Source organism: Vibrio sp. AIC-3, assembly GCF_013114515.1.
GTDB lineage: Bacteria > Pseudomonadota > Gammaproteobacteria > Enterobacterales > Vibrionaceae > Vibrio > Vibrio crassostreae_C.
This window is the reverse complement of record NZ_VTXG01000013.1, coordinates 57251-114123: the sequence shown is the minus strand read 5'-3', so window position 1 is coordinate 114123 and position 56873 is coordinate 57251. Positions and strand designations below refer to the sequence as shown.

Genomic DNA, 56873 nt, shown 5'->3' with positions numbered 1-56873 from the left:
GCTAGAAAGGAATTATGCCAGCATGTTATCGCTGGCATTCATGTTAATGTGGCTACCGATGTATTGTTGAACACGAAATGTACAGCAAAGATCAACACGCCCTAATGATATGGGGTTGAATCTAGCAATTAAAACCAGTTTGTTGATCAAAACAAACTAGCAGAGCTTTAATTCCATCTGATACAAGGGCCACGTTTTGCCATTGAACTCTTTGACGCTCGGCTCTTTGTCGACCACCTGAAAGCCGGCTTTGTCGTAGCAACGTTTTGCTCCGATATTCTGTTGAAAGACCGCCAAGCTGATGGTGGTGACATCAGGGATTTGTTTCGCAGCGTCTAATGCACTTTCTATCATGGATTGCCCAAACCCTTTGCCTCGTTGGTTTGGGTGAATGGCCACTCGGCAGAATCGAAGTTCACTGTCTGACATACGTTGAAACTCCATAAACCCGATCAGTTCTGAGTTATTGCCGTTCGAATTCAGTTCAGAGAGAGCACTAGATTCAGAGAAGGTATAGAGCTCGACATGGGGCTCTTGAGAACGTTCGATGATGGAAGAGGCCTCTAACGGCCAACCAAAGGTTCGCCCTCCCCACAGTACGTAGTCTTCGAGGGATGTAAACCAAGTGACGATCTCGTCGGCGTCGGAGGCTTTAAAGCGGTTTATTTCCATATCCTTTTTCTCCTTGTCGTGTGTCCTTTTTCTAAACCATTAAACTTCCGTACTCAACTGCTCAAGAAAGCCACGCATGTAGTCGGTGCGCTTGTTGGCTTCTAACTTGGCGGACTCTGTATTCATGGTTTCAGCGAGCTTAAACAGCTTCACGTAGAAGTGGTCGACGCTGTAATGCTTGTCATCCAAGTCACGATGTTCAACGAACGGGTCTTCGTGGTTATACAGCTCGGCGTTAAAGCTCTGACCCACATACAAGCAGCGAGCGATGCCAATTGCACCGAGAGAATCAAGGCGATCCGCATCTTGGACGATCTGAGCTTCTAAGGTTTCAGGTGTGATGTTGGCGCTGTAGCTGTGCGTGACAATGGCATGATGGATCTCATCAAGATAGGACGCGGGATAGTCGATAGATTTGAGGAAAGAGATCGCCTTATCTGCTGCCATTGTTGAGCTTTGGGCCCTGTCTGGGTGGTTCTTAGGAAAGGTGAAGCAATCATGAAGATAAGCAGCAGGTAACACGACTTCAAGCTTAGCTTGTTCTTGAGCACACAAAGCCTTGGCGGTTTTGACTACGCGTTTGATGTGGCTGCTGTTGTGCGCTGCATCTTGTGTCATTTCTTGCTGTGCAAACTCAAGCAGTTGGTCTTCAAACTTTTCCTTCACGCGTCTCTGTCTCCATATTTAGACGTTAGCAATCTTGCTGATTACTTAGCATTTATCCCAAATCGACTTTAACAGTTTCAAGCGCGAGTTTTTATCTTTTATAAAAAGTATATCAACAAAAAAACCGACTCTGTGAGTCGGCTTAATAGAGGGGCTTGTCTACGTTGATAAAAGCATTATCAACGGCAGTCAGAGCTTAAGCTGCAGCTTGTTGAAGCTGTGCTAGCACATCATGCAGAGAAGGGCTGATGGTGTGTCCAAGCGCTTTCACTTCGTCACATGGCTCTACTAAATCAGGGATCTGGAAGCTGATCATGTTGGCTGCCATAGAAGCGCGAATTCCGTTGTTCGAATCTTCGAACGCTAGGCAGGTTTCAGGCGCAACACCTAGGCGTTCAGCCGCCAGCAAGTAAATCTCTGGGTGAGGCTTGCCGTGAGTCACTTCGCAGCCTGTGCTTAATGAAGTGAAGTACGAATCTAGGCCAGCCAGCTCAAGCTTCTTCTTTGCGATATCAAGCTGAGTGGAGGTCGCCACCGCGATTGGAATGTCATTCGATTTTAGCCATTCAAGCAGCTCAATCACGCCATCTTTTACTGGGATTGCTTGGTTTTTAACAATTGCACTGTAGCGCGTGCGCCATTCATTATTCAGCGCTGGGTAATCTAACCCTTCACCGTAACCATTTCGAAAAATCTGTTCGATGGTTTTTGCGTTACAACCAATGATGCCTAGGTAGACATCTTGCAAAAACGGAACACCTTGCGCGTGACATGCTTCTTCAAAAACCTGCATACAAAGTCGCTCGGTGTCGAGCAGCAGCCCATCCATATCAAAAATAGCAGCTTGAAAATTCATATCCGTGGTTCTTAATGTGTTGTCATCGTGAGGGCGGGTATTTTGACATAGTGTCTAGTGATAGGCGAGTCAACGTTCAGTAAGAATATATCCAATCGGCTCGGCAATATGCTTCTGCATGACTTTAAATGTGATTGGTTGTGGTTGAAATAATATCGTTCAGTTATGAGCCTTGTGTTTTATAGGCCATCCAGATCTAACAGAAACAATTATGATTATTCCACATAACAAATCTAGCTTGTGCGTCTGGCTTCTTATTACATTTCATAAACTTACAGGTCTGTTTACGTGACCATAATCTTATAAAAAACAATTACCGGGAGCCTGCAATCATAGTGTGACCAAGCAATAAGTAAATGGCTGAGCTTAGGGAGAAAATAACATTAGTCCACATTTTTAGCAGGGTTGCTTATGTTGTATTTTGAGTTTCTATTTTTATTAGTCGTCCTTTATATCGGATCTCGGTATGGCGGTATTGGCTTAGGTGTTGTTTCTGGTATTGGTTTGGTTATCGAGGTGTTTGTCTTCAAGATGCCACCAACGTCTCCACCTGTCACCGTGATGCTGATCATCCTCGCCGTTGTTACTTGTGCTTCGATTCTCGAAGCGGCAGGTGGTTTGAAATACATGCTGCAAGTGGCGGAAAGGGTGCTTAGAAAGAACCCGAAACGCGTTACCCTGATAGCTCCGTTCGTGACTTACTCGATGACTTTCTTATTGGGTACTGGCCACGCGGTTTACTCCATCATGCCGATCATTGGCGATGTTGCACTGAAGAACGGTATTCGTCCTGAGCGTCCAATGGCAGCTGCGTCTGTCGCGTCTCAACTAGCTATTACCGCATCTCCAATTTCAGCCGCTGTGGTGTACTACCTCGCGCAGCTTTCTGATATTCAACACTCTATTACACTGCTTTCCATTTTGATGGTGACGGTGCCTGCAACGCTGTTTGGTACGTTTTTGCTTTCTTTGTACAGCCTGAAACGCGGCAAAGAACTGAACGACGATCCTGAATACCAAGCTCGTCTAAAAGATCCTGAGTGGAAAAAGCGTATCGAAAGCACTACTGCGACGTCTTTGGATGAAGTGCTGCCAACCTCGGCTCGTAATGCGGTTTTGATTTTCCTATTGTCGATTGTGGTGATTGTTATCGTGGCGATGGTGCCTGAAATCAGAACCATCGTTGACGGCGACAAGCCAATCAAGATGTCGGTGATCATCCAAATGATGATGCTCTGCTTCGGCGGTATCATTTTGCTGGCGACCAAAACTGACCCGCGAGATGTGCCAAACGGTGTGGTATTCAAATCGGGAATGGTGGCGGCGATTGCGATCTTCGGTATCGCTTGGATGTCGGATACCTACTTCCAATACGCAATGCCTCAGTTCAAGTCTGGCATCGTGGAAATGGTGACCAACTACCCATGGACGTTCGCACTAGCGCTATTCATCGTATCGGTTGTGGTGAACTCTCAAGCCGCTACTGCGCGTATGATGCTACCTGTTGGCCTTGGCTTAGGACTAGACCCAGCCTTGTTGATCGGCTTAATGCCAGCAGTTTACGGCTACTTCTTCATCCCGAACTACCCATCAGATATCGCAACGGTTAACTTCGATGTGTCTGGCACTACCAAGATTGGTAAGTGGTACTTCAACCACTCATTCATGTCGGTTGGTTTGATCGGTGTAGTCGGCGCATGTTGCTTAGGCTACGCACTGGCACAGATTTTTATCGCTTAATTGTCGCTTAATCGACTAGCGAGATAAGAAACGAGAAACAGCGCCTATTGAGGCGCTGTTTTTGTTTCTGACGCTTGAAAAGGTATGTGAATTAAGTAAAAGGCAATTTAGATCAAAATATTAGCTAATATTATTAGTTGTAAGTGGGGTTGTGGTGATATAACGCTATTTTTGTGAGACGAAGAGGCACTAATGATTACTAACTTTGAGCAATTAGAGCAAGATATGGCATCCACTCCATCGTTTGATGGTCAGTTAGCTAAACTGGTCCACCTCAAGAACAGCAATGGAATGAGTGTATCCTTCATGGATATTGGAGCTACTTGGCTGAGTTGTTCTATGCCAGTGAATGAAGTAGCTCGAGAGGTGTTACTTCGCTCACCCAATATGGCTGAACATATGGAGCAGAGCTCTTATTTTGGTGCGATTGTTGGACGTTTTGCAAACCGTATCGCTAAAGGCCAATTCGAACTTGAAGGGAAGCGCTACCAACTCGGGGTTAATAATGGTGAAAACTCATTACATGGTGGAGTAGAGGGCTTTGATAAAAAGCGTTGGAGCATTGTTGAACAAAGTGCACAAAAGGTAGTGTTTACTCTTCATATCAAAGATGGTGATCAAGGGTATCCGGGTAATCTTGGTGTCAAAGTTACCTATTCTCTAACGGATGACAACCAAGTATCTATTTCTTATGAAGCCAATACTGATAAGACTTGCCCCGTTAACTTAACCAATCATGCTTACTTTAATTTGGCTGGTGAGGCTTCTGGTTCGAAAAGCTTGGATCATGTATTGCAGTTGAGTTCAGGCCATTATTTACCAACAGATCAAGGCTTAATACCAACGGGAGAAATAAAGGCGGTAGAGGATACGAGTTTTGATTTTTCAAACGCAAAGCTCATTGGGCGGGATTTTCTGACTGAGTCGGACCAGAAAATGGCTGGTGGTTATGATCATGCTTTTGTGCTTCAGCCTGAAGTGACCGATGGAGAGTCGGTTGCAGCGGTTCTGGTTGCACCTGCAAAAGAAGTCGTGATGAAGGTAAAAACGACGAAGCCTGCTATTCAGTTTTATTCGGGTAACTTTCTAGCAGGGACGCCTGGTAAGAGTAAAAATTATGAGTTGTACGATGGTCTTTGCTTAGAAACCCAATATTTTCCAGATGGTCCTAATAAGCCAGAATGGGGACCTAACCGCGGGCTCCTGAAATCTGGAGAGCTTTATCAACATCAGACGGTTTATCAGTTTAAGTTTTAGGCCCTAACTATTGGTGGGCTATGTGCCCACCTTATCCGATGGTGTTGAGGATGTACGAATAATCAATTCTCCTTCCACTTTTCGTCTACTGGATAACAAAGGCTGAGCCTCAATTTGCGCCATTAAGGACTCAATCGCTAGCTTGCCCATATCTGAGTAAGGTAATTCAACGGATGTTAACGCAGGAAAACTTTCCGATGCGATTTGTTGGTTATCGTAGCCAACGATCGCGACATCTTGAGGGATCTTAAGCCCTAGTTCAGCCAGTGCTTGATAGCACCCCATCGCCATGTAATCACTGCCACAAAAGATAGCTTCTGGTGGTTGAGCTAACTTAAACAAAGCTAATGTCTGCTGATGTGCTTCTTTTAATGACCAGTTGGCCTCTGCTAAGTAATTGCTGTTCGGGACAATATCGGCATCAATTAGTGCCTGACGGTAGCCTTCACTGCGTTGTTGGCTCGCAAGCATCCAGTTTTCGCCTGTGAGCATAGCAATACGACAATAGCCTTGTTGGATAAGGTGAGAGACCGCTTTGTAAGCACCGATCATATCGGCAGGTAAAATGCTTGGTGCATCGCTATTGCTTTCGTTTGTGCAGTTTAGGAGCACGGTTGGCAGAGGCGTATTGACCCGTTGTTGTTCAAGTTCACGAGTCATGCTCGATGCGTACACCAAGCCTGCATAATCTCCGCTGTTGATTTCCACTTCAATTTTGCTCGCTAGCACTTCATCGTGGCTGTAATTGAAGATCACTAAAATAAAGTCGTTCGCCCAAGCCTCTTCACGCGCTGAGTTTATAGCATCAATAAAAGGGTCATAACTCGATAACCCGTTGACAACCAGTGCTATTTTATTAGGTCGACCCAGCGCATGAGCGACTTTCTTATTTTTGTAGCCAAGTGATTCGGCGGTATCGAGCACTTTACTTTTTGTGGTGTCTGCAATTTTTACAGACGTTGAACCATTAAGTACCAGTGATACCGTTGATTGAGACACACCTGCCGCTGCAGCAATGTCACTCATAGTGATTTTTTTAGCCATCGTAAATTTCAACTCAACTTAGTTAGCTAAAGATATTAGCTAATTATCAGCTTTCGATCACCTGTTAAAGATGGGGATCACAAAAAGTTGTCCGAGCAGTCTGATAGTTGTGATTGCTCACTCGTTTTTAATCTTAGATAGTAGCGATAAAAATGCAGCTCATTATATTAGCTAATATTATTAGTTAATAATTTAGTTTCAAGGTGAGTAAGATGAAAAGATGGTCTGAAGACAAAGCGTGGCAATGGCAACAACAACATGGATGGTTACGTGGATTTAATTACTTACCAAGGACGGCTGTAAACTGGAACGAAATGTGGCAAGCAGACTCATTTTCACCAGAAATAATGGAACAAGAGTTGGCTTGGGCGAGAGAGGTTGGCTACAACACGCTGCGTACCAATTTGCCTTTCATTGTGTGGCAAGTCGACCGCCAAGGACTGCATGAGCGCATTGATCATTTCTTAGATATTTGTGAACGAAACCAGATTAAGGTAATGATGACCCCAATGGATGATTGTGGATTCTCCGGTGACCATCCGTATCTAGGTCAACAAAAAGCCCCCGTCCCTGACCTGCATAATAGCCAAGCTGCGGCCAGCCCAGGTCGTAATGTTGTTATGGATAAGTCACAGTGGGGTGACGTTGAAACTTACATCCGTGACATTATCTCGACTTATAAAAACGACCCGCGTATTGCGATTTGGGATCTGTACAACGAGCCTACCAACCGTATGATTTTTACCACCAATGGTGAGCTAGCTTACGATGAAGAAATGGAGACGTTTAGCCACGAGTTGATGGAAAAAGCGTTTGAGTGGGCGCGCGATGTGAACCCGACTCAGCCCCTAACGGTGGGTGCATGGCATTGCCCTAGTATTCTCGACCGTAGTTTGCCTATTTTTGAGCATCCAACCGATCGCCGAGCGATGGAGCTATCGGACATTATCACTTTCCATGCTTATCTTCCGTTGGATTTGTTCCATGAAGCGCTGAAAGTTGTGCAAGCGCACAATCGCCCGATGATGTGTACCGAGTGGTTAGCACGTCATGCACAATCTTCCTTACATGAACAGCTGCCAATTTTTAAAGATAAGAATATTGGCTGCTATCAATGGGGATTAGTGAAAGGTAAAACACAAACGCACCTTCCTTGGCCTGAAATTAAACGCAATGACGTTAACTATGCCAGTCAGTGGTTCCACGATCTGCTTGATGAGCAAGGACAGCCATATGATTCAAGCGAAGTACAGTTGATTCAAACACTCGCAGAGGTGGAATAACTGTCATTTAGCCGGCCTAGAGAAAAAGGTCGGCTTCTAAACTAGAATTAAATCAATCGAGACGTGAACAATGACTACTATAAAAAATAGATTGAACAATAGAGAGCTGATTTCTTATTTCGGTTATGGCGTGGGCCAATGCTTTAGTTTTGGCTTGGTTGGCTCGTTCATCTTGTACTTCTACACCGATATTCTCGGTATTTCGCCGATTGCTGCGAGTACCATATTTCTTATTGCACGAGTGTGGGATGCTGTTAATGATCCGTTGATTGCTGGCTATATGGATACGTTAGAATCTCGCTTCGGTAAGTTCCGTCCCTACATGTTGTTTACTCCGTTTTTGATTGTATTGGTGACCATCGCTGCCTTCTATAATATCGATGCGGACATGTCGACTAAAGTGATGTATGCGGGTATCACTTATATTCTGTGGGGTACCCTTTACACCATCTCTGACGTGCCATTTTGGTCAATGTCGTCGGTGATGACTGATGAGCCTCAAGAGCGTGCCAAAGCAGCAACGTGTGCCATGTTAGGTGTTAATGCTGGTATTGGCGCAACGCTAGTTATTTTTCCTAAATTAAGCGCATTTTTTGCTGATGGTCGTGCTGATCAAGGTTACTTACCTGCTGTTATCGTATTGATGGTGGCAGGTCTGCTGTTTATGCTGAACGGTTTCTACAATACCAAAGAGCGTATTTCGACGGCGAGCTGTGAAAAAGTAACACTGAAAGATACTTTTCAAGCGGTACGTAAAAACAAGCCATTATTCTTCATCTTGGCTGCATTCTTTATGAATGTGTTCTTCAATCTAGTTAATGGTTTATACATTTTCTTTTTCACCTACAACATGGGCGATGCAGGTTTAGTTTCATTGATTGGTACTATCACTTTAGTCAGTGCTATCGCGTGTTTAGCGACGCCAATCCTAACTAAACGTTTCAAGAAGAGAGATATCTTTATTGCGCTATGTGTGTTGGAAATTATCGCACGTGTTGGTTTTTATCTAACAGGTTATGACAACACAACGGTGGTGATGATGTGGCTGGCAGTAGTAACGGGGCTCTTTATGATGACTAACCCGCTTATTTCAGCGATGATTGCAGATACCGTTGAATACTCTTACTACCATAGTGGTAAGCGTACAGCAGCGATAACTTTCTCTGGCCAAACATTTACAGGTAAATTATCCGTTGCGGTAGCAGGTGGTTTAACAGGTCTGATCCTGACAACTATTGGTTATGTTCCAAATGCGGACCAAACAGAAACAGCATTGAATGGCATGTTCTTTTGTATTGCTTTACTGCCGGCTTTAGGGGCTTTGGTACGTATATTTATTATGTCTCGTTATACCTTTACTGAAGACCAGCATGCAATTTTACGCGAAAAACTTGAGCGTGGTGAGTTTGCTGAAGGGGTTGTTGATAAGTCAGTAATTACGCACAAAGCGACGTCTTAGTTGTTGAGGTTATTACCACTCATTGCATCCTAGAAAACAGCGCCTAAATTGGCGCTGTTTTGTTTTAACAGGTTTCGTTTATTAGCTTTCAGGAGAGCTATTAACGTGGCTCAAAAGCCAGCGACTGAATTGCTTCTTCAATCGTTAGGAAGTGGATCTTCATCAGGCACACTTCAGCTTTTTGAAACTCGTGGTTTCGAATCAGCTTGGTCACGCTTTCTACTGAATATTGCTCAGGCCGTTTCGCTAGAGACAGTTGATTTGATATCGATTGAAGTGCGTAGCTGTTACCCTCTGAATCAATGAGGTAATCATCTTCACCCAGGATCATGTCTGAGCATTCTGCCTGAAAATCGTTCTCGGATGCGACGTAAATAAGCTCATCATCACCGTCGAGTTTTACCAAAGATGGCCAACTGATCATTACTGCCCTTTCTATGTGCTGCTTACTGCTTTTAATAGTGGTGACGACAAGCAATTATATAAAAGTTATCGTCATCTGCTTTATACACTAATCGATTCTTGTCATCGATTCGTCTTGACCAAAAGCTAGACAGGTTGCCGACTAGTGGCTCCGGCTTTCCAATCCCTTCAAAGGGCGTTCTTTTGGCGGCTTCAATCAACTTATTTAGTTTCTTGAGCGTTTTCTTGTCTTGGGTTTGCCAGTATAGGTAATCTTCCCAAGCATTATCTGTAAATACAATCTTTCGATCATTCGTCATTATTCAATTCTCGAACGGTTGTATTTCCGGCTTCGAGTTGAGCAATAGATTCAGCCAATCTTTCAGCGTTTTTAGGCGAGCTCATTAGGTACAAGGTTTCTTGCATTGAATTAAAATGATCAAGAGACATGACCACTGCATCTTCTGAATCTCGTCTGGTTATTACCGTAACATCAGAATCGTCTACCACTCTATCGAGCACAGACTTAAGGCTATTTCTGGCCTCAGTAAAAGAAACAATATTCATCACTTATTTACCCTGTTGTTTTTGGATATGTTTAATCTTTCTATATACACAGAATAGTTAATCATTCATGAATTAACTATTCTACATGTTCCGCTTGTTGTACATGTTATATCAGAGCTTACACATGATCAACTTATGGTACATGTCATTCATTGTAAATATGCAGAGAGTTACTGACTCAAAATGCTATTTACTCAAAGATCGGCCTAATGGTGCGAAGTAACCTTGCAGGGCTTGGTATATCTGTTCTCGGTGCGCCATATCAGGATACACGGGGTACATATCAGGCTTGGTTGTGCCATCCACTAGATAAGCGTTCTTGATATCGGAACACGATTCAATCACGGATTCAAAAGCGCGCGCCATCATCTCTGTGGGTAGTGAGAAGTAACGGGCAGACATCGCTTTGTCGGCAATCACACTGCGAGCCACATAATCGTGTTTGTCCAAGTTATTGTCGCTAAGCAGTGTGGCATCAAACAGAGACATCAAACTTTCGTTTAATGGATGAGGTCGCACCGTTCTATCGTGCAACCAACAGTCGCTGGCGAACAGGATCTGCTTGCGAGGGCCAGAGGTATCGCCGATTTCAAACGCTTTCTCAGCGATATAGTGGTCAAATGCATGCCAAAACTCGTGAGCGAGCGCGCCAGCTCCGGCATTCTTCGCGAGGGCTAATTCTCGTTGGTTCGGGGCATAGTGTGCTTGTACGCCTTTTCTGCCGCCACTGCCGAACGCTAAGCCTAATGTGCCGCGAAGGCCAATCGCTTCTGGTGGCAAAGCCAAGATGTAAGCCAAGTCGGCTAGCGAATCGAATATCAGATTTGCGGCCAACTCTTTTTCTTCTTTCGTCACCCAAGCACCCACACGAATGCTGCCCATACCGAAGGTCTGTTTGATGTCCATAAAAGACACCTGGTCGCCGTGCCGGTAGTCTGGGCCTTCGCGCGTTTTGTATTTAAAGTGAGTTAACTTCAAAAGGGTCCTTGGAAACAGACGTAAGAATGAATGGGGTGCTCAGCGAGATGCACTTGTGTGAGATGCATCTCTTGGAATTAAAGGACGTTAGCACTTTTGATAGCAAATTGCCGAACAAAATTAGTTTAGATTGAGTTCGAAAGCTTCCCATGAAGTTGGGTTACCTTCACGAGTGAGTGGAAAGAGTGGCTGTTGTGGTTTTGCATAGCTTAATCGGTGCAGTCTTTGAGTTACGTGGTAGCTATCAAGCCCTGATACCGTGACCAAATCCAACGCTTCTAAATCAAGGTAGCCATCCGGCATCACGGCGCGTTTGGGTGCGTGAATCGTTATAACTTCACCGATCAACATTTGCGTTTGATTGCTTTCGATTGTTATCTGTTCTTTGAACGCTAACCCTATCTTTAAACTGCTCTCCAAGACGAAGGGAGCGGGGAATGTGTCGTCATAATAGGCCGTTAAGCCGACCGCGTTGAATTCTGAGACTGGTTTAGGGTAGCGAGCCGAGGTTTGATGGGCCTTTTTAACAAAGTCAGCACCAATGCTGTTAACGGTGAAGTACTTAGTTTCTAGGATGTTTTCTAGCGTATGACGTCGGCTTTTATCTGGGCGAACAATAAAACCAAGCAGCGCGGGATCAGACCCTAGGTGAATGACAGAGCTCACTATCGCAAGGTTTTCAAGCCCCTGTTTATCACAAGTACCAATTAGGTTGGCGCTTTTAAATCCAGATAGGGAGTTAACCAAACGAATGCGGTGGCGCGGGTCCATTGTTTGGATATCTTGTTTAGAAAGGGTCATGTCCTTCATATCTTCTCTTCTTCTCATTTATTGTTATCTTCGAGCATGCTCACTAACGGACTTATATGTACGAAGAATCCGCTTTTATCGATCAAAGAGCGCTTATTGGCCGTGGGCAGTTTGTCTCTTTTATCTCTGCTACAGCACAATGAACGAGATCCTTTGCATAGATTTACGTACGTTGACGTCCCTTTACATCACAGGAGCTAAAGTAATGATGTCGTCTTTATGAGTGTTAACAAATGAAAACAGTCCGCAATATCATTTGGGCAATGATTGCCACAATGTCAGCCTTTTGGTTTGCGATGGAACCGCAATTATTCGCTTCAAGCGATGTCTTTGAATGGCGCTCAGCCATGATTCAGTACTCAGGTATTTTGTCTCTGGTGTTAATGTCCATCACAATGATCTTGGCGATGCGTTTGCCTATGGTTGAGAATTGGCTGAAAGGTATGGATAAAGCATATCGAGTCCATAAATGGCTCGGTATCGGTGGTGTTGCACTGGGTGTGACACACTGGTTGTGGTACCAAATACCTAAGTCATTGGTGGTGTCTGGTGTGTTAGATAAGCCTGTTCGACACTATGGTTCAGGGCCGCAAGCTGTTTTGACTGGATGGGAGTTATGGGTCAATGAATTACGCGGTATTGCTCAGAGTATTGGCGAGTGGGGCTTCTACTTGTTGCTCATTTTACTGGTGGCGTCACTATGGGCGGCAGTGAAGTACAAACCGTTTAAATTGTCGCACCGTCTGATGTCGGTTGCGTACCTGTTTATCGCTTTCCACTCAGTAATCCTGCTTAAACGAGCGTATTGGGGAGAACCTATTTATTATCTAACTGTGGCATTTGCTTTGGCTGGGTCTATCGCAGCGATTTACAGTTTGTTGGGCTTGGTTGGGCGTCGTAATCGTCACTCAGCGACGATTATCTCGACTCGCTATTTTCCACAAGCTGAAGTGATGGAGCTGGTGTTAAAACCGGAGGCATCTTGGCAAGGTCACAAAGCTGGGCAGTTTGCGTACTTGCGTTTCGGTAATGAAGACCCGCATCCGTTTACCATTGTTTCTGGCAGTGATGATCCAGAGCTGCGCTTTTTGATCAAAGAGCTGGGTGATTTTACTAATGGCCTATATGAACGAGTGAAAGTGTGCGATGCGGTTACGGTTGAAGGACCCTATGGTCGACTTTATTTTGACCTAAGCAAGCCACAAATTTGGATTGCTGGTGGTGTCGGGATAGCGTCGTTTTTTGCAACACTTGAAGCGCTCAAAACAGAACGAGATCATCCTCGTATTCAACTGTTTTATTGTACTCGCGGTGTTGATAAGCAATTAATCGATGAGTTGTGGCACCTAGCACACGCGGTTGGTGTGAAGTTGACCGTGATAGATACCTTGCACTCACCGCGGCTAAACGCCGGAAGAATTGTCAATCAATGTGGCGACCTCAACGAGTACGAGATGTATTTCTGCGGGCCGGAGTTGTTCTCTACATCACTGAAAAAAGAATTAGACACCTATCAATTTGATATTGAAAAGCACTACCACGAAGAGCTGTTTGTGATGCGTTAAAGCCAACTATTGGAGCTGTGATTGTTAAATTAGTCAATCGGCACAGTGTAAAAAGGCGTAAAGTCACTCAATTTGTTATTGCAGCGGTTTGCTATTGAGCGATACCATATAGGGCTGTTTCTTTGGTAAAGATGTAATTATGTCAGATGAAAAACTCGCACTCGAATGGATGCGCCAACAAGCTCATAAAGTTGACCCATACGTTATCGATCCATCGTTTGATGAATGCGTTGAGTTGCTTGATCCTGCCTTCAAGAAAGGCAAGAGTGTTGCTCAACTCAAGTATCTGTTATCAGAAGCAGATCGCCGAGCGGGCGCGGCAGAACGTAAGCATGCGGCTTTAAAATACGCCAAAGAGAAAAGCCCAAATGCTGGTCAGATTCTGCGTCTACAAAGCAAACTTCAACAAGTCCAGTTGGCGTTGAAATTGGCGACTGGTGACAACAACATGACCATCTCTCAGTTCTGTTCAGAGTATGACGTGACTAAGCGTGACGGCAATACGGCATGGAATGAAAAGTTGGTGGAGCAGGGGAAGAGAAAGTAGTCTTTTAAACGCTTTATTCTTCTATAAACTGTCACGTTAGTTAATGTCATACACTTTTCAAAAAACGACCTATTGTTATCAATGAACGCCTTTCTAAAGCCTGAGAAATCGCTTCTCAGGCTTTAATTTTTATAGCCAACCTGTTGCATTTTTTAGCGCCTTTCCTAATTCTCGTACTGGATTTTCTCTCTATTTTTCTGAGATATCTAATGTGCGCGATACACTATTTTTCGCCCATTAATCAATTTCACTTGTGACAAAGTTATCAGAATTATGCATTTTCGGTAACGTTCCCGAAATTATCGATCTATCATCCACTCAGATACAAAAGTGAAGTAATCAACACGACTGATTTCTATTTCTTCTTCGATATAGAGCTTATACATCAAAAGTATAAGCCGAAATGTGCTTACGAATTGTTTTGGGAACGTTTGCAAATAATCCAAAGCAATTAACGTGAGAACATCAGAATGAAACGACACATTTTAGCGGTTGCTGTAACAATGGGGCTAATGACTACATCGGTATTAGCAAGTGAAGACGTTGCAGCATTAGAGCAACGTATTAATGAATTAGAACAAAGGGTTGCACAAACAGAGCAGGTCTCTACCGAGGCCAATGAAAAGGCTTCTTCGTTTGAGTTTCACGGCTATGCTCGCTCTGGGTTATTGATCAACGACGACCTAAACGGCGCGACAGGTACTGGTCCTTACATGACAGCGGCGGGTGCCATTGGAGCTCCAATTGGACGTCTTGGTGTTGAAGATGATCATTACGTTGAAGCGAACTTGATTCATAAGCGATTTGCAGACGATGGCTCTAGTGCTTTGTTTCGCATCATGTTGGCCGACAGTACTGAGACAAATAACGAGTGGACTGCCAGCGAAAGCCAGTTGAATGTGCGACAAGTGTATTCAGAACTGAACCGTCTGAGCATGTTCTCTGAATCTGAAGCGTTTTCTGAAGCAACGTTTTGGGCGGGTAAACGATTCGATCGCGACAACTTTGATATTCACTTTTTCGATTCGGATATTGTCTTCTTATCAGGTACTGGTGCGGGCGTTTATGACGTTCAGATGAGCGACAACTGGAAAGCGAATTTCTCTATTTATGGCCGAGATTTTGGTGAGATTGATAGCTCGTCAACAGATGTAGAAAACTACATTGCAACCATGAATAACCGTATTGGCCAATGGCAAGTGATGTTGAGCGGTATGACCTCAGCAGACAACGATAGCCGCCTAAATGGCGCAGCTGAAAGCGGTGTACACGCAATGTTTGCGTACCATGGAGACAACTTCTTTGGTCTGAGCGAAGGCTTCTCTAAAACGGGTATGTTAGTGGGTAGTGGCCTAGGTGCAGAGCTAAAAGGCATCGGTTCAAATGGTGATCTACTGGATGACGCGAAAGCCGTTCGCCTGTTTAGCTACGGTGTCACTCGCATTGGCGACAACTGGCGCTTAGCACCTGCATTAATGGCAGAGCATAGCCAAGACCGTTTGAAGAAGAATGACGAGTTCACATGGGCTTCTTTAAACGTTCGATTAGCTCAAGAGTTCACAGAGAACTTTGAGATGGTTTACGAAGGTTCATTGCAATACATGGATTTAGACAACTCGACAGAGCAAGCGAGCGGCGGTTTCTACAAAGCGACAGTTGCACCAACACTCAAGCTTTCAACTAGCACTGGTTTCTTTGACCGACCAGAACTGCGTTTCGCTGTGAGCTATGTGGATTGGAGTGAAGACCTAAATGGTTACTCGATCAGCACTGAAGCAGATGCTGCAACGATGGGAGAGGGCGGCGAGGTTCTGTTTGCACTGCAGATGGAAACTTGGTTCTAATTGCTTGATATATCGTTTAGATAGAGAGTGTTACTCATGATGTGATAGTCGCATCAGCAAATGCCAACCTTATCGTTTCAACTCGAAGGTTGGCATTTTTTATCTTGGGATAACCTGATCTCTGAAATAAATCGCTAGCAAGACTCTCGGTCAATAGTGGTGAAGGTCAACACCATCTTGCTCATTTCAAAGCCTTTTTTCTCAATACGGTCGAGTAGCAGCTTGGCTCCATTTTCTCCCGCTTTATCAAACGCATAGTTAAACGTAGACAGCGTTGGTGTGCATACTGAAGCGAGCTCATCGTCACCTACACCGAGCACCAATATATCCTTTCCTGGAACGAGCCCCGCTTCCTGAATGGCTCTGATCGCACCGATTGCGATACGGTCAGTGGCGCAGAATAGGCCGTCGAGCTTGGTGTGCTCCTTGAGATACTGCTTCGCCAGTTGGTAACCTGATTCTATGGTGAAGTCGCCACGGGCGTGAAATTGCAGTGTGAGGTCGTTAAATTGAAGCGATTGAGCGAAGCCTTCCGATCTCATCTTATCAACCGCAATATCATCACCTTGCACACCGATGAATCCCATATGCTTACAAGCTTTCGCTATGAGGCGATTACCCGCTTCAAACCCTACGCGAGTGTCGTCGTGCACAATGCTTGGGATGTTAAACATTGACCCGTCTTGACCAACCAATACCACGGGTACGGCAGAGCTTTGAATCGCTTTGACTAATTGGTTGTCGAGGTGGGTCGCGTACAGGATGATACCTTCAACACGCCTCTGGTTAAATATCTGAATATATTCAAGTTCTTTATGGTGTGTTTGGTGTGTGCTCGCTAATAATACATGCTTGCCCGCTTGCTCTAAGACGGCGGTTAAACCATCGACACCCTGAGAGGTGGCATGGGAAGAAACCCTAGGAACAATCACGCCAACCAGGTTGGTTTTTTGGGACTTTAAGTCTTTAGCGACTTGGTTTGGGAGATAGCCACACTCTTCAACTGCTTTACGCACCTTCACCTTGGTCGCGTCTTTTACGCCATACTCATCATTGATTACTCTTGAAACCGTCGACTTGGAAACTCCAGCGAGACGAGCGACATCATGAAGACTAGCCATTATTCATTATCCAATTGTAATTTTAGTTTTGGGATTGTTTGCAAACAGAGCATCAAATTTACCTGTTATTAGGGGATTTTAACCCTGTCTTCTTATCCTAGGGAGATAATTTGAAGATCATTCTCACACTATTGAGCAGTTATCTTTGATCATTTGTTATTTCTAGGCAAAAATTTGTTTTGCAAACGTTCCCGAAAATTCAAAAGCTCAAATGATAATCCAATGGGGTATGTAATGAATTATCCAAAAATAGCAAAAGAGCTGCTTTCTCTATTAGGTGGTAAAAGTAATATCACCGCACTCGCACACTGCGCGACTCGTCTGCGTCTTGCGGTTGCAGACCAAGATAAAATTGATGAACAGGCGATTGATAACCTAGAAGGGGTTAAGGGCCAGTTTAAAGTGGCAGGTCAATATCAGATCATCTTTGGCTCAGGCATCGTAAACCAAGTTTATGCTGAGTTGGCTAAGCTGACTGAAATGACGGAAATGTCGACCAACGATGTGGCGTCTGCAGGTGCTGACAACCAAAATATCCTGCAACGCGCGGTGAAAGGCCTGTCTGATATTTTTGTACCAATCATTCCGGCGATTGTTGCTGGTGGTTTGTTGATGGGTATCTACAACCTATTGACGGCTCAAGGCTTATTCATTGATGGCAAATCTTTAATCGACGCTAATCCGGGTTTGACCGACTTAGCAAACATGATCAATACATTTGCTAATGCTCCTTTTGTGTACTTACCTATTTTATTAGCATTTTCAGCGAGTAAGAAGTTTGGTGGTAACCCATACCTTGGCGCGGCTTTAGGTATGTTGATGGTTCACCCAGACTTGCTTAACGGCTGGGGCTTCGGTGGCGCATCAGTGTCGGGCAGCATTCCGGTTTGGAACATTTTAGGTTTCGAAATCGAGAAAGTAGGCTATCAAGGTTCAGTACTACCCGTTCTTGTTTCTGCGTTTATTCTAGCGAAAGTTGAGCTTGGGCTGCGTAAAGTTATTCCTTCGGTTCTGGATAACTTGCTAACGCCGCTATTGGCGATTTTCATAACTGGTTTGTTAACATTCACGATTGTTGGTCCATTTACTCGTGATATCGGCTTCCTGCTTGGTGACGGCCTAAATTGGTTATACAACAGTGCTGGCTTCATTGGCGGTGCGGTGTTTGGTTTGATTTATGCGCCGTTTGTTATTACTGGTATGCACCATAGCTTTATCGCGATTGAAACTCAGTTGCTTGCGGATATTGCAACAACTGGTGGTACGTTTATCTTCCCTATCGCGGCGATGTCTAACGTGTCACAAGGTGCAGCGGCACTGGCGGTTGGTTTCATGAGTAAAGATAAGAAAATGAAAGGTATCGCGATTCCTTCTGGTGTGACCGGTTTGCTTGGTATTACTGAGCCTGCAATGTTCGGTGTGAACTTGAAGCTTCGCTACCCATTCATTGCTGCGGTTTGTGCAGCTGCGGTTTCAAGCGCGTTTATCACTATGTTCAATGTGAAAGCACAAGCATTGGGGGCGGCGGGTATTCCTGGCATCATCTCAATATCACCAGAAAAGATTGGCTACTACGTGGTAGGTATGATTATCGCGTTCGTGACTGCCTTTGCTCTGACCGTTGTTTTAGGTCTGCGCGAGCGCAGCAAGCAAAACATTAAAGCAACAGCTTAACGTTTATCCCTAGAAGTGAAGCCCCCCTTTTCACTTCATTTCCTAAGCTTTGGGGTGCTAGCTAGGTGATTTGGCTTAGCTAGCCTTTTTATATTTTTACATGACAGCGTGAAGTGTCACCTTGCTTTTGGTTGCTACTGCTTTCGATTGCCATCGCTTTCAGTTGTCATGATTTTCAGTTTTAAGGTAAGAAAGATGAATCAAGTTTGGGTAACTGGAGACGCCGTCGTCGACCTCATTCCGGAGACTGACGCGACATTATTGAAATGTCCGGGCGGTGCGCCTGCTAATGTCGCGGTAGCGATTTCTCGCCTTTTAGGCAAAAGCGCATTTTTTGGCCGAGTGGGTAACGATCCGTTTGGCACTTTTATGGAAGTGACTCTGCAAAAGGAAGGTGTGAATACCGAGCGTTTGGTGAAGGACCCTGAACAACGCACGTCAACCGTGGTGGTCGATCTTGATGACCAAGGCGAGCGTAGCTTTACGTTTATGGTTAAGCCAAGTGCCGACCAGTTTATGTCTGTTGAAGACATTCCCGAATTTAAGAAAAACGAGTGGCTACACGTCTGCTCGATCTCTTTGGCTAATGAACCAAGCCGAAGCAGTACCTTCGAAGCGATCCGACGTATGAAAGCCGCGGGCGGTTACATTAGCTTCGATCCAAACCTTCGTGATGAAGTGTGGCAAAACCCATCTGAAATTAAGTCTGTAGTCATGAAAGCGGTTGAATTGGCTGATGTGGTTAAATTCTCAGAAGAAGAACTGGATTTCTTAACCGATTCAACTTCGATGGAACAAGGTTTGGCTAACATTGCAGATCTTAACAACACGCTTGTTCTGGTTACGCAGGGCGCGAAAGGCGTTTGGCGAGTATTTGAAAACCAAGGTGTGTTGATTTCAGGTCGCTCAGTGACGCCAGTGGATACCACGGGTGCAGGCGATGCTTTTGTTGGCGGTTTGCTTGCAAAGCTTTCTCAAGATGATGAGTGGAACAATCAACAAGTCGTCGATTCTGCAATTCAGTGGGCGAATGGGTGTGGTGCACTGGCGACCACGCAAAAAGGCGCAATGACCGCACTTCCAACGCAAGAAGCTCTTACTCAGTTTATTCAAAAAGACTCTTCAAATACGAATGCCGTAGAGGAGAGTGTATGAGTTTGAACTCGAACTGGACAGTAGAGCAAAGATATCGCCGTATAGAAGATATTTCTCTAGAGAGTATTGATGCGATGGTAGAGCTTCGCAAACAAGACTCTGGCTATCCAAGCTACCATATTGCGCCTAAGTTTGGTCTGCTTAATGATCCGAATGGTCTGTGTTTCTTTAATGGTGAACACCACCTATTTTACCAATGGACGCCAGTTGGCCCCGTCCATGGTATGAAGTACTGGTACCACCTTTCTACCAAAGACTTCGTTCATTTCGAAGACCACGGCATTGGCTTGCACCCAGACCAAGATTACGACTCTCACGGTGTTTACTCTGGTGGTGCATTGGTTGAAAACGACAATGCATTGTTGTTTTTTACAGGTAACAAGCGCGATGGAAATTGGTTGCGAGTGCCAACTCAATGTTTTGCCAAGATGTCTGCTGACGGCAAAATAGAAAAGCACGGCGTGGTTATCGAAAACGATCACTACACCGAACATTTCCGAGACCCAAAAGTGTGGAAACAGGGCGGCGATTATCTGATGGTTGTGGGTGCTCAAACGCCTCAAAATACTGGCTCTATGGCGCTATATTGCAGCCGAGACCTGATGAATTGGCAGCACAAAGGTCCAATTCAAACTCGTTACAACAACCTTGGCTATATGTGGGAATGCCCAGATTTCTTTGAAATAGAGAATCAGTCGGTGATGCTGTTTTCTCCACAAGGTGTGTCTAGCGAAAATCCATACGATTTCAAAAATATCTACTCGGTGGCTTATATCGTCGGTGACCGCCTAAATCTCGATTCGGTAGAACTGGAAAACCACCAAGATATTGCGCAGCCAGATTATGGCTTCGATTTCTATGCACCACAGACTTATTTAGATGATACAGGCCGCCGTATTCTGATTGCTTGGATTGGTCTACCTGAGATTAATACACCATCTAATGAGTATCAGTGGGCGGGCATGTTGTCGTTACCACGCGAACTTCAAATCCAAGATGGCTATCTTGTTCAGTCTGCTTTACCTGAATTGAAAGCGCTACAGGGTGAAGCTGTGGTGGTTGAAAATGCTCTTGAATTGGATACAACCAGCTTCATGGTTGAGCTCGAAACTGATACTGACGAGTTTGAGTTTACACTTGCTAACGTTGCGGGTGATAACATCGTGTTCAGTGCTACAGAAAAGGAGTTCATGCTTGATCGCAGTAAGATGTCTCAGCTCTACGCGGAAGAGTTTGGCTCAGTGAGAAAAGCACCGAGGTTGAGCACCAAGCAAACCATCGAGGTTTATGTTGATAAGTCAGTGATCGAAATCTTTATCAATGGCGGTAAGCACACAATGACCAGCCGTTTCTTCATTGATGACTTGAGTTCATTGTCGATGACTGGTGACGTGAACACCGTTTATCACTCGATGAACCCAATTAAAGGGTTGGACAACTAACCTCCGCTTATCTCCATCAAGAAAGCCGCTGATCAACAGCGGCTTTTGTTTGGTCTGCGACATCACTATTGTGCTAACTCTTTGATCTTGTCCATTCCCCGTAGCCCTGAATCTCAAGTCCATTTAGAACAAACAACCAACGCTAAGGTCGAATGTTATTGAAACTGACCTTCTGCGTTCCGTCATCTTTATTCAATAGCTCCACCACATCGCCTTGATAGTAATACGGTTCCATTGGCATCTCGCTGTTGGTCGGCCTTGCGTAATGCAATACTGCTGGCTTCGCGTCAACTTGCTGAGCGAACAAATAGCCAATCAGCGCATGTTCAAACTGGTGATAACCGTTGCCCCAATGGAAAGCTTTGGTGCGTTTTGGGTCAAGCCCCACACCGCCGTATTTGTGGTCGACCCATACATCATGAAAGGTCGGTAACGTGTATTGCAGGACGTCTTTCATCGAACCATCGACAAGTGAAACCGTCATTGCTGCTTGATCAAGTTCCGCCCACTCCCATGATGAAGCCCACTCACTGTGCGGTCTGCTTTGCCAGCCAGTTATCTCTTGTCCTTTCCACGCTTTCTGAAGTTCCTCGCCATAATATTGGGAGACACTCACGAACTCTTTCTGATATTGCGCCTGATCCAAAGTGTATTTCATACCGTCTAAACCAAACTCCGACCATTCAGAGTTATTCAATGTTTGGCCTGTAAGGTAAGTCATCCAATACGCTTTGATGGTGTGTCCAAAATCATTGTGATTAGCATTCGGCATCATCGCTGCTTTATCGTGAATTGCACCGTAGAAGCGTTGTTCATCTTCAGAATGGTATTGGTCAATCATGGCTTGCGTGAGCCAGTTTAAGTCATCAAGCCATTTTGATTTGATGGGCTCTTTGAGCAGAGGAGCGACTAACAACAGGTAGCCGTTTATTTGATCAAGTTGCGCAACCAGTTCACGTCGTTTTGCACTGCCATCTTCACCGTCGGCGAGTACCCAAGCAAGACCGCTGTTGTCGCTAAGTCGATATTTATCAAAGATAAAAGCTTGTTGGGCGATGAGTGCTTCTTCTACCTTTTTGTCTTGGGTCAGGTAGTAGTACATGGCAAGGCCAACTAATGCATACGCTTGATCTTGAGAAGTACGCTGCTGCCAATTCTGGCCTACTTTTCCCTCTTTTGTGTAGCCGATAAAGCCGCCGTTTTGCTTATCTTCTAGCTGATCAATGATGTAGTAGGCTCCTTGCTTGGCAAGCGCTAAAGCCTGCTTATCGCCACTAAGGTGGTAGAGCACGCCATAGGCATAAGTTTGACGTGACTTCATCCGCGTAAACTCTTTGCCAAAGTGTGGCGTGATCCAGCCTTTGTTTAGTTCATGGCACACATCAGAAACATCGAGCAAGGTACCGTCATCACAGCGGAAAGTAGGGAAGTTTCCTACCGGTTCTCCTTGAGCGCTAGGCATTAACCAATAAGGTGCAAGCCCTTCAGTCGCATGGTTGAGCCACTCTTCTCCAGAAGGAAGATGGGCGTTGGCAGATACGGCGAAGCTAGTAATACTGAGTAATGCGATCGTTGCTCGTAACATGATGTTTATCTTAACTATTTGAATTTCTTTGAATATAAACAATCACATCTGCACATTGTGATTAGGCGATCACAATCGACCAAATTAATAAGGTTTAGATAAAAGCTCACAGACTAGTGAGCTTTGGAAGGGTGTCTTGTATTTTATACTGGCTTGCCCGCCTCATCTTCTTCAACCACATCGGTTTCTAAGCTTGCCTCTGCCAGCCATTTTTGTATCGATGGACTGTTAAGCACACGTTGTTGATACTGCGATGCCTTTTCGGAAAGTTGTATTCCATAGGTTTCTACGCGCAATGCGACGGGTGCAAACATCGCATCGGCAATAGACCATTCACCAAATAACCATCCCTCTGGGTATTGTTCCATTTGTGCAGACCATATTGCATCAATACGAGCGATGTCTTTCAGTGCGTCTTCACTCAGTGTGAGCTTTCGTTGTGCGCGGCAGTTCATCGGCATTTCATTTCTGACGGCAAAGAACCCAGAGTGCATCTCGGCGGAAATTGCTCGGGCATGGGCGCGTTCTTTCACTGAGCTAGGCCACGCTGCACCGTCCAAATAGGCATCGTTAACGTATTCGAGAATCGCCAATGAATCCCACACCGCAACATTACCATCAACTAGGGTTGGAACCTTGGCCGTTGGCGTCACTTTCGCCAGAGTGTCGTAAAAATCAGAGGTGAACAGCTTGAGCTTGATGACTTCTGCATTCAGGTTGTAGTTGTCGAATATTAGCCATGCGCGCAGTGACCAAGTTGAGTAGTTCTGGTTTCCAATATAAAGCTGCATCGTTGCTTCCTTGCGTTTGGTGGGCATGCATTTGAGATTAGGGGATTGTATTGCGGCGCACTAACGGATAATTTTGATGCAATACATTAACAAAAACGATGGGTGGTGATTTCAATATGGATATTGATGCTTTGCGAGGCTTTCTCGCGTTTGTAGAAACCAGTAGTTTCACTCGTGCAGCGAAACAGATAAATCGCACCCAATCGGCATTCAGTGCTCAGATGCGTAAGTTGGAAGAAGAACTCAACGTCACTCTTTTCCAGAAAGAAGGACGTAATTTAATACTGACTGAAGCTGGCTTAGCGCTGCGATCTCATGCCGAACAGTTGGTCGCCCTTCACAATACCGCACTTAAGCAAGTAAAGCGTTACGAAGACAAACAACCTCTGCGACTCGGCTGCCCTGAAGACTACAATGACACCATTCTGCCGAAAGTGATTCGCCTGTTGCAGAAAGCAGAACCCACCTGTTCAATCCAAATATTCAGCCTGCCCAGCATTACGCTGAGAGAGTGGTTGGATGACGGCAGGCTTGATGCGGCGATTGTCACCCGAGCGCCCGATAGTGAAGAGGGTTACTGGCTCACTCATGATATCGGAGTATGGATAAGCAGCCCTGATTATGTGTTCGATGAGTCTAAACCAGTGCCATTAGCCTTGTTTCAGACCGATTGTAAGTACCACGCCGCGGCAGTGAATGGCTTAACCAAGCAGGGCACGCCTTATCAGTTATTGGCGTGTAGCAATACTGCTTCAGCGCAGCGAGCGATCGTTAAAGCTGGATTAGCCATTGGCGCGATGGGTAAGCTGAGCGTGACTTCAGATTTGAGAATCCTCGATGATATGCCACCGTTGCCTTCGGTCGATATTGTGCTGATCCTAGCGACCAAGCATCACCCGGTATTGGATAAAGAAGTGCTCAATCAACTTGTGGAGTTGGATTCTGATTAGCTTAGATTCCTTTTCCTACTATAGAATCCCCAAGCTCTTTAGCTTTCGGTAAATGGTATTGCGGCTGATACCGAGTATTCTCGAAGTCTTACTTATGTTGCCTTGGTTGGCTTGATAGGTTTGCAGCAAGGTTTCTTCAACGGTACTTCTTAAATCGTTACTCGCTGTACCTTTGATGGCATTAGGAGTCATTAGCTGATGCTGATTATCGTGTGCTAATGACGTGAGATGTTGAGCAAGGTGGCTGGGCACATGCTCGAGTGTGAGTTGGGGTTCATCACTTGCTAATAGAGCAGCAACCTTAAGTAAGTTGTCTAATTCGCGGATATTACCCGGCCAAGAATAGGCGCACAGTAAGCTCATCAAGTGCGGGCAGATTGTCTGTTCGTCTTCGGCGTATTTACGATGAATGTGCTCGATTAAAGCGTGCTTGTCTTGTCGGTGTTGTAGGCTTGGCAAGGTGAAGGCTAAGCCATTGAGTCTGTAATACAGGTCTTGCCTAAACTCACCTGTTGCGACTAACTGCTCGAGGTTTTTGTGAGTTGCAGCGATGATCTGACAATCGACTTGATAGCTTTGATTAGAACCAACTGGCACCACGGATTTGTCTTGCAGAACATGCAGTAGTCGGCACTGAGCTTCTAAAGGCATGTCGGCGATCTCATCTAGAAATAGAATCCCTTTATCTGCTTGACGGATCTTACCTTGGAAGCCCTTGTGGCTTGCTCCCGTAAAGGCGCCCGGCGCGTAACCAAACAGTTCAGATTCGATAAGGTCTTTAGGCAGCGCGCCACAATTTACCGCTACCAAGGGCGAAGACTTACGCTGGCTTTGCTTGTGCAGCGCTTTAACAAACTCGCCTTTGCCAACTCCTGTTTCTCCTAAGATCAACAAACTGATCCCTTTATCGATTACCTTGTTGGCTTGCTGCCAAGCGTGTTCGATTTGTTGCTCGCCATGGTGCAAATCACACGATGCTGAAATGGAGCGCGTGCGTTTGGTGGTTGGTTGTTTGAGGTGTTGTTTCTCAAATACAAAAGGCGTGTCTAATAAGGTTCGGTTGAACAGGGTATCGATACTCTCACCGACGATCGAGGTTTGATCCAATAGTTGAGAGGCGACCTGATTGTGTGCCACCACCTCCCCAGCTTCATTGGCTATTACAATCCCTTGCCAACCACTGTGTAATAACGATTTCTCACATGCGAGGTCGATGCGAGTGGTGCCTTGTGGGATGTGGCTCAGTAGCTGGTTTTCAACAAGCTGAACCATATTTTGAACCAGTAGCTGCACCGAACTGTCGTGCTGTTGCTGCTCACTGGTAATGTCCAATACGCCAACCATGTTCCCTTGGTGATCAAACACAGGGCTTGCTGAACAGCTGATAAATCGATGCTGGTGGATGAAGTGCTGCTCACCAATGATGGTCACGGGTTTAGCTTCAACAATCGCGGTGCCAATCGCGTTGGTGCCCTTAAGTTGTTCCTGCCAACACGCTCCTGAGCTGAGTGCAATTGATGTCAGCTTCTCCTTAAACCGCTCCTGTCCCCAACTCGCCAGAATCACCCCTTCAATATCGGTCAGAATCAAACGACTGTCGGTACGAGCAAACATCTGATTAAACAAAGGCAGCGCATTGCGTTCGACGATGTGGATCAAGTCAGCCGATTGATGACGCCGCTGCTTAAGAATCGATTGTGGTAGGCGAATGTCTTCAGGAAGTCGTCTCTGTTTTAGACCCGCTTCTGTGCTGCGGTGCCAAGAGGACGAAAGCCAATCTGAGGTGTTTGCTTGTTGAAGGTGCATGACTGTTCCATGTCGTAACAGTGAGGATGTACCAATTTGGAACAGTTGAACACTGGAGTGGTTTCCATACGTCCGTTCAATGCCAACTCACTTTGGGTTGTAAACGTTTGGTAATCATAGTTTTACAATTTATTAACAACAAGTTTTGAAGTTCTGGCGTGTGATTTGCGTTGTTACTGTTGTGAAGAAAACACGAAGTATCAGTGTTTTAAACAGAAAGCATAAACATGGGCGTCTCGCCATGAGTTCTTTTCTCAAGGGGAGCCGCCACAAAAATAAGACAGCTCTAGCTCAATAACGAATATCAAATCGAAGAAGGATCTAACTATGATTTACGCACAGCCGGGTAGTGACAACGCAGTGGTGAACTTTAAAGCTCAATACGATAACTTTATCGGTGGCGAGTGGGTGAAGCCTGTCAGCGGCGAGTATTTTGATAACACTTCCCCAGTGAATGGTCAGGTGTATTGCCAAGTGGCACGTTCAACAGAGGCAGACATTAGCTTGGCACTCGATGCGGCGCATGCGGCTCGTGCTAGTTGGGCTGCGACCAGTGTGACAGAACGTTCCAATATCCTACTTAAAATTTCCGATCGCATTGAAGCGCACCTAGAAGAAATCGCGGTGGCGGAGACGTGGGAAAACGGCAAGCCTGTGCGTGAAACTCTAGCGGCAGACATCCCGTTAGTTGTTGACCACTTCCGTTACTTTGCAGGCTGTATTCGGGCGCAAGAAGGCAGCGCAGCCGAGCTAGATTCAAACACCGCGAGCTACCACTTCCCAGAACCCATCGGTGTGGTGGGGCAGATCATTCCTTGGAACTTCCCGATTTTAATGGCGGCTTGGAAATTGGCGCCAGCACTGGCTGCGGGTTGCTGTGTTGTGATGAAGCCAGCGGAGCAAACACCGACATCGATCTTAGTGATGATGGAGAAGATCGCTGATCTTCTACCTGCAGGCGTAGTCAACATCGTCAATGGTTTTGGTAACGAAGCGGGTCAAGCGTTAGCAACCAGCGATCGTTTAGCGAAATTGGCCTTTACCGGTTCGACAGAAGTCGGTCACCACATCTTGAAATGTGCGGCTGAAAGCTTGATTCCATCAACGGTTGAGCTTGGCGGTAAGTCTCCAAATATCTATTTCCCAGACATCTTTAACCATGAAGACGAATACCTTGATAAGTGTGTCGAAGGCATGTTGCTGGCGTTCTTCAACCAAGGTGAAGTGTGTACCTGTCCATCACGTGTGCTGATCCATGAATCGGTGTACGACAAGTTCATCGCCAAGGTGGTCGAGCGTGCTCAAACTATTAAACAAGGTAACCCGCTAGATACTGATACTCAGGTTGGCGCACAAGCTTCAAAAGAGCAGTTCGATAAGATTCTGAGTTACCTTGAAATCGGTCGTCAAGAGGGTGCGAAAGTGCTGACAGGTGGCGAAGTTGCGCAGCAATCTGATGATCTCGGTAATGGTTATTACATCCAGCCAACAATGTTGGAAGGGCACAACAAGATGCGAGTATTCCAAGAGGAGATCTTCGGTCCTGTTATCGCGGTGACGACGTTTAAAGATGAAGCAGAAGCACTCGAGATAGCCAATGATACCGAATATGGCTTGGGTGCAGGCGTGTGGACGCGTGATGCAAACCTCGCGTATCGAATGGGTCGCAACATTGAAGCCGGCCGTATCTGGGTGAACTGCTACCACGCTTACCCAGCTCATGCCGCGTTTGGTGGTTACAAGAAGTCGGGTATCGGCCGTGAGACACATAAGATGATGCTCGATCACTACCAAAATACTAAGAACCTGTTGATCAGCTACGATACTAACCCACTAGGATTTTTCTAAAATAGATAGGTTCTAGAACAGTCTATTAGGAAGTCACTAGCAACGAGATGGCTTAAACAATACAAGTAAAATGAAAAGCAAAACGCCAAGTTCTTATGAGCTTGGCGTTTTTATATTTGAATCGCTCTAGTTTTGCGAAAAGAAGATCTCGGGCTTGTGGACTGGGCCATAGTTGCCTTCTAGTTGGGTAAGTTCTAATCCTTGTTTGCCTATCAAAGAGCCGACCAATTGGCGGTTAAACGGGTAGCTGTCGGGGTTGTTAATATATTCTTCAACATCTATCCATTTAGCTTCTGCAATTTCATCAGTGTCTTGAATCGCAATTTCTTGAGTTTGAGCGATAAGGTGACAAATAAAGTAGAGGTTTGATTTACCGAATTGATACGGGTGTCTTGTCGCCATGCCAACCACAGAAACGAACGTTGCCTCGATACCGGTTTCTTCCAAGGTTTCACGAACCACGGATTCTTCAATGCCTTCACCCAACTCAATATGACCGCCCGGTAATTTGTAGCCCATCATGCCGTGTTCTTTAATCATCAGCACTTGGTTGTGTTCGTTAGTGATTAACGCGCCAGCACCCAAGGTGTGGGTCGGAATGAAAGGAACAAACTCTACAATCTCGGATTTGTGGATCAGCGTAATCTCGTCTTCTAGACAGTTGTGAAACACAAAGCCAAGTTCAGTCGCCACCGGAATAAGGTGCGAGAGTGAAATAGGTAAGCTAATCCAAATGATGCCTTTGTTATTCTGCTTTGAAAATTCGGTGATCTCGCTGAGTTCGGCATTGAATGAGTCAACATCGTGAGGGGATGTTGCTGGGTCAATGATGATGCCGTTAAATTTGTCGAGCGTAAATTCCACGGGTGATCCTTTATTATTTTGATTTATTGGGCGTCGAGCATGGTCTGAGCTTATCGTATCTAAAGAGCTTATAACACCTTGAGAGCAAGGGCAGCAGTGAATCAAAAGTAGGCAATGCAGTTTATGTCGAACGGGTCGGGATAAGTGGAGGGTGTTGCTAGAAACAAAAACTGCGCTTGGAAGCCAAAGCGCAGTTTTAAAATGAGGTTTATTGCAGTTCGATTTTAACGAATATAGTTCGCGTTAATACTCACGTACCAGTGTTGAAGCTTGCCATCAGATTTCTTGATCCACAAATCGTTGGTGTAGCTCTCGATCTTGCCGTTAACCGTAAGGTTGAATGTGTTCTCGTCGAATTCGCCAAGCTTCACGAACTGGTCCGTGGTAATCAGGAATGGGTCCATGTCGTCTACACCAACCACATCTGAAATCACATAGTAGTGGTAAGTCAGCGGCTTGCTCGCATCATTCGGGTTGCTGCGATACGCAACAAGCTTGAATGGTTCCGTTAATGGAACGTCGAGCGTTTGCTTGTCCATGGTCGCTGGAATTGGAATAAACAGCCAAGCGGTAAACAGACCGCTCAATAAAACCATCAGGAAGAAAAGAGTCTTAATTGCTTTCATAGCAACCTTCAAAATAGGTGATGTTGAAGACGCTATGGTAACAGGTTTGATTTGCTGATTGTAAGAGTATGAATAAGTGAAGGCATCACCTGTCTGTTAGGAAGTTTGAACGAATTGACACACTGTTAATAACTCACTATCTACACTAGTGTGAGTGACCTTGCGACAGGTTGATCATCACAACACCTGCTGCCACTAGTAACATGCCAATCCAAACCATGGTATCGAGGTGCTGGCGGTAAACGAATGTAGAAATCAGACTCACGGTCACGATAGCTAAACCTGCCCATAAAGAGTGCACCACACCAACTGGCATTCCCTTCATCGCTTGGCTCAAAAATAGAAACGCTGCCAAGTGCCCTGAGATAACCAGTAAAGCTGGTACTGGTTTAGACAAACTAAACCCGTCAGTGGCTTTAAGTGCAACGTGAGAAAGTGCTTCAGCCATTACGCCCATCATCAAGAAAAACCAGCTCATATTCGTACCTTTGTCGTTGTATTGTTTGTGTTGGTATAGCAAGAGTGTTTGAAAGTGTTAATCGATGCCAATCGCGGATTAACTCATATTGCAGGCACAAAAAAGCCCACACCTCACGCTTTTGCAAGGTGTGGGCTAAATAGGTGTCGCTACTTGTTTAGGTAAGCAGCGTGGAACTCAATGTGTTCATCAATAAAGCTAGAGATGAAGTAGTAGCTGTGGTCGTAACCAGGCTGCATACGTAGATCTAAATCGGCATTGGTTGTCTTTGCTGCTTCTACCAATTGCTCAGGTTTAAGCTGTTCAATCAGGAAGTTATCGGCTTCACCTTGGTCGACCAACATTGGCAGTTTAGTACCTTTGGTTTTTAGAAGCTCAGAAGCGTCGTAGTCTTTCCACTCTTCAATATCTAAGCCTAGGTATTGGTTGAAGGCTTTTTGTCCCCAAGGGCATTGCATTGGGTTGGTGATTGGGCTGAATGCAGAGATAGAACGGTAGCTATCTTCGTTTTTAATGCCAATCGTTAGGGCACCGTGTCCGCCCATGCTGTGACCAGAAATTGATTTTACGGATGTAACAGGGAAGAACGATTCAATTAATGCAGGGAGCTCTGTTACCACGTAATCATACATGTGGTAATGGCTGTCCCATGGTGCTTGAGTGGCATTCACATAGAAGCCTGCACCTTGGCCGAGATCGTAGCTTTCATTGTCGGCAACACCTTCGCCACGTGGGCTAGTGTCTGGTGCAACAATCGCGATACCTTGTTCCGCCGCGGCTTTGAAAGCGCCGGCTTTTTGCATGAAGTTTTCATCGGTACAGGTTAAGCCTGACAACCAATACAAAACAGGAACTGGGTTTTCTTTGCTTGCGTTAGGCGGCAAGAAAATCGCAAAACGCATGTTGCAGTCAAGCGTTGCAGAAAAGTGTGTGTATTGTTTGTGCCAACCACCAGCAACCTTTGCTTGGCTAATGTTTTCGATTGTCATCTATTGTGCTCCGTTAGGTTGATGGTTTGGGAGTAAATTTGTCTGTATTGCTTAAAGTTTCACCACCCACCGGGCAGGAGGTGGTGAAGACAGTTTCGCTCTGATGTTTAAGTCAGAACTGTGGTCTCGACACCTAAGTATCGAGACCAAGGGGATTATTTATCCATGTGTAGAACAGTACGGATAGATTCACCTTTGTGCATTAGGTCGAATGCTTCGTTAACATCTTGCAGACCCATAGTGTGAGTGATGAACTCTTGAAGACCAAATTCACCCGCCATGTAACGGTTTACGATTTCTGGAAGCTCAGAGCGGCCTTTAACACCACCGAAAGCAGAACCACGCCATACACGACCAGTCACTAGTTGGAACGGACGAGTTGCGATCTCTTGGCCTGCACCTGCAACACCAATGATGACTGATTCGCCCCAACCTTTGTGACAGCACTCAAGCGCTTGACGCATCACGTTTACGTTACCGATACACTCGAAAGAGTACTCAACACCGCCGTCTGTCATCTCAACGATAACGTCTTGGATTGGCTTGTCGAATTTAGTCGGGTTGATGCAGTCAGTCGCGCCAAGCTGTTTTGCTAGCTCGAATTTGCTCTCGTTGATATCAACACCGATGATGCGGTTAGCACCAGCCATGCGAGCACCAATGATTGCAGAAAGACCGATACCGCCTAGGCCGAATACAGCAACGTTGTCGCCTTTTTCAACTTTAGCTGTGTTAAGTACCGCGCCCATACCTGTTGTTACACCACAACCTAGAAGACAAACTTCTTCAAGTGGTGCTTCTTTGCTTACTTTCGCTAGTGAGATTTCTGGAAGTACTGTGTACTCAGAGAAAGTAGAGCAACCCATGTAATGGAAAATTGTTTCGCCATTAATAGAGAAGCGGCTTGTACCGTCTGGCATTAGGCCTTTACCTTGCGTTTCACGAACGGCTTGGCATAGGTTAGTTTTACCCGATTTACAGAACTTACATTCGCCACACTCAGCAGTGTAAAGTGGGATAACGTGGTCGCCAATCTCAACACTTGTAACGCCGTCGCCGATCATCTCAACGATGCCGCCACCTTCGTGACCAAGAATTGAAGGGAAGATACCTTCTGGATCGTCACCTGATAATGTGAATGCGTCAGTGTGACAAACACCAGTAGCAACGATGCGAACTAGAACCTCACCAGCTTTAGGAAGTTGTACATCAACTTCTTCCATTTTTAGCGGCTCGCCAGCTGCCCATGCAACCATTGCTTTTGATTTGATATGCGTTTGACCAGGTTTAATTTCGATTGTCATTGGATGTTTCCTATATATGTCAGTACAGCGGATAACCGTGCAATTAGCTTCAACCCGTTAAGCGTAGTTGAGCTTAATTGTTTCCGCTCTCTCGTTTTGTTGGAGCTAGTATAGGTGTGAGTGCATGTTTTGATAATCCCCTTAAATAGAAAATGATTATTACGTATTTGTAATAATTGGTATTAGGGGTCTGCCCGACTTAGTGGTCGTAAACCTTGAGACCAACAAGCCACTTTTAGGAAAGGACTGACATTCTTGAACCGCTTGAATGCCTTGCTACCATTGATGTTCGGTTGCTCGATGTGTGATGGTTTGTATACTTTCATCTGATTTGTATTATCAAATCATTGACGCTTGTGATGCTGGCTAATCAATTGAATTTTAAGGATTGAAGCAAGGTCGCATAAGCACTCTGCATACGACGTTTTGTAAGATATCAGAAACAATAGTGTCATTTTTCTCACTTAATCTCCTCGCCAAATTTTGAGTTCTAACTTTTTGGGAAGAGAAAATGAAAAAGAGTACATTGACCGTACTGTCAGGCTTGATAGCTGCCACATTAGCGGGTTGTAATTCAAGTTCGCCAAGTGACGACAGCGGTAATCTAGAGAGTGCAGTGCAAGTCGCATTCATGCCTGATATCCATTTTCATGACGTTTACGGTGATTTTAAAGACGGTTCGTTTGCTGGGCTCTACAACTCAGATAGTGGTGAGTATGCGACAATTCGAACGATGGAGTCGCAGATGAACTCTACTCGTCTGTTCAATGAAAACTACTTTGCGATGATCGCAGCGCTTGATGATGTGGTTGAGCGTGGCGTGAAATACGTAGCCCTGCCGGGTGACTTCAGTGACGACGGCCAGCCGATACATATGCGTGGCTTAGTTAGCATTTTTGAGCACTATCGCGACACGTACGGCCTTGAGTTTTTCGCCGCCCCAGGCAACCACGATCCAGTGAGGCCATTTACTATCCCTGCGGGTAAGTCCGACTTTTTAGGTGAAGGGGGCAAGAACCAACGTATTTATAGTCGCGGTAAAGAAGAGTGTGTTGGCTATGAAGATGAGTGGACAACTATTCCCGGTGACGGCGATAACCTAGCAACCATCTGTACTGAAGAAGTGCGTGAGTGGGGCTATGAAGAGATCATGAGTATCCTTGGTACTCACGGCTTCTACCCTCAGCAAGATTATCTCTACTTTGAAACCCCTTATAGCAGTGCGCAAGCTCGTACCAATTACAGCTATGAATTAGCGAAAGAAGAAGCAGCTTTTGATAAGCGCATGTACGAGATCTGTTATGAAGGAACAGGTGGTAGTTATAAAGAGAATGGCTACTCAAGTTGTTCTGAAGTGCCGGATACCAGTTACTTAGTCGAGCCAGTCAAAGGCTTGTGGCTGTTGGCCATTGACGCAAATGTTTATCGCCCGAAAGAAAACTCGTCTGATAGCTCTGTCGATGGAAACACGTTCGATGGTTCAAGCAGTGCTGGCTACAACATGATGCTGACCCACAAAGAACACGTGATCGATTGGATCTCTGTTGTAGTAAAAGCAGCGAAAGAACAGAATAAGACGCTTGTTTCCTTCTCGCACTTCCCAATGACAGATTTCTACAACGGTGCCTCTGAAGAGATTGAAGATCTGTTTGGTGAAGGAAGCCATCAACTGGCTCGTGAGCCGGATGACAATACTAGCCGAGCATTAGCTGCTACTGGCCTAAATATCCACGTTGGTGGCCACATGCACTTTAACGATACGGGTAAGAAGAGCTTCAATATCGATGGTGTACAGCACACACTCTTTAATATTCAAGCACCATCGCTAGCGGGTTATATTCCGGCCTACAAGCTATTGAACATTCGCCCTGATAACCAAATCGAAGTCGAAACCGTAGTGATTGACCAAGTGGCACGTTATAACGAGTTGTTTAGTCACTATGAAGAAGAGCATGCGTACTTAACTGCAAGCGCGGGCGATGACGAAGAAGCACAAGCGAAAATCTGGAACAAAGATATTCTGAATTCAGAGAGCTACTACGAACTGACCGATTGGCACATCCGCGAACTAACACGTCTGCGCTTCCTGCCGGGTGACTGGCCGTTAGAGATGCGCGCTATGATCATGGAAATGAATGGCGAAGAGATGATGATCATGTCTCAACTAGAAACGCAGTTCACGGTTTGTCAATTAGCCGACAAGTTGGGTTATCCAGTTGAAGGCTGTACTGCAAATGGTGTCGTTGATGAGGAACAGTTCCAGAAAGATTGGCAGGCAGCCAAAGTAGAAGCTGAGTTTTTGGTATCTACTGAGGGGTTAAGCTTAGCTGACTTTGCAGAGTGGAGCGGTGAGCTACTAGCGACAGATTTCTACCGACTACGTAATGCAGACGAACTGGCGTTCCGTGATATCGGTGAAACACAACTACGCCAATACGAACTGCTAAGCCGCGAGCTTGCTGAGTTTGACGGCACCGTGGATTCAGAACTGGGCGATCTTGGCCAATATACAGTCGGAGAGGTGTTCCGCTCTCGTTTCGGTAGCTTGTTCGTGATTCTTGAAAAATTCGCAACAGGTCAAGCGAGTGACCACTTCTTGATTGATATCGACCAACAAACCCTGACTGATCTGAAAGGTGAAGTTAAGCGCGATATTTTAAGAGACTCTACATCAGTAAACTAAGCGTTACGGCTTTGTTTTTAAAAGACTAAACACCTTAGTTGCTCGATTGCAAAAGAGCCTGTTAGCCATGAGTTAGCGGGCTCTTTTATTTTATATAAGGATGAGTTATCTAAGATATATTCATTGAGTTTTTTGGTTAAGAGTTTTTAGGGTACGTCATAATAATTGCTTACTGAAAATCGCATGAATTGGAAATAAAACTACAATATTCTGAGCACCGTATTTTATTGTTGTGGACTCGAACATGCTTTTATCTCTCCCACCACCAGTGATGCTGTCACTTGCCATTGTGCTTGAAGTTGTCGCGACTTCTCTATTACCTAAAACGCAACAATTTACTTCTTTACCGGCCACTGTTGCGGTATTGGCTAGCTACGGCTGCGCTTTCTATCTGTTATCTCTCACAGTACAAACCATGTCTTTGGGTGTGGCGTATGCGATTTGGTGTGGGGCAGGGATTGTATTAGTCGCAGCATTGTCTTGGCTGGTCTACGGGCAAAAACTCGATATCTTCGCGATCATCGGTATCGCTTTGATTCTGGCAGGTGTTGTGATTATTAACTTGTTTTCGACGTCGGTGAGTCATTAGGATACGTTTAACTTAACTCTATCTCTGGCCTGAATAAATCATAGATAAAATTTGATTCATCCGACAATTGGAAGGTTTCATTAATCACTCCTCCAGCCATATGCGGGTGCCCTCCTCCAAATCCAACACCTGAATCATTAAGTGCCCGTCTTACAATATCAGCTACGTTATTTTTCTTACATTCAGAACGAAGAGAGATAAATGTTTTCTCTCTGTTTCTGGCGCTCAGTACCACAATGTCTAGTTCATCAACCGACAACAAGAAGTCGCCTAAAACTCCCAGCATATTCTTAGGACAACCTTCAGGTAAGCTTGCGAAGACAGAATTGCCTTCTTTTGTCATGCTGCCCAACATGGAGTCAAACAACTTGAGTTCTTGATACTCAATCTGATTACGACAAATTCGGTTGACCATATCCATATCTGCACCCACTTGTAACTGTAGGAGAGCTTTGATGTCAGCAGGGCTAACAGCGCGAGTAAAGTTTGCGGTATCAAAAGTTAAACCGACCAATAGCGCTGTCGCGACACGTTTAGGAATAGGTAAATCGTAGTAATTAAAATACTCAACCATGATTGTTGCAGTGGAACCATAGTGCGGACGAATATCTTTATAAACCACAAAACTAGGTGCTTTGACCTGATGGTGGTCTATAACACCGACTTCGATTCCAGGAAGATCAGTGACATTTTTTTCACCGATGCAACCATCAACTACAATGATCTTATCATTTGGTTTTAGGTTTAGAAGATGAGACTTTGTGATAGGTATATCGAGCCAGCCGATTAAATTTTTTAAAGAAACTCTGTCAATAAAGCCCTGATAGGAAATAAAGGGAGCAAACCCTTTCTTTTTTAGCAAGTAAGCTAGTGCGAATGCAGATCCAATCGCATCATGATCCGGAAAGTCATGAGCCTGAACGATTATTCGAGAAGCACCCCGTAAATCAGTTAACAGTCGATCGAACTTCTCTAATGACATTGATAAGTATCCTTTGCTAGTTCTTCAGTTCTTCAATGTTATCGATTAACGTCTCAGCACTCTCTTTTAAGTGCTCAATACTGTCTTCATCCACAGTACTTTTAATCTCGTCTGAATATTGAACACCAATAAAAACGCCCAAAAGTGTAAATATGAGTGCGATAAACTTAAACATGATATGCCCTGACTAAAAAAACTAATATGCATCTAGCACGTATGCAATGTACTTAAGTGATTAATTAAATAGGTAAATTAAATCCCGTAACGAAGTTTTTTGCAACATTGAGCCTAACTTTAATATTATATTCTTGACATTAATCTCGTTATGAAAGTTTCAACTTGTATCAGTATGGTGGAATATATAAGTTAGCTGTCTGTTGTGATATTAATCCCATATGGAATTTCAATCTAATGAAGCGGAATCGAATCGTCAGAGGCTTACTGATCGCGCTGTGTCCAACTGTTGCTTTCGCAGCACCTAGTAACAATCAATTTGAGTTTTCAAATTCACTTCATGGCACTGTGTGTTCTGAAAACCCTGATGTTTGGTTACTTGGCGGGGAATTAAAAGTTGATGCTCCTATTAGTATTAACGGAACTTTAATTACTCGTGAAGGCGTAAATCTATCCAGTAATTCTCTTTCCCATTTTACGGGTAAAGGAGACTCTGAAACACAGCACTTCATGACAGATGCTATTGGCTGTATTCAAAGTGATGATCCCATCGCTTTGGTTGGCGCAGTGGCTTCTTTGTACGAAAAGCAATTTACAAGTTTAAGTAGTGCAGATGTTCCTGCACCAATACCTGAACCCAACTTACCTGAAGCACCGGAGATTATTAAGGATCAATTTGAAACGAAAACTCAATTTGAAGAGCGAGTAGAAAAGATTCGACTTGAGCGCCAACAAGAAATTGCGGCTATTCAACAGAAATATCGACAACAAGTAGAAGCGAGGAACGCCAAAATTCGAGCTCTACAAAGTAATGTTGATAAGCGTAAAGAAAGTTTGGACGAGAAGAAATCCCAGCTTGTTGCTCGAGCATTCAGAGACGTAATGGGCAAGCCTGTTGTTACAACAAAAAGTTATGATGCTGAGAATCAGCAAATGCATTTGCTTTTCAAATCATCTAATCAAAACTATCAACGTGACATAGTACTTAACGTCCCTTTAGAGCAAGCTCGTGAACTATATAATTCTATTGAACAATTGGATCTTGCTTTAACTTATAGTTACAACCAAGACCAGCTTGAATTAGTCAATATTTCAGGTACTTATCAAGAGAGTGAGTTCGCTGGAGATATTGCAAAAAGTCAATTTAGGCCCGAGGCGCTATCTGTTGTTCTTGATAACAAATCATCTGTAGCGGTACCGGGTTTAGAGATGCAAAACCCCAACTTGATCGATAGCTTTGAAGTCGATTCACGTTTGTCTGCCAATGACAACACAGCTGCTGACGAATTGAAAGCGCTACTCGCTAAGGCCTCTCCTGTCGAAACCAATAAGGCAACGTGGTTCTTTAATCTTTCTATTGAGGACTACGCGAACTCTGACCAAGTGGCTTATGCACGTAATAGTGGTGAGATTATGTCTGATGTCGCAACTAAGGTTTTGGGTGTGCCCGAGCGTCATGTATACGAGCTTATTGACCGAGATGCAACCAGTGGTGCAATTAAAGATAAGCTACGTTTGATGTTAGATAATGTTGCTGAAGGTGACACCGTTTATTTCTACTACAGTGGCCACGGTATTCCTGCAATTCCTGACAATGACCCCTACATCTTACCTCAAGATAAGATTCCTGATTACGTTACCGATGATCCATTCTTTAAGCTCGATAACGTCTACAAAACACTTTCTGATAGCAAAGCAGGCAAGATCGTTGTCATGGTGGATAGCTGCTTTAGTGGTGCCACTGATGGCGTTTCCGTGATCAAAGGGGTGGCAGCCTCACGCCTTGCTCCAAAGAAAGTCAGTATTGACCCAGAACGCATGGTGGTAATGACAGCAGGTCGCGATAAAGAATACTCCAACATGTATCAGGAAAAAGGACATCGCCTATTTAGCTATTACCTAATGAGATCGATGATCGAAGGTAATCGCGATATCAACACGTTATACCAAGACGTCTATGACCAAGTGAAATCGGCTTCATTTGAGATGGGTGATCTAAAACGTCAACACCCAACCATCACTGGTAACCAGACCATTTCACTTTAACTTTATTGAAAACATTGATTAAGGCTTACATCCATGTTTAAGAAAACTCTATTAGCAACAACAGCAGCACTGTTTGCAACCTCTACTTTTGCCGCTGACGTAGACAATACAAATCTTGATATCGCGTTTCAGGGTGCTCACTTTCAAGGTGCCGGTAATCAAATCACTATGCTGCGCGTACCAGTGACCAATAAAGACAGCGGGGAAACTCAGTTTTTCGATATGAGCGCTGAATTTGCTGCGGATAAAAACGGTAACTTGATTTTCAAAAATATCAGTACAGTTAAATCGGTAGCGTTTGCAAGCGCCAACCAATTAGTTGCTGGACATTATTCAGATAGTAATGGACGGAGTTGGTATGTAGATGGTCCTTCTATTGGTGCAACTGGGAGGTCTATTTGGACACTGAACATGCCATCTCGTACATCGACCAATAACTCGAGTGCATACTATAACGTTCAGGTTATGAGTGGTGAAGTTAAAGGCAACGATATCATTGTAAACCTTGGAGCTTACAAACAGATGTTGAAACAAGCTGGTTCATTGAATTATGGAGTAATTGATGACGATTATCTTGCTAGCGCTTCTCAGTCAGGAACTATGATTTCACTGATCAAATATAATTCCAGTGGCAAGCCTATCGACAACTGGACTTTACGTCAAACGCCAGAACCACAACCGGAAGACTAATGAGACATTTAGCCATACTATCAGCTTTGGCTAGCTCTTGTGTTATTGCTTCCCCGTCTTGGTACGGGGAAGTGCCTTCTGATGCCACCCTCAGTTTTGGTTTCGGTCAAGGAAATAGCTACCAACAAGCCAAAGATAATGCGTATCATGACTTAGCGAAATCTATCGAAAGCCGAGTTATTAGCGAGACGAGCTCATCTAAGGAATTTAAGGATGGTAAGTTAAGCAAAAGCGCGTCTTCAAATAAGACTTCTCTATCTGATATCGTATTTCGAAACAATGTCACCATCAGTAAGAGTGAAAAAATTGAAGGCAAGTTCTATCTTGAAGTTCAGTATGACCCTACCTCTTTTGCTCAAAAATTGTCACACTGGTTGAAAGGTTCCCAATGTAATAGCGAGCTTCATCCTTATTGGTCTAATACTGCGCTGCTTCAAAATTGGGTGGAACAACATCAATGTTTACCTAATATAGATATCGAGCGCTTTGCGGGAGGTTGGCAACTTACAAACAGCTCCGGACAGTTAGTTCTTCCTGAAGCACAATATAATCACCTGTTTTTCAATCACCACTCTTCCTCTCTTTTCCTTGAGTCAACTCGTGCTCGCTTGAACGCAGGAGAGCACTACTTTATTAACCTTTCTACGAAAAAGGCCGGTTACTTGTCGTTATTTCAGGTTTATGAAGATGGCAGCACCGGTGTCTTGCTTGAGAATCAGCAGGTAAGTAAGCGAACGAATATCGAATTCCCCGACAAAAGGCTTTACGACGGCATTGAAGCACTTTTGAACCAAGGTAAAGAAACTTACGACACTAATATCGCATTGTTGTGCCCACATAAAATTGATACCTCGAGGTTTGAAAAGCTAGATGAGTCTCGTCTTTCGACAGACACACCAGGATTTGGACTCATTCTAAGGTATTTAGAAGAATGCGATTTTGTCATGGAACGACTATCGATTAGTAAAGCCTAGTCAGCGAATGCAAAGGAAAAATCATGAAGAATACGATTGTGCGCTTGTCGCCCCTCGCGCTAATACTCTCTAGTTCATTGAGTTATTCTGAAACTCTTCAGCAAGCTTGTGAGCTGGATGTTACTGAAAATCAGTGTGCTAGTGTCGAGTACTTTGTAAATAAGCCTTTTGAGGCCAAAGACGAATTTGAGAAGTACAAACTTTGTAGTGAAGCAACGTTCGATTTATATAAAGTCCAAAAAAACTGTGAGTTTGACCAATATCTCGCGAACGCACAAAAAAGCTTTGATGAGTTTAAAAATACAGTTTTAGAGAAATGGGATAAGCCTAACTTTAGTGACCAATATTCTTGGGTTAGTTACAGTCCTTCGCTTGAACTAAAGCGTGAAGTTAACTTTGAAAAGAACGTCATCAAAGTGACTACTATCGCTGGCGAAGAGACAAGTGTTGAAGAACTGAAAGAGGAAATTTTAGCTACCTCAAAATTGACTATTGGTGAGGCGCAAAAAGCCGATGTATTTACAGCAATTTTGATCGAAGAAACTAAGGTTGAAGAACTTAGTAAAAAGCCGTTATTACCAATATCTGAAGAACAAGATATTCAAACGCAAGAGTTAGATAAAGCGCTTCAAAATGTAGTGATAACTGAATCTACCGACAGTAAAGGCAATACTGTAGTTGAAGCACAAATTAGTTTTCCTCCTAAATGGTTAAATCGTAAAGAGAAACGCTTCTATGACACGGTTGAAACATACTCCAATAAGTATGATCTCGAACCTGAGTTTGTGTTGTCGATTATCAAAACTGAGAGTGCTTTTGACCCAACTGCAGTTTCCCACATCCCTGCTTTCGGTCTAATGCAAATTGTTCCTAGTTCTGCAGGTTTAGATGCAACTAGCTTTTTGTTTGGAGAGCAGCAACTTCTAAAAAGAGATTACTTATTTGATCCGGAAAAGAACATCGAAGTAGGCACCGCTTACCTTCATCTTCTTCAAACTCGCTATTTTAAAGGAATCGAGGATAAAGAAAGCATGAAATATTGTGTAATTGCTGCCTACAACGGTGGTATGGGACCTATCTATCGTATGTTTGGTGGTAAGCGTTCTGTCGCTATCAAAAACATTAATCAGCTTACTCCTGAAAAAGTCTTCAGCACGATTCAGAAAAAGCATGCAGCAGCTGAAACTCGCAACTATCTGAAAAAAGTACATAAAACAGAAACCAACTACGAAAAAAACATGATTTAGGGATTTAACATGAAAAAGACTCTACTCCTTACAGTAATGACAGCTCTGGCGTTTCAGGTGTCTGCTAGTTCTGAATTTCCAGAATGGAAAATGAATCCACAAGCAGATTTAGACGAAGGGCTGATTGCTGGTGTTTCTTGTGTTGAGAGCATGGGAGATATCACCTTGGATATGGATGTATCTACGATGGAAGCACGTGCATCATTGGCTGCTTCGTTGGAAGCTATGGTACAAAAAGAGCTTGAGAGAAGTAGTGATTCAAATACGAAAAAAATAAAGACGGCAGACCGTAAAGAGAAGGTTGTAACTACGTCGATAACGGCTAAGTCTACATCCAAACAGTTAACGAATCAGTTGATGAAATACACGTGGGTATCAGAGTCTGTATCGGTTGAAAAAGACATCGATGAATATCTATGTACTCGCGTTGTTGCTCGACTGCCTCAGATCATAACTGAGTAAGAGGTAAGGATGCAAGAACAAACAGTGCAAACCTCTGAAGAGGCGACAACCGCTCCAACAGAAACAGAACAAGATATTATCGATAAACTAAGGGAGAAGACTCCCAATCCAATTCTAGCGATTATGGCACTTATTATCGCTGCTGGTCAGTTCAATGACGCCATTGATATGACAGGAAAGGGTTGGGATTTATTGGTCTCGAACTTCTCTGATTCACCATCGAATGAGCGACTATCAAACGTATATATTCGCGCTTCGAGCGGTGTTTTGGAAGAAACCTTTGGCTCGCCAGTGTATACCAAGTTTTCTAACGGCGAAGTTGAGATTAAATATTACAAGGATAGTAAGTTCATTCTATCTGCTATTACATCAAATGGCACAATTGATGCTTTTCTTGTTTTTCCACAACCGGGTTTTGTTCCTGAAATAAAATATCACGCTGGTAGTGATGTTTATTTGGAAACTCCATTTGCTGATTCAACGACACCACTAGATGCTATTTCCAATGTGGCTCGAAGTGGTAACTACTACATTGAAGAAGCACAAGGTGGTAGATACGAACTACTGTACAACTCTGTTGGAGGGTACAGTGAATACCTATCGAATCTCACCAAGAGCCAAATGCAGTTGTTAGCTACATTTAACGACAAATTGATGATGGAAGAAAACTCTACTTCAGCTTTGGTTGAGCTGCGTCAGCACATAAAACCTAATTTTTATGGCTATAGTGCTGTTGGTCTTGAGGACTTAGCTCCAGCAATTTTAACCAAGCTTGAATATGAATTAATCACTGACTAGGAGTTACGATGAAATCGCTATATTTAGCCATTGGTGGAATATTGTTGGGAGGGGCTAATGCTCAAGCAAATGATGACAACCCAACGTGTTACTTTCTTCCAAATACAGATGCACCTGAATGGGTAAATAAAGACATACGTGATGATAGCTTCTACTACGGAGTGGGAGGAGCCAGTGGAAAAACAAATGGTGGTTTTCTCCCCATTAATGATCTAATTAATCAATCACGAAAAGATGCGATAGATAACTTATCACGTTCGATCCGTAGCTCGGTTAAAATAAGCACAAAAAGAACCATAGAAAGTCAGAAGCAAGGCAAGTCCAAAGCTGAGGTTCGTAAAGAGACAAAACAAAAATCAGAGCTTGTTAGTCAAACGGCTTTGGCTGCGGTTATTGATGATGCTCGTTGGCTAGACCATGATAACTGCTTATTGTGGTATAGAGTGAAAGTGAGCAAAGAGGGCGCTGAGTTTGCTGTTAAATCTTATGTTAATCAAGTGGAGGAGCGGCTCACCAAGCGCATTGATGAACTGACTAAGCGAGAAATAGAACAGATTTTATCTGATAATGGATTCGCGCCTACCACAGTCGATGCAACAAGAGCACTACTTAACAACAGTACGGCTATCTATCGTGGTCAAGAATACAATATCGCAGATTTGTATCAACAAAGCGGTTTTGATTGGCTAGAGGAGCAGCAAAGCCAAGTATTTAAAATTAGGTACGCCAATAAGTTGTTCTACAATGGCGTCACTGGTTTGAATGTGCCGATGAGTGTTGTCGTTTCAGGCTCTTCATCAGAGAATATTATTCAAGCACTGAGTAAGTTACATTCTTTTGGTCTTGATTTAAACCAAGTGAAAGTGACCATTGGTAAACAATACCATCAAATTATTCCTTTCGCTGAAAATCAACAGTACAACTTAGAATCTTACGTGTACCTCGCAAGTCCAAGGCCACAAAGACAAGGAAATAGAGAAATAACATCATACATTGAACTCCCCAAAACGCTCAAAAAGCCATATCTATACAATTTCGGTGAACACGAGGGAAGTGAAGAGTTTGGTTTGATTCATGTTATCGCTCTCGAGCATAGAATTGATTTGATAGAGCCACTTTCAAAAATTGGCGTATCTCTTGATACTCCGTCAAAACATGGTTATACCGCTTTGGCTCTTGCGATAGAATTAGAAAACCTCGAATTTGCAAGTGTTCTAATCTCATCTGGTGCAAAGAAAAATCAAAATAATGATATTGCTTATAAAGTTGCTTATTTACTCAAACATCTTAATCAATATGCGTCTAACGAAACCGCAGTCATGACCAGTATCAACTTATATGTTCTGAATAACCTGACTAAGCAACTTTCACCTTCAAAGACGATTGTCAACCAAATCAAGAGGCAAGTTCACGCATTTGCCCCAATCAAAGAGACGAAAAATATTGTCGATAATGGAAATTGGAGTTCACAAACACGCTTAAATGGAGTGCAAGTTAATGATTAAATCAGTTTCTAAAAGCTTAACAATATCGGCTTTCTTTATCTCTAACTTGGCACTTGCTCAATCTTGCCCATTTAATGAAGCAACTGAACGCCCAGATTGGGTTTATCAATTAGGAAGTTCGGGCGATAGTGTAGTAGCGAGTGGTGTCATTCAGTACTTACCAGAGCAGCATTCATCAATTTTTGAATTAAGGAAGGCTTCTGAACAGCAAGCGATGTTGTCTGTCGCAACACAACTTGAATCGAAAGTGGCAAACGACCTTCTGTTGAAAAAGAACTTACAAGAAAAGCAATTACTGACTAACGTAAAGAAGATAACTTCACAGGTTACAGAATATACTCTTCCTGAAGTGTCAGTAAGTGCGCGTTGGCTTGATACTCAAAACTGTACTTTATGGACACAAGTTTCAGTGGGCGAAGATGTAGTAATGGATTACATTGATGAAATTAGTGAGTTAGAAGGTAATATTGAACAAGCTGCTTATACCGCAATGAAGTTATCGGTAAGAGAAGAGCTTAACAAAAAGCAATTTTACCTCAACTACCAAGGGTTCACGAAAGCAATTCAAGGGTTAAGCCACCTTGAATTCTCGGGAGAGAGAAAACCTACGCTTACATGGATGATTGAAGAAGGTTTCGACCCTGTTGAACCTTCTCAGGGTGAAAATGGTGTTTGGTCTGATAAAATTGCCGTTACATTTAATGTTTCGCCTATTGAACTGTATATTTTAACTGAGGCTCCAAGTACCGCTCAATTAGAGTACATTCTCGATGCCTATCAAGCTGCCGATAAAGACATTAATGAGATTCTAACAGCTATACACCCACAACAATTTGCCCACACAATTAATTTCTCTGACTCAGATTACTTCATTAGCGCCATGACAGGGCAAGTGAATGCCCTTGAAGCTCCTTACAGACTATCAGTATCACTAGCTGAAGAGCAGGCTAACAATCGCCTTAAACTCGATAAGCCGTTTGCTAACAAAACATCGTTTGATGTTGGGGAGTGGAACTTACTTCATTTAGCTGTCTTCGCTAAACGCTCAGATTTAATCAAGACCTTGATTAAGCGAGGTCTTGATCCTAATTTCAAAGATGTAGGAGGTATGAGCCCTGCCCAATACGCGGTCTGGACTGAAGATGAATCACTCATAACCCCTTTCTTAGAGCAAAAGTTGACATTAGATAACATCTATTTAACTTTGACGAGAGTCATGCTTGACAAAGCACTGGTAAGTAGCGCGAACCCTCAAAAGGCAGTCGATAGCAAAGTATTGGAGCAAATAACGAAATCTATCGAAGCAAAGAGTGGTGGAGAAGTCTCTTTGCATAAGAAGCAGCTTAAACAGGACATAAAGCGACTAGAGCAATATTATGCTTTAGAGATTAACGAACAATTAAAAGATTCTCTAAAAGACAAAAATATTGAAATGCTCAAACAGCTTCTTTAATCACATCATTTTGGGGCTATTGACCTCTATCAATAAAGGAAATTATGAATGTTCCAAAGAACTTTGTTGACTTTGGCGGCTTTAGTTTCCGCTTTACCCAATACCAGTTTTGCATCAAACGACTCTGCGTGCAGTTTTTTGCCAGCTTTTAGCATGCCTGAATGGATTATGTCTCCAATTCCATCAGATAAAGATTATATTTATGGCTATGGGGTTGCTTCTTCACCAAAAGATAGCGTTACAAAGCTAAGGAATAATAGTAGTGCAGATGCGCGTGCTAATTTGTCAGAAACCATCCAAGTGCGTGTGCAAAGTGAATTATCTAAAGAAATTATGCGTCGTGATGACAGTCATAAGGTAAGCATTGATAAAACTGTACAAAGCCTAATTTAATCTAAAAGTGACGCTATTCTAGTGTCTTCTGAGGTTGTTTCTGTGTGGTTAGATAGAGAGTCTTGTAACTTATGGACAAAAGTACGCATAGATAGAGCTTCTGCACAACAGTCGGAAAAGCTTGTTTTGAACACTGCGCTAACCTCTATGGACGAAGCACTTAAAGAAATCTCAACTAAGCTAAATAACGTTAAAAAAGAAACGTCTACCGACCCTAAAAAGGAGCTTCAAAACCAAGGGTTGAGCTTTACAGGCGAATCTTTTGCTGAAACTTTATATCGAGGTGATAAAAGGAACATCCAACTATTTATAGAAGCGGGTATGGAATTAACCGATGCTATTGATCCACAAGGAGAAAGTTTTTATGTCATGTTCTATAGGACTTCTCCGAAACGCTTAGCTAACGCTCTTGAAGTTTTAACGAAGTCGTTTTCTCCACAGGAGTTAAAGTTAGATTTCTACATGAAACATGCCTTGTATGCAGGTAATCTCCAGAAAGTTAAGATTTTGCTCAACGCAGGTGCCGATGTAAATCAAAAATATACCAAGTCATTAACCACTTATGTTTCTAGAAGTGTGCACTTCGAATCAGCGACTCCACTTTGTCTAGTGAACTCTCGGATCTCTTATTTTGAAACCTACCCAGAGAGTGATGTAAACGTTAAAGACTATATTGACTTGAAAAAATACCTTTCGAATATTGGTGCTGTACCAAAGGGCATTGTAGTTACACACGATAGTTTGACTTATAGGCGTTACCCTGAGAAGTTTAACTGTAGTACTGACACGCGTTCACAAGTTATCAAATAGTCTCAAAACCCAACACCGCCACAAACGCATCTAAATACTGCTCTATCGTCAGATCCGAGGAAACCGGCGGCAGTTCTACGGTAATACACGGTAAGTTTCTTTCTTGGCACCATGTACCGAATGAGCCTGGGGTTTCGTAATCCACGTCTTCCACGAGTGGTAGGTTGAACTGCTTGCCTAGCCAAGTGGCGAGTTCCGATTGGGTTGGGTCGTCGACCATAGCGAGTGGTTCGTGGAAAGAGATGACGAACTTGGGTTGGCGTTGCTCAATGAGGTTAATGAGCGACTGCACTTCCGGTTCAAGCAGATCGGCTTGTCCCGTTTTTACTTTTACATCTCTGACTGGTGTGTGAGAGCTCCAGCGATACACGGTGCCGTTTTCTGTCCAGTTTTGAGTTGGGAAGGCGCGGTTCAGATCGACTTGGTTGGCGTTGGCGCGAGTGCCTAATTGATTGCCATCTGGGTTCATCGACAGGATCACATCGTGTCTCAAGTTGGCCGCTGGCAAGCTTCTTAGGGCGCAAGACAAACCTGCGATTGAAGCGGTTTCATCGCCGTGTGTGCCTGCTAAAATCAGCCCGCGAGATTCGCTTTCTACTTGTGCGGGGAAATAGAGCAAAGGCGCACCCAACACCGATTTTCCATATGACAGCGGCTTTATCGAAAACGCAGCTCTTTCCGTTCTTGGAATTAAACTCACCTTAATCTCCTGATTGATCAAGTACTATCAAGTATTCACTATTGGCTATATTAATCATTAACTAAGTCCATTAGATGAACCCCTTTAAATAAACCATAGCGTCAAAACTCGTCAACCGTCGCATTGTTAATTTTATTACTTGCTTCAAAGATAGGCTAGGAGAGCAAACAAACATGGATTTTAAAAAACATTCAACGGCTTTACTCATTTCATCTTTATTGACCCCTTTTATATCAGTGACTGCCGTTGCTGAAACCTTACCTGCCGGTGTTTCACTGGCAAAAGACCAACATTTAGTTCGTGCTAACGATGCAGAAGCAGCGACGCTTGACCCTGCGAAAGCAGAAGGCTTGCCGGAAATGCACATTCTACGTGACCTATTTGAAGGTTTAGTGATTCAAGATCGCGATGGCAATATCACCCCAGGTGTCGCGGAGTCTTGGGAAACCGAAGACAACCAGACGTTTGTATTCCACCTACGTAAAGACGCGCAGTGGTCGAATGGCGATCCGGTGACGGCCGATGATTTCGTGTATGCGATAAGACGCGCGGTCGATCCTAAAACGGCATCGCCAAATGTTTGGTATCTCAAGCTTACTCAAATCAACAACATTGCTGACGTAGCCGAAGGGAAAAAGCCCGTTGAAGAGTTAGGTATCTCTGCAGTCGATAAACACACGGTGAAGTTCGAACTCGATAGTAAAGTGCCTTACTTTGTGGCGATGACAGGCCACACATCCATGATGCCAGTGCACAAAGCAACCCTAGAAAGTAGCGACAAGCCGTGGAGCGACCCTAAGCAATTTGTTGGTAATGGAGCATTTGTGCTAGACGAGTGGGTGGTGAACGAGCGCATTGAGCTGAAGAAGAACCCGAAATATTGGGACAGTTCAGATACGCATTTAACCGAAGTGACTTACATTCCGTTTGAGAACCAGAATGCCTCGATTAACCGTTATGCTGTGGGCGAGGTCGATATTACTTCGGACGTGCCGACACATATGGCGCAGCAGCTAAAAACCAAATACCAAGATGCGTTTACCGCAGTGCCTTTGCTGTGTACTTACTACTATGCGTTCAATACAACACGACCACCATTCGATGACGCACGAGTCCGTAAGGCTGTCTCTTATTCCATGATGCGTGACGTTATCACCAATGGTGTTACTCAGGTCGGCAACTTACCGGCTTATACCTTTGCTCATGAGTACACGGCTGGTTTTGATGCGACACAACCTGAATACAGTACTTGGACTCAGAAGGAGCGTGATCAAAAAGCAAAAGAGCTACTGAAAGAAGCGGGCTACGATGCGTCTAATCCGTTGGACTTCAAACTGCTTTACAACACCAGTGAATCGAACAAGTCCATAGCAGTGGCGATTGCATCAATGCTGAAAGGCAACTTAGGCGCACAAGTTGAACTAGAAAACCAAGAGTGGAAGTCTTACTTGGTATCGCGTCGCCAAGGTGATTTTGATGTGATGCGCGCCTCTTGGTGTGGTGACTACAATGAAGCATCAACCTTCTTGAGCCTGTTGCGTTCTGGCTCTTCAGGTAACTTTGCTCGCTACAACAATGAAAAGTACGACGCAGCAATGGATAGCGCACTAGCCGCAACCAGCGAACAAGATCGCCAAGGTTTCTACGACCAGGCAGAACAGTTACTGGCAGAAGACATGCCGATCGCGCCAATTTACTACTACATGCAGGCTCGTCTAGTACGACCAAGTGTTGGTGGTTTTGCGAAGAACAATGTAGAAGGGCGTATCTACTCTAAGGATCTCTACATCAAAGAGTAATTGCGTTTGATTCACGCGGCGACACACCGCTAAGAATATGAAATAAAGAAAAGGGACGTTGATCATAAATATCTGATCAACGTCCCTTCGTCATTAATCTGTAACGGTAAGCGCAAAAAACTGAAACCTGATTGAAGTATTTTTCACTTTTATTTCAATCAGGTGAAGCCATGTTACCCCCTCTACGTGCCCTTGTTGCGTTCGAAGCTGTTGCCCGCCTCGGTTCTATTGGCGCTGCTGCGCGCGAGCTTTGTGTTACCCAAGCTGCGGTGAGTCAGCAGCTTAAAAGTTTAGAAACCTTTCTCGATACCACATTGTTTGAGCGAAGCTCCAAAGGCGTAAAGCTGACGTCAGCTGCCCAGCACTATCAACCGATTGTTGCGGGTTCATTAGCACACCTGAAATTACAGACTCAAATCCTCTTCGGGGAAAAAGAAACCGACGTGTTGAGCCTGCGCGTTAATCACACCTTTTGCCATAACTGGCTGCTGCCTCGCTTGCCATCTTTTTATCAAAAATACCCTTTTATCAGGCTCGATATTCAGCTGGTGGACTGGCCATCAACCAACCCTTGTCAGAATGTCGATATTGAACTGACCAATGGCAAGGTCGAAAGCGAAGACACTCATAGTGAGCGACTCTTTCAAGAGCATTGGCAGTTGGTGTGTAGCCCAGACTTTAAAAACCAATATCAAGACTCCTTGGTTGAGCATGATTTTTCTGCTCTGCCGACCGTGCAAGTAAAAGGCTACCGAGAGAACTGGCTGCAATGGTTGAGTCACAACCAATTCGAGATGACCCTACCGAAGGTGTTATTGGAGGTGAGTAATTCTTTGCACGCCTTAGAAGCGGTCAAACATGGCATTGGCGTGTTGTTGGTGCGTTCGCTTGCGGTGTCTGAGCTGTTAGAGAAAAACGATCTGGTTCTGGCGACAGAGTCCTCAATGCCTGCTGAATCTGCCCACTATTTGATTACTAAACACCGACGCAGTGCCAAGGTGAATTTCTTTTGTGATTGGCTTTATCACCAGATGGAAGACGGTGAACTGGAAGAAAGATTTTCTAATGGGTAGCCATAAAAAAAATGAAGGGCGCTCTTACTAACCTGTCACACAAACCCCTTAATTTAACCGCATACAAATAAGGACGAGGTCACCATGAGTGCTTTCTCAGAACCAATGAAAAACCGCTTAAAGGTACTGCTATTTACTGCACCGTTGTTGGTGCCACTGTTTACTTTTTGGCTCGTACCATTTGGTTATTCGATTTACATCAGCTTCACCGACTGGGATTACATCTCGCCAGATTATTCGTTCATCGGTTTAGAAAATTACGAGTACATGGTTGAGGATTACGAGTTCATCCAAGCGATGCTCAATACGTTTTGGTTCTCTGTGGGTGTGGTGATTCCCACCATTATTCTTGGCCTTGTGTTTGCGATGCTGCTGCACAAAAATTTCAAGGGCAGCCAGTTTTATCGTGCGGTGATCTTCTCTCCTTGGATTACGCCAACGGTAGCAGTTTCGATCGTGTGGTCTTGGGTGTTCGAGACCAAATCGGGCTTGGCAAACCACTTACTGGAGTCGGCAGGGTTTAGCGCGATTCCATGGTTAGAGAACGGAAACACGGCTTTGATTGCGGTGATTATCGTGACGGTGTGGCAGGCGATTGGTTGGACGATGCTGTTCTACATCAGTGCACTCAACAAGATTCCAGAGTCACTGTATGAGGCTTCTTTGATTGATGGCTGCAGCAGCTTAACGCGCTTTTTGAAGATTACGCTTCCACTGATTTCACCAACCACTTTCTTCTTAGTGGTGGTCAACATTATTACGGCAATGCAGGCGTTCGATCAGTTCCAGATCCTAACGCAGGGCGGGCCGGGTGGTGAGACACGTACCTTGCTGTACTTGTTCTACCAACAAGCGTTTGAACGTTACGAAATGGGACCTGCGGCCGCGACATCGTTAGTGATATTCCTGATTACTGGATTGCTGGCACTTATTAATACCTACATCGGCAAGCGCTGGGTGTACTACTAGTCGATTTTTGAAAGGACAGAATTATGACCACGCAAGTATTGGATGCCAATCAAGTATTAAACCAGAGCGCAGCGAAAGCCAAAGTTATAGCACAAACCAAAGCGACCAAATCAGAGGTTGCGTCAAAGAAGATTTCAGTGGATCGCCGTTCGTTCCTCGCACTGGCTAAGCACCTGTTCTTGGCAACGTGCGGAACCATTATGGTGTTCCCGTTCTTGTGGATGTTGTCTGGTTCACTGAAAAGCAACGATGAGATCTTTGCTAACCCATTGGATTTGATTCCAGAGCAATTCCGCTGGGAAACCTTTGTCGAAACCTTTCACAGCGCGCCGTTTGGCTTGTACATCTTCAACAGTTTTAGCGTGGCTTTGTTCACTACGTTTTTGGTGATTGTGAATTCGGCGATGTTTGCATATGCGCTGACTCAGCTGAAGTTTCGCTCAAAGACCGTGCTCTATTTCATCGTGATGGGTTGTTACATGCTGCCGGGCGCGGTGACTTACATTCCGTCTTATATCACCTTAGCAAAACTGGGTTTGTTGGATTCGCACATGGGGCTAGTGGCGTCGAACGCGGCGTCGGTTTTCGGTGTGTTCTATCTACGCCAAGTGTTTATCAAGGTGCATCCGTCGCTGATTGAAGCGGCACGAATTGATGGTGCAGGTGAGCTCAAGATCTTATGGGCAATCATCTTACCGCAATGCCGAGCAGCAGTCGCAACACTGTTCCTCATCACTTTTATTACCAATTACAACAGCTACATGTGGCCAAGCCTGGTGATTACGACTCAGGATTTAAATCTGATCGCTACTGGTATTCGTCACTACTTTATTGCCGAAGGTAACTATGGGTTGAACTGGTCGCAAATTATGGCGGCGAGCACCATTGCAGTATTGCCTTTGTTAATTCTATTCGTCATTTGTCAAAAGACGATTCTTTCAGGTATCGCCGATAACGGCGTAAAAGAGTAAACGGAAATGAAACTAAAAACTCTCGCACTAGTGTGTGCTGGCGCAGCAAGCGCGTCTATGTTCTCTAGCAGTGTTCTTGCGGCAACCGAAGTTAACTTTTGGTATTCCGGTGGTACTAAGCCACAGCAAATGATGACTAAGCTCATCGAAGAGTTCAACGCGAGCCAAGATGAGTATGTGGTGAAGCCTGCATTGCAAGGTAACTACACGGAAACCTACCAGAAGCTGCAAGCTGGTTTAGCGTCGAAAACGGCACCTGAACTTGTGCTATTAGATTCAGGTCGTGCGGAAGCGATGCACGGGCGTGGTCTGAGCCGTGACCTAACGCCGTTTATGGATGAAGAGTTCAACTTCTCTGATTTCATTGGCGCGTTTAAAGATCAAGTGACGGCAGACGATGGCACCATCATTGGTCTACCTGCTTACGGTACAACTCAAGTGTTCTACTACAACAAGCAGGTGTTGGCAGACAACGGCTTTACCGAGCAAGACCTAAACACATGGCAAGGTGTAGCTAAGGTCGCAGAGAAAGTCACACAGCGTGACGACAAAGGTAACGTGACCTTCTACGGCTGGGAGCCGATGTGGGGTCAAGACAACATGATTGACGCGGCTTTCTCTAACGGCGCTAAGATCATCAGTGATGACGGTAAGAAAGTGCTGATTGACTCTCCTGAGTGGGTTGAGGTGTGGGACAGCTTCCGTAAGTGGATCCATGATGATCAAATCATGCGAATTCACTACGGTGGTCAAGGCTGGGAATACTGGTATAAAACCATTGATGACGTAATGAAAGACAACGCGCTTGGTTACACTGGCTCATCGGGTGACCAAGGTGATTTGGACTTCACTAAGCTTTCAGCAACCACACAGCCAGGTTGGGGTTCAAACCCTTCTGCGCCGCAAGCGGGTGCGCTGGTTTACGTGATGCCAAAAGGCACAGACGAAGCAGCAGCAAAAGGTGCGTTCGAGTTCGTTGAGTTCTACACCAATGCGAAGAACACGGCGGCATGGTCAATGTTCACGGGTTACATCCCTGTACGTAACAGCGTTTCTGAAGTACCAGAATACCAAGCGTTCACTAAAGATAACCCACAAGCTCTGATTCCTTTGAAGCAAGCGAACACAGCGACTAAAGACTTCCTAGACCCTACTAACGGTAAGATCATGGACGCTCTGAAAGTGGCAGCGGATCAGATTCAAATCCAAAACGTGCCTGCTGACCAAGCGCTAAAACAAGCAGCTAAGAAAGCGCAACGTGCACTAGACCGAGCGAATCGTTCTTAATTATTAGCTTTTATTCTTTAAAAACAAAGAATTATTAACAATGAATAGTTGTTAACAGCGAATAGCTATTAATAGCGAACGATGAACTAACAAAGGCCCATCTATTCGGGTGGGCCTCTTTTTACCCAGTCCTTCAATTAGGACGAATTTGGTGAAGACAATGACCCAATTTCAAGGTGAGCTGCCGTTTGGCAGAGTGCGTATCCCCTTTGATGTGCCAGCAGGTTCTCACTGCGTAACCATTACTGGTACGACGGTGAAAAAAGGATTCCTGTACGCAGCGGCATACGATGCCAACCAAGCATTTCGTGGCAAAGTGCTGTTTGAAAAGGCGCACAAGTCACTCTCTATCCAACCGAAAAACTCTGGTTTAGGTGCGATTGATGGTGCGATTCCATCAGGTGAGTGGTTCTTAGAACTTTACAATCTTGAAGGTGAGTTTCGCACCGAGCGTGCGATGCAGTATCAAGTCGATGTACTTTGCTCTGATGAGTCAGTTAATAGCGATGCTGAGTTAGAACTGACTCCAACGGTGACAAGTGATCACGATATCGAGTTTGATTACAGCCATATGTTGAGTTCTGATTCTCGTTGGTATCGTGGTGATTTACACGCTCACACTCAGCTTTCTGATGGTCACAATACCTTGGCAGCGGCTAAAGGGATTGTGGAATCACAAGGCCTCGATTTCTTCTTCTTCACTGAGCACAACATCAGCCAGCCTAAGTTGCCTGTTTCTAACCAGTGTTTGTTTCTACCAGCGTTAGAAGTCACGACCGACCTCGGGCACTTCAATGTTCATGGTCCGGCTAAGTCTTTGGACCTTAGAGACGTTGAACACAGCAGCCAAGCGACCATGGAAGCGGGATTGAGTTTAGCTAAAAGTGGACACAGTTCCCTTGGCATTAATCACCCGATGATGAAGCCGTGGCATTGGCATTACGATCAAGTGGATCTTAGCCAAGTGTCTACGTTTGAAGTGTGTTGTGACCCAACGTGGTCGACCTCGCCAAAAGCGACCGAAGAGGCGTTATTGGTTCTCAATGAAATGTGGAATTGTGGCCAACGCATTACGGCGATTGGCGGCAGTGATTCACACCTTGAACCCCATGAACGCAATCCAAAATCGGATGAACCTTCTATCTACGGTGACCCATCAACTTTCGTTTACAGCCATGGTTTGAGCGGCGAAGGCATCTTGTCTGGTTTGCGTAATGGGCAGGTTTACCTAGAGCGCCGCTGTGGCCTGAAGTTTGACATCAACTTAGGTGATTTGCTGCCGGGCAACGACTCTCAAGGGCAGGCTCTCACTTATCGTATCGCTGTCACTGATTCAGAAAACCTTTACTACGCTGAGTGCGTGGTGGATGGCGAGATTGTTGAACGAATCGCTCTGAATGATGAGCTGCAAAGTATCCATATTGATGAAGGCTACCGTTGGTGCCGAGTGGATATCCGTCGTGGAGAACTCTCTTCGATATTAATTAACAGCACTCAATCTGCATGTGACGAACGTGAGTTTGAAGGCTGCATCAATGCCGTATTCGACGGCAAACAACCAGAATTTAACCAACCCCTAGTGCGTACTTGGGGAGAACTAATGGAGCGAATGAGCCGTGATGAAGTTTAAGGCGATGTTATTTGATAAAGACGGCACATTGATAGAGTTCCACAAGATGTGGCTTAACGTTTCTCGTGGTGCTTGTGAGCGTGTGAAATCTTACAGTGACCAGCATCAGGGTAATCAAACTGTCACACCTGCTGAGTTACTCTTGGCTATCGGCGTGGAAGGTGATGTGGTTGATAACTATGGACTATTAGCCTCAAACCCAGTGGAAGATACCGCAACAGCGTGGTTCAACATGCTGCAACCTAATGTCTCGCTCGCTGAGTTCACTAAGGTGACCAAAGCCGCTTTCAATGACGAAGTGGAAGAGAACCCAAGCTGGATTGAAGCACTACCAGGTGTGGCTGAAAAGCTTGGCCTGTTTAAGCAGCAAGGCATGATTTTAGGCATCGCAACCGCAGACACCAAAGACTCAACCATCTACACACTAGAGCAATCGGGTTTGAGCGAGATGTTTGATTATGTCGGTTACTCAGATGGTGATATCGAACCTAAACCAGCGCCAGCACTGCTCAATGCCTTCTGTGAACAATGCGGTATTGAGCCTCATGAGGTGATCATGTTTGGTGACACGGTTTCGGATATGGAATTTGGCCGCAATGCAGGCGCAAGCAATGTCGGTGTTCTGACGGGGACTGCACAACACAGCGAGTTAGAGCCAGTGGCGGATCTGGTTATCGCATCAGTCGCCCATTTTGAGCTCAACCAACTGCAAGAACGTGGCTAAAACGTCCACGACAGATTGCAAAGATAGTATTTAACGAATTGATTTAAGGACAGGTTATGGCTGAAGTCACACTGAGAGGGGTAGAAAAAACCTACCCAAATGGTTTTAAGGCTGTGCACGGTGTCGATCTGAATATTCGCGAAGGTGAGTTCATGGTGTTTGTTGGGCCGTCTGGCTGCGCAAAATCTACGACACTTCGCATGATCGCAGGCCTTGAAGATATCTCAGAAGGCGATGTCTACATTGGCGATAAGCGTGTAAACGAATTGCCACCTAAAGATCGTGGTATCTCGATGGTGTTTCAGAACTACGCGCTTTATCCGCACATGTCGGTGTACGAAAACATGGCTTTTGGCCTGAAGCAACAGAAGCTGCCAAAGCATGAAATCAATGAGCGAATTGAAGATGCAGCCAAGACTCTCGATATCGAACACCTGCTAAATAATAAGCCGGGTGAAATGTCGGGTGGTCAAAGGCAGCGTGTGGCGCTTGGCCGTGCGATGGTGCGTAAGCCAGATGTGTTTTTGTTTGACGAGCCCTTGTCTAACTTGGATGCCAAGCTGCGTGTTTCGACTCGTGTCAGCATTGCAC

At 44.6% G+C, this 56873-nt stretch carries 53 protein-coding genes (1 of these 53 cut by a window edge); 32 read left to right on the top strand and 21 right to left on the bottom strand.

What is annotated here, in order from left to right:
- Positions 1-156 precede the first annotated feature (156 nt).
- The 3 genes from F0229_RS11515 to F0229_RS11505 form a co-directional block, all read right to left on the bottom strand.
- Entirely contained in the window at positions 157-672 is a 516-nt protein-coding gene (locus tag F0229_RS11515) for a GNAT family N-acetyltransferase (RefSeq protein WP_171732897.1), read from the bottom strand.
- 39 nt (positions 673-711) lie between these two features.
- Positions 712-1338: an HD domain-containing protein gene (locus F0229_RS11510; RefSeq protein ID WP_171732896.1), complete on the bottom strand. Its 627-nt coding sequence runs from the start codon at positions 1336-1338 to the stop codon at positions 712-714.
- A 196-nt stretch (positions 1339-1534) separates the two neighbouring features.
- Complete coding sequence (locus F0229_RS11505; protein ID WP_017069081.1) at positions 1535-2194, bottom strand: HAD family phosphatase; 660 nt, start codon at positions 2192-2194, stop codon at positions 1535-1537.
- A 411-nt stretch (positions 2195-2605) separates the two neighbouring features.
- Between F0229_RS11505 and F0229_RS11500 the strand changes: the two genes are divergently transcribed.
- Together F0229_RS11500 and galM are read left to right on the top strand one after the other, a co-directional pair.
- Positions 2606-3934 carry an anaerobic C4-dicarboxylate transporter gene (locus F0229_RS11500; RefSeq protein WP_010432780.1) on the top strand — a complete coding sequence of 443 codons (1329 nt, stop codon included), beginning with the start codon at positions 2606-2608 and terminating at the stop codon, positions 3932-3934.
- Positions 3935-4126: 192 nt separating this feature from the next.
- Positions 4127-5191, top strand: a complete 1065-nt coding sequence (gene galM / locus F0229_RS11495; protein ID WP_017069082.1) for a galactose-1-epimerase — start codon at positions 4127-4129, stop codon at positions 5189-5191.
- A gap of 18 nt (positions 5192-5209) precedes the next feature.
- Here the strand turns inward: galM and F0229_RS11490 are convergent, their stop codons facing one another.
- A complete protein-coding gene (locus F0229_RS11490) occupies positions 5210-6235 on the bottom strand; it encodes a LacI family DNA-binding transcriptional regulator (RefSeq protein WP_017064985.1) in 1026 nt (341 codons plus the stop codon).
- A gap of 212 nt (positions 6236-6447) precedes the next feature.
- On the opposite strand from F0229_RS11490, the gene F0229_RS11485 reads away from it, so the two are divergent.
- Together F0229_RS11485 and F0229_RS11480 are read left to right on the top strand one after the other, a co-directional pair.
- A complete protein-coding gene (locus tag F0229_RS11485) occupies positions 6448-7518 on the top strand; it encodes a cellulase family glycosylhydrolase (protein ID WP_171732895.1) in 1071 nt (356 codons plus the stop codon).
- A gap of 70 nt (positions 7519-7588) precedes the next feature.
- Entirely contained in the window at positions 7589-8977 is a 1389-nt protein-coding gene (locus F0229_RS11480; RefSeq protein ID WP_171732894.1) for an MFS transporter, read from the top strand.
- A 100-nt stretch (positions 8978-9077) separates the two neighbouring features.
- Here the strand turns inward: F0229_RS11480 and F0229_RS11475 are convergent, their stop codons facing one another.
- From F0229_RS11475 to F0229_RS11455, 5 genes are all read right to left on the bottom strand, one after another.
- Positions 9078-9401 (bottom strand): DUF4144 domain-containing protein, encoded by a 324-nt coding sequence (locus F0229_RS11475; protein ID WP_017067464.1) that lies wholly within the window; start codon positions 9399-9401, stop codon positions 9078-9080.
- 31 nt (positions 9402-9432) lie between these two features.
- Complete coding sequence (locus F0229_RS11470; RefSeq protein WP_017061615.1) at positions 9433-9699, bottom strand: Txe/YoeB family addiction module toxin; 267 nt, start codon at positions 9697-9699, stop codon at positions 9433-9435.
- The gene (locus F0229_RS11465) at positions 9689-9946 is read right to left on the bottom strand and encodes a type II toxin-antitoxin system Phd/YefM family antitoxin (protein WP_017061616.1); all 258 of its coding nucleotides are present in this window, start codon (positions 9944-9946) and stop codon (positions 9689-9691) included. Before F0229_RS11465 ends, F0229_RS11470 begins: the two co-directional genes overlap by 11 nt.
- 186 nt (positions 9947-10132) lie before the next feature.
- Positions 10133-10924 (bottom strand): CLCA_X family protein, encoded by a 792-nt coding sequence (locus F0229_RS11460; RefSeq protein WP_017061617.1) that lies wholly within the window; start codon positions 10922-10924, stop codon positions 10133-10135.
- 120 nt (positions 10925-11044) lie between these two features.
- Positions 11045-11734, bottom strand: a complete 690-nt coding sequence (locus tag F0229_RS11455; RefSeq protein WP_017061618.1) for a flavin reductase family protein — start codon at positions 11732-11734, stop codon at positions 11045-11047.
- 233 nt (positions 11735-11967) lie between these two features.
- Here F0229_RS11455 and F0229_RS11450 point away from each other — a divergent pair, with 233 nt between their 5' ends.
- The 3 genes from F0229_RS11450 to F0229_RS11440 all read left to right on the top strand — a co-directional run bounded on the left by F0229_RS11450 (position 11968) and on the right by F0229_RS11440 (position 15690).
- A complete protein-coding gene (locus tag F0229_RS11450; protein ID WP_171732893.1) occupies positions 11968-13299 on the top strand; it encodes a ferric reductase-like transmembrane domain-containing protein in 1332 nt (443 codons plus the stop codon).
- A 139-nt stretch (positions 13300-13438) separates the two neighbouring features.
- Positions 13439-13846, top strand: a complete 408-nt coding sequence (locus tag F0229_RS11445; RefSeq protein ID WP_017061620.1) for a hypothetical protein — start codon at positions 13439-13441, stop codon at positions 13844-13846.
- 470 nt (positions 13847-14316) lie between these two features.
- Positions 14317-15690: a carbohydrate porin gene (locus F0229_RS11440; protein ID WP_102320859.1), complete on the top strand. Its 1374-nt coding sequence runs from the start codon at positions 14317-14319 to the stop codon at positions 15688-15690.
- Positions 15691-15824: 134 nt separating this feature from the next.
- Here the strand turns inward: F0229_RS11440 and F0229_RS11435 are convergent, their stop codons facing one another.
- Positions 15825-16811, bottom strand: a complete 987-nt coding sequence (locus F0229_RS11435) for a LacI family DNA-binding transcriptional regulator (protein ID WP_017061622.1) — start codon at positions 16809-16811, stop codon at positions 15825-15827.
- Between the two features lie 234 nt (positions 16812-17045).
- Between F0229_RS11435 and F0229_RS11430 the strand changes: the two genes are divergently transcribed.
- The 3 genes from F0229_RS11430 to F0229_RS11420 all read left to right on the top strand — a co-directional run bounded on the left by F0229_RS11430 (position 17046) and on the right by F0229_RS11420 (position 21082).
- A complete protein-coding gene (locus tag F0229_RS11430) occupies positions 17046-18485 on the top strand; it encodes a sucrose-specific PTS transporter subunit IIBC (protein ID WP_171732892.1) in 1440 nt (479 codons plus the stop codon).
- A 195-nt stretch (positions 18486-18680) separates the two neighbouring features.
- Positions 18681-19640 (top strand): aminoimidazole riboside kinase, encoded by a 960-nt coding sequence (locus F0229_RS11425; protein WP_017061624.1) that lies wholly within the window; start codon positions 18681-18683, stop codon positions 19638-19640.
- Positions 19637-21082: a sucrose-6-phosphate hydrolase gene (locus tag F0229_RS11420; RefSeq protein WP_017069759.1), complete on the top strand. Its 1446-nt coding sequence runs from the start codon at positions 19637-19639 to the stop codon at positions 21080-21082. The genes F0229_RS11425 and F0229_RS11420 overlap by 4 nt, the downstream gene beginning before the upstream one ends.
- Before the next feature lie 142 nt (positions 21083-21224).
- Here F0229_RS11420 and F0229_RS11415 read toward each other — a convergent pair whose 3' ends face one another.
- Together F0229_RS11415 and F0229_RS11410 are read right to left on the bottom strand one after the other, a co-directional pair.
- Complete coding sequence (locus F0229_RS11415) at positions 21225-22667, bottom strand: N-acylglucosamine 2-epimerase (protein ID WP_171732891.1); 1443 nt, start codon at positions 22665-22667, stop codon at positions 21225-21227.
- A gap of 143 nt (positions 22668-22810) precedes the next feature.
- Positions 22811-23458: a glutathione S-transferase family protein gene (locus F0229_RS11410; RefSeq protein WP_017069761.1), complete on the bottom strand. Its 648-nt coding sequence runs from the start codon at positions 23456-23458 to the stop codon at positions 22811-22813.
- A 98-nt stretch (positions 23459-23556) separates the two neighbouring features.
- Between F0229_RS11410 and F0229_RS11405 the strand changes: the two genes are divergently transcribed.
- Positions 23557-24408, top strand: a complete 852-nt coding sequence (locus F0229_RS11405; protein WP_065584832.1) for a LysR family transcriptional regulator — start codon at positions 23557-23559, stop codon at positions 24406-24408.
- An 18-nt stretch (positions 24409-24426) separates the two neighbouring features.
- On the opposite strand, the gene F0229_RS11400 is transcribed toward F0229_RS11405, so the two are convergent.
- A complete protein-coding gene (locus tag F0229_RS11400; RefSeq protein ID WP_171732890.1) occupies positions 24427-26214 on the bottom strand; it encodes a sigma-54-dependent Fis family transcriptional regulator in 1788 nt (595 codons plus the stop codon).
- Between the two features lie 327 nt (positions 26215-26541).
- Between F0229_RS11400 and F0229_RS11395 the strand changes: the two genes are divergently transcribed.
- Positions 26542-28062 (top strand): aldehyde dehydrogenase family protein, encoded by a 1521-nt coding sequence (locus F0229_RS11395; RefSeq protein WP_137002175.1) that lies wholly within the window; start codon positions 26542-26544, stop codon positions 28060-28062.
- 126 nt (positions 28063-28188) lie between these two features.
- On the opposite strand, the gene F0229_RS11390 is transcribed toward F0229_RS11395, so the two are convergent.
- From F0229_RS11390 to F0229_RS11370, 5 genes are all read right to left on the bottom strand, one after another.
- On the bottom strand, positions 28189-28926 hold the full coding sequence (locus F0229_RS11390) for an NUDIX domain-containing protein (protein WP_171732889.1): 738 nt from the start codon (positions 28924-28926) through the stop codon (positions 28189-28191).
- Between the two features lie 224 nt (positions 28927-29150).
- A complete protein-coding gene (locus tag F0229_RS11385) occupies positions 29151-29552 on the bottom strand; it encodes a hypothetical protein (RefSeq protein ID WP_048611754.1) in 402 nt (133 codons plus the stop codon).
- A 145-nt stretch (positions 29553-29697) separates the two neighbouring features.
- Positions 29698-30030 carry a multidrug efflux SMR transporter gene (locus F0229_RS11380; protein ID WP_048658977.1) on the bottom strand — a complete coding sequence of 111 codons (333 nt, stop codon included), beginning with the start codon at positions 30028-30030 and terminating at the stop codon, positions 29698-29700.
- A 149-nt stretch (positions 30031-30179) separates the two neighbouring features.
- The gene (fghA, locus tag F0229_RS11375; protein ID WP_171732888.1) at positions 30180-31019 is read right to left on the bottom strand and encodes an S-formylglutathione hydrolase; all 840 of its coding nucleotides are present in this window, start codon (positions 31017-31019) and stop codon (positions 30180-30182) included.
- A gap of 155 nt (positions 31020-31174) precedes the next feature.
- Positions 31175-32323 carry an S-(hydroxymethyl)glutathione dehydrogenase/class III alcohol dehydrogenase gene (locus F0229_RS11370; protein ID WP_171732887.1) on the bottom strand — a complete coding sequence of 383 codons (1149 nt, stop codon included), beginning with the start codon at positions 32321-32323 and terminating at the stop codon, positions 31175-31177.
- A gap of 511 nt (positions 32324-32834) precedes the next feature.
- On the opposite strand from F0229_RS11370, the gene F0229_RS11365 reads away from it, so the two are divergent.
- A complete protein-coding gene (locus tag F0229_RS11365; protein WP_171732886.1) occupies positions 32835-35006 on the top strand; it encodes a metallophosphoesterase in 2172 nt (723 codons plus the stop codon).
- Between the two features lie 244 nt (positions 35007-35250).
- Positions 35251-35595: a multidrug efflux SMR transporter gene (locus F0229_RS11360; protein ID WP_017095108.1), complete on the top strand. Its 345-nt coding sequence runs from the start codon at positions 35251-35253 to the stop codon at positions 35593-35595.
- A 7-nt stretch (positions 35596-35602) separates the two neighbouring features.
- On the opposite strand, the gene F0229_RS11355 is transcribed toward F0229_RS11360, so the two are convergent.
- Positions 35603-36577, bottom strand: a complete 975-nt coding sequence (locus F0229_RS11355; RefSeq protein WP_171732885.1) for a bifunctional oligoribonuclease/PAP phosphatase NrnA — start codon at positions 36575-36577, stop codon at positions 35603-35605.
- A gap of 16 nt (positions 36578-36593) precedes the next feature.
- Positions 36594-36752 (bottom strand): hypothetical protein, encoded by a 159-nt coding sequence (locus tag F0229_RS11350; RefSeq protein WP_171732884.1) that lies wholly within the window; start codon positions 36750-36752, stop codon positions 36594-36596.
- A gap of 236 nt (positions 36753-36988) precedes the next feature.
- Here F0229_RS11350 and F0229_RS11345 point away from each other — a divergent pair, with 236 nt between their 5' ends.
- Genes F0229_RS11345 through F0229_RS11300 form a run of 10 tightly spaced genes read left to right on the top strand, consistent with a single transcriptional unit; the run spans position 36989 to position 47129 of the window.
- Positions 36989-38797 (top strand): caspase family protein, encoded by a 1809-nt coding sequence (locus F0229_RS11345; protein WP_171732883.1) that lies wholly within the window; start codon positions 36989-36991, stop codon positions 38795-38797.
- A 33-nt stretch (positions 38798-38830) separates the two neighbouring features.
- Complete coding sequence (locus F0229_RS11340) at positions 38831-39487, top strand: hypothetical protein (RefSeq protein ID WP_171732882.1); 657 nt, start codon at positions 38831-38833, stop codon at positions 39485-39487.
- A complete protein-coding gene (locus F0229_RS11335) occupies positions 39487-40461 on the top strand; it encodes an LPP20 family lipoprotein (protein ID WP_171732881.1) in 975 nt (324 codons plus the stop codon). Before F0229_RS11340 ends, F0229_RS11335 begins: the two co-directional genes overlap by 1 nt.
- 23 nt (positions 40462-40484) lie before the next feature.
- A complete protein-coding gene (locus F0229_RS11330; protein WP_171732880.1) occupies positions 40485-41708 on the top strand; it encodes a murein transglycosylase domain-containing protein in 1224 nt (407 codons plus the stop codon).
- Positions 41709-41717: 9 nt separating this feature from the next.
- On the top strand, positions 41718-42170 hold the full coding sequence (locus F0229_RS11325; protein ID WP_171732879.1) for a hypothetical protein: 453 nt from the start codon (positions 41718-41720) through the stop codon (positions 42168-42170).
- A 9-nt stretch (positions 42171-42179) separates the two neighbouring features.
- The gene (locus F0229_RS11320; RefSeq protein ID WP_171732878.1) at positions 42180-42968 is read left to right on the top strand and encodes an ETEC_3214 domain-containing protein; all 789 of its coding nucleotides are present in this window, start codon (positions 42180-42182) and stop codon (positions 42966-42968) included.
- An 8-nt stretch (positions 42969-42976) separates the two neighbouring features.
- Positions 42977-44473, top strand: coding sequence for a hypothetical protein (locus F0229_RS11315; protein WP_171732877.1), 1497 nt, complete (start codon positions 42977-42979; stop codon positions 44471-44473).
- Positions 44466-45926 (top strand): ankyrin repeat domain-containing protein, encoded by a 1461-nt coding sequence (locus F0229_RS11310; protein WP_171732876.1) that lies wholly within the window; start codon positions 44466-44468, stop codon positions 45924-45926. The genes F0229_RS11315 and F0229_RS11310 overlap by 8 nt, the downstream gene beginning before the upstream one ends.
- Before the next feature lie 48 nt (positions 45927-45974).
- Positions 45975-46319, top strand: a complete 345-nt coding sequence (locus F0229_RS11305) for an LPP20 family lipoprotein (RefSeq protein WP_171732875.1) — start codon at positions 45975-45977, stop codon at positions 46317-46319.
- A gap of 42 nt (positions 46320-46361) precedes the next feature.
- Entirely contained in the window at positions 46362-47129 is a 768-nt protein-coding gene (locus F0229_RS11300; RefSeq protein ID WP_171732874.1) for a hypothetical protein, read from the top strand.
- On the opposite strand, the gene mpaA is transcribed toward F0229_RS11300, so the two are convergent.
- Positions 47122-47829 (bottom strand): murein tripeptide amidase MpaA, encoded by a 708-nt coding sequence (mpaA, locus tag F0229_RS11295; protein ID WP_171732873.1) that lies wholly within the window; start codon positions 47827-47829, stop codon positions 47122-47124. The genes F0229_RS11300 and mpaA overlap by 8 nt on opposite strands.
- 173 nt (positions 47830-48002) lie before the next feature.
- On the opposite strand from mpaA, the gene F0229_RS11290 reads away from it, so the two are divergent.
- The 8 genes from F0229_RS11290 to F0229_RS11255 form a co-directional block, all read left to right on the top strand.
- Complete coding sequence (locus F0229_RS11290; protein ID WP_171732872.1) at positions 48003-49628, top strand: ABC transporter substrate-binding protein; 1626 nt, start codon at positions 48003-48005, stop codon at positions 49626-49628.
- A 170-nt stretch (positions 49629-49798) separates the two neighbouring features.
- Positions 49799-50701: a LysR substrate-binding domain-containing protein gene (locus F0229_RS11285; RefSeq protein ID WP_102332231.1), complete on the top strand. Its 903-nt coding sequence runs from the start codon at positions 49799-49801 to the stop codon at positions 50699-50701.
- A gap of 84 nt (positions 50702-50785) precedes the next feature.
- The gene (locus F0229_RS11280) at positions 50786-51670 is read left to right on the top strand and encodes a carbohydrate ABC transporter permease (RefSeq protein ID WP_017064953.1); all 885 of its coding nucleotides are present in this window, start codon (positions 50786-50788) and stop codon (positions 51668-51670) included.
- Positions 51671-51693: 23 nt separating this feature from the next.
- A complete protein-coding gene (locus F0229_RS11275) occupies positions 51694-52641 on the top strand; it encodes a carbohydrate ABC transporter permease (protein WP_171732871.1) in 948 nt (315 codons plus the stop codon).
- Positions 52642-52647: 6 nt separating this feature from the next.
- Positions 52648-53928: an extracellular solute-binding protein gene (locus tag F0229_RS11270; RefSeq protein ID WP_136982603.1), complete on the top strand. Its 1281-nt coding sequence runs from the start codon at positions 52648-52650 to the stop codon at positions 53926-53928.
- Between the two features lie 160 nt (positions 53929-54088).
- The gene (locus tag F0229_RS11265; RefSeq protein ID WP_171732870.1) at positions 54089-55558 is read left to right on the top strand and encodes a CehA/McbA family metallohydrolase; all 1470 of its coding nucleotides are present in this window, start codon (positions 54089-54091) and stop codon (positions 55556-55558) included.
- Complete coding sequence (locus F0229_RS11260; RefSeq protein ID WP_017064949.1) at positions 55548-56282, top strand: HAD family hydrolase; 735 nt, start codon at positions 55548-55550, stop codon at positions 56280-56282. Before F0229_RS11265 ends, F0229_RS11260 begins: the two co-directional genes overlap by 11 nt.
- Positions 56283-56338: 56 nt before the next feature.
- Positions 56339-56873, top strand: the 5' end (the start) of a protein-coding gene (locus F0229_RS11255; protein WP_017064948.1) for an ABC transporter ATP-binding protein. The gene runs 602 nt beyond the window's last position; only the first 535 of its 1137 coding nucleotides appear in the window; its start codon is at positions 56339-56341; its stop codon lies beyond the right edge, outside the window.

Excerpts from the sequence above, each read along its gene's own strand:
- F0229_RS11515 (WP_171732897.1), bottom strand. The coding sequence starts at position 672 with ATGGAAATAAACCGCTTTAAAGCCTCCGACGCCGACGAGATCGTCACT.
- F0229_RS11335 (WP_171732881.1), top strand. The coding sequence starts at position 39,487 with ATGAGACATTTAGCCATACTATCAGCTTTGGCTAGCTCTTGTGTTATT.
- F0229_RS11260 (WP_017064949.1), top strand. The coding sequence starts at position 55,548 with ATGAAGTTTAAGGCGATGTTATTTGATAAAGACGGCACATTGATAGAG.
- F0229_RS11330 (WP_171732880.1), top strand. The coding sequence starts at position 40,485 with ATGAAGAATACGATTGTGCGCTTGTCGCCCCTCGCGCTAATACTCTCT.
- F0229_RS11485 (WP_171732895.1), top strand. The coding sequence starts at position 6,448 with ATGAAAAGATGGTCTGAAGACAAAGCGTGGCAATGGCAACAACAACAT.
- F0229_RS11380 (WP_048658977.1), bottom strand. The coding sequence starts at position 30,030 with ATGAGCTGGTTTTTCTTGATGATGGGCGTAATGGCTGAAGCACTTTCT.
- F0229_RS11345 (WP_171732883.1), top strand. The coding sequence starts at position 36,989 with ATGAAGCGGAATCGAATCGTCAGAGGCTTACTGATCGCGCTGTGTCCA.
- F0229_RS11450 (WP_171732893.1), top strand. The coding sequence starts at position 11,968 with ATGAAAACAGTCCGCAATATCATTTGGGCAATGATTGCCACAATGTCA.
- F0229_RS11415 (WP_171732891.1), bottom strand. The coding sequence starts at position 22,667 with ATGTTACGAGCAACGATCGCATTACTCAGTATTACTAGCTTCGCCGTA.
- F0229_RS11440 (WP_102320859.1), top strand. The coding sequence starts at position 14,317 with ATGAAACGACACATTTTAGCGGTTGCTGTAACAATGGGGCTAATGACT.
- F0229_RS11395 (WP_137002175.1), top strand. The coding sequence starts at position 26,542 with ATGATTTACGCACAGCCGGGTAGTGACAACGCAGTGGTGAACTTTAAA.
- F0229_RS11325 (WP_171732879.1), top strand. The coding sequence starts at position 41,718 with ATGAAAAAGACTCTACTCCTTACAGTAATGACAGCTCTGGCGTTTCAG.
- F0229_RS11320 (WP_171732878.1), top strand. The coding sequence starts at position 42,180 with ATGCAAGAACAAACAGTGCAAACCTCTGAAGAGGCGACAACCGCTCCA.
- F0229_RS11505 (WP_017069081.1), bottom strand. The coding sequence starts at position 2,194 with ATGAATTTTCAAGCTGCTATTTTTGATATGGATGGGCTGCTGCTCGAC.
- F0229_RS11285 (WP_102332231.1), top strand. The coding sequence starts at position 49,799 with ATGTTACCCCCTCTACGTGCCCTTGTTGCGTTCGAAGCTGTTGCCCGC.
- F0229_RS11500 (WP_010432780.1), top strand. The coding sequence starts at position 2,606 with ATGTTGTATTTTGAGTTTCTATTTTTATTAGTCGTCCTTTATATCGGA.
- F0229_RS11370 (WP_171732887.1), bottom strand. The coding sequence starts at position 32,323 with ATGACAATCGAAATTAAACCTGGTCAAACGCATATCAAATCAAAAGCA.
- F0229_RS11305 (WP_171732875.1), top strand. The coding sequence starts at position 45,975 with ATGTTCCAAAGAACTTTGTTGACTTTGGCGGCTTTAGTTTCCGCTTTA.
- F0229_RS11430 (WP_171732892.1), top strand. The coding sequence starts at position 17,046 with ATGAATTATCCAAAAATAGCAAAAGAGCTGCTTTCTCTATTAGGTGGT.
- F0229_RS11290 (WP_171732872.1), top strand. The coding sequence starts at position 48,003 with ATGGATTTTAAAAAACATTCAACGGCTTTACTCATTTCATCTTTATTG.
- F0229_RS11385 (WP_048611754.1), bottom strand. The coding sequence starts at position 29,552 with ATGAAAGCAATTAAGACTCTTTTCTTCCTGATGGTTTTATTGAGCGGT.
- F0229_RS11405 (WP_065584832.1), top strand. The coding sequence starts at position 23,557 with ATGGGTGGTGATTTCAATATGGATATTGATGCTTTGCGAGGCTTTCTC.
- F0229_RS11435 (WP_017061622.1), bottom strand. The coding sequence starts at position 16,811 with ATGGCTAGTCTTCATGATGTCGCTCGTCTCGCTGGAGTTTCCAAGTCG.
- galM (WP_017069082.1), top strand. The coding sequence starts at position 4,127 with ATGATTACTAACTTTGAGCAATTAGAGCAAGATATGGCATCCACTCCA.
- F0229_RS11265 (WP_171732870.1), top strand. The coding sequence starts at position 54,089 with ATGACCCAATTTCAAGGTGAGCTGCCGTTTGGCAGAGTGCGTATCCCC.
- F0229_RS11350 (WP_171732884.1), bottom strand. The coding sequence starts at position 36,752 with ATGTTTAAGTTTATCGCACTCATATTTACACTTTTGGGCGTTTTTATT.
- F0229_RS11280 (WP_017064953.1), top strand. The coding sequence starts at position 50,786 with ATGAGTGCTTTCTCAGAACCAATGAAAAACCGCTTAAAGGTACTGCTA.
- F0229_RS11340 (WP_171732882.1), top strand. The coding sequence starts at position 38,831 with ATGTTTAAGAAAACTCTATTAGCAACAACAGCAGCACTGTTTGCAACC.
- F0229_RS11475 (WP_017067464.1), bottom strand. The coding sequence starts at position 9,401 with ATGATCAGTTGGCCATCTTTGGTAAAACTCGACGGTGATGATGAGCTT.
- F0229_RS11425 (WP_017061624.1), top strand. The coding sequence starts at position 18,681 with ATGAATCAAGTTTGGGTAACTGGAGACGCCGTCGTCGACCTCATTCCG.
- F0229_RS11275 (WP_171732871.1), top strand. The coding sequence starts at position 51,694 with ATGACCACGCAAGTATTGGATGCCAATCAAGTATTAAACCAGAGCGCA.
- F0229_RS11410 (WP_017069761.1), bottom strand. The coding sequence starts at position 23,458 with ATGCAGCTTTATATTGGAAACCAGAACTACTCAACTTGGTCACTGCGC.
- F0229_RS11400 (WP_171732890.1), bottom strand. The coding sequence starts at position 26,214 with ATGCACCTTCAACAAGCAAACACCTCAGATTGGCTTTCGTCCTCTTGG.
- F0229_RS11355 (WP_171732885.1), bottom strand. The coding sequence starts at position 36,577 with ATGTCATTAGAGAAGTTCGATCGACTGTTAACTGATTTACGGGGTGCT.
- F0229_RS11360 (WP_017095108.1), top strand. The coding sequence starts at position 35,251 with ATGCTTTTATCTCTCCCACCACCAGTGATGCTGTCACTTGCCATTGTG.
- F0229_RS11490 (WP_017064985.1), bottom strand. The coding sequence starts at position 6,235 with ATGGCTAAAAAAATCACTATGAGTGACATTGCTGCAGCGGCAGGTGTG.
- F0229_RS11470 (WP_017061615.1), bottom strand. The coding sequence starts at position 9,699 with ATGACGAATGATCGAAAGATTGTATTTACAGATAATGCTTGGGAAGAT.
- F0229_RS11270 (WP_136982603.1), top strand. The coding sequence starts at position 52,648 with ATGAAACTAAAAACTCTCGCACTAGTGTGTGCTGGCGCAGCAAGCGCG.
- F0229_RS11420 (WP_017069759.1), top strand. The coding sequence starts at position 19,637 with ATGAGTTTGAACTCGAACTGGACAGTAGAGCAAAGATATCGCCGTATA.
- F0229_RS11455 (WP_017061618.1), bottom strand. The coding sequence starts at position 11,734 with ATGAAGGACATGACCCTTTCTAAACAAGATATCCAAACAATGGACCCG.
- fghA (WP_171732888.1), bottom strand. The coding sequence starts at position 31,019 with ATGACAATCGAAAACATTAGCCAAGCAAAGGTTGCTGGTGGTTGGCAC.
- F0229_RS11310 (WP_171732876.1), top strand. The coding sequence starts at position 44,466 with ATGATTAAATCAGTTTCTAAAAGCTTAACAATATCGGCTTTCTTTATC.
- F0229_RS11315 (WP_171732877.1), top strand. The coding sequence starts at position 42,977 with ATGAAATCGCTATATTTAGCCATTGGTGGAATATTGTTGGGAGGGGCT.
- F0229_RS11465 (WP_017061616.1), bottom strand. The coding sequence starts at position 9,946 with ATGAATATTGTTTCTTTTACTGAGGCCAGAAATAGCCTTAAGTCTGTG.
- F0229_RS11365 (WP_171732886.1), top strand. The coding sequence starts at position 32,835 with ATGAAAAAGAGTACATTGACCGTACTGTCAGGCTTGATAGCTGCCACA.
- F0229_RS11480 (WP_171732894.1), top strand. The coding sequence starts at position 7,589 with ATGACTACTATAAAAAATAGATTGAACAATAGAGAGCTGATTTCTTAT.
- F0229_RS11445 (WP_017061620.1), top strand. The coding sequence starts at position 13,439 with ATGTCAGATGAAAAACTCGCACTCGAATGGATGCGCCAACAAGCTCAT.